Origin of the sequence: Pseudomonas sp. GW456-12-10-14-LB2, assembly GCF_002884345.1 — a bacterium.
Classification (GTDB): domain Bacteria; phylum Pseudomonadota; class Gammaproteobacteria; order Pseudomonadales; family Pseudomonadaceae; genus Aquipseudomonas; species Aquipseudomonas paraglycinae.
On the sequence record NZ_POHV01000035.1, the window covers coordinates 1 to 57,671 of the forward strand.

At 61.1% G+C, this 57,671-nt stretch carries 52 protein-coding genes (1 of these 52 running past the window's edge); 33 read left to right on the forward strand and 19 right to left on the reverse strand.

The annotated features are described in order from the left end of the window. Positions 1-138: 138 nt before the first annotated feature. Genes C1X29_RS21905 through C1X29_RS21915 form a run of 3 tightly spaced genes read right to left on the reverse strand, consistent with a single transcriptional unit; the run spans position 139 to position 2,519 of the window. Positions 139-531: a DNA polymerase III subunit chi gene (locus tag C1X29_RS21905; protein WP_102718357.1), complete on the reverse strand. Its 393-nt coding sequence runs from the start codon at positions 529-531 to the stop codon at positions 139-141. 8 nt (positions 532-539) lie between these two features. Continuing rightward, positions 540-968 (reverse strand): DNA polymerase III subunit chi, encoded by a 429-nt coding sequence (locus C1X29_RS21910; RefSeq protein WP_102718358.1) that lies wholly within the window; start codon positions 966-968, stop codon positions 540-542. A 60-nt stretch (positions 969-1,028) separates the two neighbouring features. Then, complete coding sequence (locus tag C1X29_RS21915) at positions 1,029-2,519, reverse strand: leucyl aminopeptidase (RefSeq protein WP_027610952.1); 1,491 nt, start codon at positions 2,517-2,519, stop codon at positions 1,029-1,031. Positions 2,520-2,827: 308 nt separating this feature from the next. Here C1X29_RS21915 and lptF point away from each other — a divergent pair, with 308 nt between their 5' ends. The 8 genes from lptF to pdxJ all read left to right on the forward strand — a co-directional run bounded on the left by lptF (position 2,828) and on the right by pdxJ (position 11,251). Further along, on the forward strand, positions 2,828-3,949 hold the full coding sequence (lptF, locus tag C1X29_RS21920) for an LPS export ABC transporter permease LptF (protein ID WP_064593584.1): 1,122 nt from the start codon (positions 2,828-2,830) through the stop codon (positions 3,947-3,949). Further along, complete coding sequence (lptG, locus tag C1X29_RS21925; protein WP_039769506.1) at positions 3,942-5,003, forward strand: LPS export ABC transporter permease LptG; 1,062 nt, start codon at positions 3,942-3,944, stop codon at positions 5,001-5,003. Before lptF ends, lptG begins: the two co-directional genes overlap by 8 nt. 172 nt (positions 5,004-5,175) lie before the next feature. Next, on the forward strand, positions 5,176-6,972 hold the full coding sequence (gene lepA, locus C1X29_RS21930; RefSeq protein WP_039769508.1) for a translation elongation factor 4: 1,797 nt from the start codon (positions 5,176-5,178) through the stop codon (positions 6,970-6,972). A gap of 9 nt (positions 6,973-6,981) precedes the next feature. Then, positions 6,982-7,836 (forward strand): signal peptidase I, encoded by an 855-nt coding sequence (lepB, locus tag C1X29_RS21935; RefSeq protein WP_011332588.1) that lies wholly within the window; start codon positions 6,982-6,984, stop codon positions 7,834-7,836. A gap of 182 nt (positions 7,837-8,018) precedes the next feature. Beyond that, positions 8,019-8,708 (forward strand): ribonuclease III, encoded by a 690-nt coding sequence (rnc, locus tag C1X29_RS21940; protein WP_011332589.1) that lies wholly within the window; start codon positions 8,019-8,021, stop codon positions 8,706-8,708. Then, entirely contained in the window at positions 8,701-9,603 is a 903-nt protein-coding gene (era, locus tag C1X29_RS21945; RefSeq protein ID WP_102718359.1) for a GTPase Era, read from the forward strand. The genes rnc and era overlap by 8 nt, the downstream gene beginning before the upstream one ends. A gap of 167 nt (positions 9,604-9,770) precedes the next feature. Then, on the forward strand, positions 9,771-10,460 hold the full coding sequence (recO, locus tag C1X29_RS21950; protein WP_085747010.1) for a DNA repair protein RecO: 690 nt from the start codon (positions 9,771-9,773) through the stop codon (positions 10,458-10,460). A 47-nt stretch (positions 10,461-10,507) separates the two neighbouring features. Then, on the forward strand, positions 10,508-11,251 hold the full coding sequence (gene pdxJ, locus C1X29_RS21955; RefSeq protein ID WP_064382428.1) for a pyridoxine 5'-phosphate synthase: 744 nt from the start codon (positions 10,508-10,510) through the stop codon (positions 11,249-11,251). Positions 11,252-11,304: 53 nt separating this feature from the next. On the opposite strand, the gene mltF is transcribed toward pdxJ, so the two are convergent. After that, a complete protein-coding gene (mltF, locus tag C1X29_RS21960) occupies positions 11,305-12,765 on the reverse strand; it encodes a membrane-bound lytic murein transglycosylase MltF (RefSeq protein WP_011332593.1) in 1,461 nt (486 codons plus the stop codon). A gap of 285 nt (positions 12,766-13,050) precedes the next feature. Between mltF and purL the strand changes: the two genes are divergently transcribed. Together purL and C1X29_RS21970 are read left to right on the forward strand one after the other, a co-directional pair. Continuing rightward, on the forward strand, positions 13,051-16,947 hold the full coding sequence (purL, locus tag C1X29_RS21965; protein WP_102718360.1) for a phosphoribosylformylglycinamidine synthase: 3,897 nt from the start codon (positions 13,051-13,053) through the stop codon (positions 16,945-16,947). A 5-nt stretch (positions 16,948-16,952) separates the two neighbouring features. Then, positions 16,953-17,264 carry a YqfO family protein gene (locus C1X29_RS21970; RefSeq protein WP_102718361.1) on the forward strand — a complete coding sequence of 104 codons (312 nt, stop codon included), beginning with the start codon at positions 16,953-16,955 and terminating at the stop codon, positions 17,262-17,264. 668 nt (positions 17,265-17,932) lie between these two features. Here C1X29_RS21970 and nagE read toward each other — a convergent pair. From nagE to C1X29_RS22005, 7 genes are all read right to left on the reverse strand, one after another. Then, the gene (gene nagE, locus C1X29_RS21975; RefSeq protein ID WP_102718362.1) at positions 17,933-19,648 is read right to left on the reverse strand and encodes an N-acetylglucosamine-specific PTS transporter subunit IIBC; all 1,716 of its coding nucleotides are present in this window, start codon (positions 19,646-19,648) and stop codon (positions 17,933-17,935) included. Positions 19,649-19,671: 23 nt separating this feature from the next. Then, a complete protein-coding gene (gene ptsP, locus C1X29_RS21980; RefSeq protein ID WP_102718363.1) occupies positions 19,672-22,185 on the reverse strand; it encodes a phosphoenolpyruvate--protein phosphotransferase in 2,514 nt (837 codons plus the stop codon). Between the two features lie 35 nt (positions 22,186-22,220). After that, complete coding sequence (locus C1X29_RS21985) at positions 22,221-23,243, reverse strand: SIS domain-containing protein (RefSeq protein ID WP_102686926.1); 1,023 nt, start codon at positions 23,241-23,243, stop codon at positions 22,221-22,223. After that, positions 23,224-24,330, reverse strand: a complete 1,107-nt coding sequence (nagA, locus tag C1X29_RS21990; RefSeq protein ID WP_102686927.1) for an N-acetylglucosamine-6-phosphate deacetylase — start codon at positions 24,328-24,330, stop codon at positions 23,224-23,226. Before nagA ends, C1X29_RS21985 begins: the two co-directional genes overlap by 20 nt. Before the next feature lie 30 nt (positions 24,331-24,360). Further along, a complete protein-coding gene (locus tag C1X29_RS21995) occupies positions 24,361-25,092 on the reverse strand; it encodes a GntR family transcriptional regulator (RefSeq protein ID WP_007954613.1) in 732 nt (243 codons plus the stop codon). A 328-nt stretch (positions 25,093-25,420) separates the two neighbouring features. Then, complete coding sequence (locus tag C1X29_RS22000; RefSeq protein ID WP_007954614.1) at positions 25,421-25,936, reverse strand: murein L,D-transpeptidase family protein; 516 nt, start codon at positions 25,934-25,936, stop codon at positions 25,421-25,423. A 102-nt stretch (positions 25,937-26,038) separates the two neighbouring features. Next, positions 26,039-26,590 carry an NUDIX hydrolase gene (locus tag C1X29_RS22005; protein ID WP_085747017.1) on the reverse strand — a complete coding sequence of 184 codons (552 nt, stop codon included), beginning with the start codon at positions 26,588-26,590 and terminating at the stop codon, positions 26,039-26,041. 147 nt (positions 26,591-26,737) lie between these two features. Between C1X29_RS22005 and C1X29_RS22010 the strand changes: the two genes are divergently transcribed. From C1X29_RS22010 to purT, 5 genes are all read left to right on the forward strand, one after another. Then, entirely contained in the window at positions 26,738-27,337 is a 600-nt protein-coding gene (locus C1X29_RS22010; protein ID WP_085608172.1) for a CoA pyrophosphatase, read from the forward strand. 47 nt (positions 27,338-27,384) lie between these two features. Next, a complete protein-coding gene (locus C1X29_RS22015) occupies positions 27,385-27,909 on the forward strand; it encodes a gamma carbonic anhydrase family protein (protein WP_007954617.1) in 525 nt (174 codons plus the stop codon). Continuing rightward, entirely contained in the window at positions 27,906-28,121 is a 216-nt protein-coding gene (locus tag C1X29_RS22020; RefSeq protein WP_102718364.1) for a DUF1289 domain-containing protein, read from the forward strand. Before C1X29_RS22015 ends, C1X29_RS22020 begins: the two co-directional genes overlap by 4 nt. Positions 28,122-28,185: 64 nt before the next feature. After that, positions 28,186-28,653: a preQ0 transporter gene (locus C1X29_RS22025; protein ID WP_007954619.1), complete on the forward strand. Its 468-nt coding sequence runs from the start codon at positions 28,186-28,188 to the stop codon at positions 28,651-28,653. Positions 28,654-28,753: 100 nt separating this feature from the next. Further along, positions 28,754-29,935: a formate-dependent phosphoribosylglycinamide formyltransferase gene (gene purT / locus C1X29_RS22030; RefSeq protein WP_039769540.1), complete on the forward strand. Its 1,182-nt coding sequence runs from the start codon at positions 28,754-28,756 to the stop codon at positions 29,933-29,935. A gap of 47 nt (positions 29,936-29,982) precedes the next feature. Here purT and C1X29_RS22035 read toward each other — a convergent pair whose 3' ends face one another. The 3 genes from C1X29_RS22035 to C1X29_RS22050 all read right to left on the reverse strand — a co-directional run bounded on the left by C1X29_RS22035 (position 29,983) and on the right by C1X29_RS22050 (position 33,601). After that, a complete protein-coding gene (locus C1X29_RS22035) occupies positions 29,983-31,299 on the reverse strand; it encodes an MFS transporter (protein ID WP_085747019.1) in 1,317 nt (438 codons plus the stop codon). A 235-nt stretch (positions 31,300-31,534) separates the two neighbouring features. After that, positions 31,535-32,776 carry a transporter associated domain-containing protein gene (locus C1X29_RS22045; RefSeq protein WP_102718366.1) on the reverse strand — a complete coding sequence of 414 codons (1,242 nt, stop codon included), beginning with the start codon at positions 32,774-32,776 and terminating at the stop codon, positions 31,535-31,537. Between the two features lie 12 nt (positions 32,777-32,788). Beyond that, positions 32,789-33,601 (reverse strand): inner membrane protein YpjD, encoded by an 813-nt coding sequence (locus C1X29_RS22050; protein ID WP_102718367.1) that lies wholly within the window; start codon positions 33,599-33,601, stop codon positions 32,789-32,791. Between the two features lie 209 nt (positions 33,602-33,810). Between C1X29_RS22050 and ffh the strand changes: the two genes are divergently transcribed. From ffh to C1X29_RS22080, 6 genes are all read left to right on the forward strand, one after another. Continuing rightward, entirely contained in the window at positions 33,811-35,187 is a 1,377-nt protein-coding gene (gene ffh / locus C1X29_RS22055; RefSeq protein WP_102718368.1) for a signal recognition particle protein, read from the forward strand. A 249-nt stretch (positions 35,188-35,436) separates the two neighbouring features. Beyond that, complete coding sequence (gene rpsP / locus C1X29_RS22060; RefSeq protein WP_003198088.1) at positions 35,437-35,688, forward strand: 30S ribosomal protein S16; 252 nt, start codon at positions 35,437-35,439, stop codon at positions 35,686-35,688. 5 nt (positions 35,689-35,693) lie between these two features. After that, entirely contained in the window at positions 35,694-36,230 is a 537-nt protein-coding gene (gene rimM / locus C1X29_RS22065; RefSeq protein WP_007954628.1) for a ribosome maturation factor RimM, read from the forward strand. Positions 36,231-36,233: 3 nt separating this feature from the next. Continuing rightward, the gene (gene trmD / locus C1X29_RS22070) at positions 36,234-36,986 is read left to right on the forward strand and encodes a tRNA (guanosine(37)-N1)-methyltransferase TrmD (RefSeq protein WP_007954629.1); all 753 of its coding nucleotides are present in this window, start codon (positions 36,234-36,236) and stop codon (positions 36,984-36,986) included. A 45-nt stretch (positions 36,987-37,031) separates the two neighbouring features. Continuing rightward, entirely contained in the window at positions 37,032-37,382 is a 351-nt protein-coding gene (gene rplS, locus C1X29_RS22075; RefSeq protein ID WP_003175895.1) for a 50S ribosomal protein L19, read from the forward strand. Positions 37,383-37,472: 90 nt separating this feature from the next. Further along, positions 37,473-37,886 (forward strand): acyl-CoA thioesterase, encoded by a 414-nt coding sequence (locus C1X29_RS22080; protein WP_011332614.1) that lies wholly within the window; start codon positions 37,473-37,475, stop codon positions 37,884-37,886. Positions 37,887-38,003: 117 nt separating this feature from the next. On the opposite strand, the gene C1X29_RS22085 is transcribed toward C1X29_RS22080, so the two are convergent. Next, entirely contained in the window at positions 38,004-39,812 is a 1,809-nt protein-coding gene (locus tag C1X29_RS22085) for a sodium:proton antiporter (protein WP_102718369.1), read from the reverse strand. Between the two features lie 107 nt (positions 39,813-39,919). Between C1X29_RS22085 and xerD the strand changes: the two genes are divergently transcribed. The 7 genes from xerD to C1X29_RS22120 all read left to right on the forward strand — a co-directional run bounded on the left by xerD (position 39,920) and on the right by C1X29_RS22120 (position 47,108). Beyond that, entirely contained in the window at positions 39,920-40,816 is an 897-nt protein-coding gene (gene xerD, locus C1X29_RS22090; RefSeq protein ID WP_102718370.1) for a site-specific tyrosine recombinase XerD, read from the forward strand. Positions 40,817-40,959: 143 nt separating this feature from the next. Beyond that, the gene (dsbC, locus tag C1X29_RS22095; RefSeq protein ID WP_007954633.1) at positions 40,960-41,691 is read left to right on the forward strand and encodes a bifunctional protein-disulfide isomerase/oxidoreductase DsbC; all 732 of its coding nucleotides are present in this window, start codon (positions 40,960-40,962) and stop codon (positions 41,689-41,691) included. Between the two features lie 131 nt (positions 41,692-41,822). Then, positions 41,823-43,127 carry a homoserine dehydrogenase gene (locus C1X29_RS22100; RefSeq protein ID WP_018926703.1) on the forward strand — a complete coding sequence of 435 codons (1,305 nt, stop codon included), beginning with the start codon at positions 41,823-41,825 and terminating at the stop codon, positions 43,125-43,127. 109 nt (positions 43,128-43,236) lie between these two features. Continuing rightward, positions 43,237-44,646 (forward strand): threonine synthase, encoded by a 1,410-nt coding sequence (gene thrC, locus C1X29_RS22105; RefSeq protein ID WP_085747023.1) that lies wholly within the window; start codon positions 43,237-43,239, stop codon positions 44,644-44,646. Positions 44,647-44,765: 119 nt separating this feature from the next. Beyond that, positions 44,766-46,136 (forward strand): transporter substrate-binding domain-containing protein, encoded by a 1,371-nt coding sequence (locus C1X29_RS22110; protein ID WP_102718371.1) that lies wholly within the window; start codon positions 44,766-44,768, stop codon positions 46,134-46,136. Positions 46,137-46,254: 118 nt separating this feature from the next. Continuing rightward, positions 46,255-46,662 (forward strand): response regulator, encoded by a 408-nt coding sequence (locus C1X29_RS22115; RefSeq protein WP_085747025.1) that lies wholly within the window; start codon positions 46,255-46,257, stop codon positions 46,660-46,662. A gap of 164 nt (positions 46,663-46,826) precedes the next feature. After that, positions 46,827-47,108, forward strand: a complete 282-nt coding sequence (locus tag C1X29_RS22120) for a DUF3509 domain-containing protein (protein ID WP_085747026.1) — start codon at positions 46,827-46,829, stop codon at positions 47,106-47,108. A gap of 174 nt (positions 47,109-47,282) precedes the next feature. Here C1X29_RS22120 and C1X29_RS22125 read toward each other — a convergent pair whose 3' ends face one another. After that, positions 47,283-48,176: a TIGR02285 family protein gene (locus C1X29_RS22125; protein ID WP_173940210.1), complete on the reverse strand. Its 894-nt coding sequence runs from the start codon at positions 48,174-48,176 to the stop codon at positions 47,283-47,285. 13 nt (positions 48,177-48,189) lie between these two features. Beyond that, positions 48,190-49,389, reverse strand: a complete 1,200-nt coding sequence (locus tag C1X29_RS22130) for a CaiB/BaiF CoA-transferase family protein (RefSeq protein WP_102718372.1) — start codon at positions 49,387-49,389, stop codon at positions 48,190-48,192. Positions 49,390-49,535: 146 nt separating this feature from the next. On the opposite strand from C1X29_RS22130, the gene C1X29_RS22135 reads away from it, so the two are divergent. The 4 genes from C1X29_RS22135 to C1X29_RS22150 all read left to right on the forward strand — a co-directional run bounded on the left by C1X29_RS22135 (position 49,536) and on the right by C1X29_RS22150 (position 53,807). Further along, positions 49,536-50,078 carry a YaeQ family protein gene (locus C1X29_RS22135; RefSeq protein ID WP_102688610.1) on the forward strand — a complete coding sequence of 181 codons (543 nt, stop codon included), beginning with the start codon at positions 49,536-49,538 and terminating at the stop codon, positions 50,076-50,078. Between the two features lie 54 nt (positions 50,079-50,132). Beyond that, positions 50,133-51,842, forward strand: coding sequence for a single-stranded-DNA-specific exonuclease RecJ (gene recJ / locus C1X29_RS22140; protein WP_102688609.1), 1,710 nt, complete (start codon positions 50,133-50,135; stop codon positions 51,840-51,842). A 233-nt stretch (positions 51,843-52,075) separates the two neighbouring features. Beyond that, the gene (locus tag C1X29_RS22145) at positions 52,076-53,182 is read left to right on the forward strand and encodes an NADH:flavin oxidoreductase/NADH oxidase (RefSeq protein WP_085747028.1); all 1,107 of its coding nucleotides are present in this window, start codon (positions 52,076-52,078) and stop codon (positions 53,180-53,182) included. Between the two features lie 91 nt (positions 53,183-53,273). Then, positions 53,274-53,807: a GNAT family N-acetyltransferase gene (locus tag C1X29_RS22150; protein WP_085747029.1), complete on the forward strand. Its 534-nt coding sequence runs from the start codon at positions 53,274-53,276 to the stop codon at positions 53,805-53,807. Between the two features lie 120 nt (positions 53,808-53,927). On the opposite strand, the gene C1X29_RS22155 is transcribed toward C1X29_RS22150, so the two are convergent. Beyond that, on the reverse strand, positions 53,928-55,556 hold the full coding sequence (locus C1X29_RS22155) for a glucan biosynthesis protein D (RefSeq protein ID WP_102718373.1): 1,629 nt from the start codon (positions 55,554-55,556) through the stop codon (positions 53,928-53,930). Positions 55,557-55,959: 403 nt separating this feature from the next. On the opposite strand from C1X29_RS22155, the gene C1X29_RS22160 reads away from it, so the two are divergent. After that, on the forward strand, positions 55,960-56,145 hold the full coding sequence (locus tag C1X29_RS22160; protein WP_007954656.1) for a hypothetical protein: 186 nt from the start codon (positions 55,960-55,962) through the stop codon (positions 56,143-56,145). A 446-nt stretch (positions 56,146-56,591) separates the two neighbouring features. On the opposite strand, the gene C1X29_RS22165 is transcribed toward C1X29_RS22160, so the two are convergent. Further along, positions 56,592-57,671, reverse strand: partial view of an APC family permease gene (locus C1X29_RS22165; RefSeq protein ID WP_102718374.1) — the 3' portion only. The gene runs 405 nt beyond the window's last position; only the last 1,080 of its 1,485 coding nucleotides appear in the window; its start codon lies off the right edge, out of view — the gene reads right to left on this strand; it ends in the stop codon at positions 56,592-56,594.

The window sequence follows — 57,671 nt, forward strand, 5'->3', positions numbered from 1 at the left end:
GCGCAGGGCGAGCGGGGCGGGCCGGGTGGAGACTTAAATGTGGGAGCAGGCTTGCCAGCGATGCAGGCGCCGCGGTTTTTCAGGAAAACCGCAGTGATGCTATCGCTGGCAGGTCAGCTCCCACAGGAGATTGGGGGATTATTCGTATTGGCCGAGAAGCCGTTCCATCCGCGCCTCGAGGCGACGTTTGATTTCGGTTTCGATGTGCGGAGCGAAGTCGTCGATCACGTCCTGCATGATCAATTGCGCCGCGGCGCGCAGTTCGCTGTCCAGGTGCAGGATAGCGTCGGGGCCTTTCTCCACAGGCGCAGCAGCAGGTTGCGGAGCAGGCGTTGGCGCGGGTGCAGCCTCGACGGCTTGCGGTGTGTTGTCGACCGAATCGAACAACATCGGAATCTGTTCCTGTTCGCCATCATCGACCGTGTCGGTCAGCAGTGGCGGTTGCAGGTTGTCATCCCCGAGCAACTGGCGGATCGACTCGAGGTCATCCAGCAGGTGCGCGGGTTTTTGCAGCGGTTTTGGAGTGTCCATCGGCGTACTCAGAGTCGCTGTAAACGGTGGTCTTGCAGAGGATAGCCCTGTTCGCGGTAGAAACGGAAACTCTCCCGCGCCGCAGTGCGGATCGCCGGATCTTCCACCACCACCTCGGCCACCCGGGCGAATTGGTTGGCGAAAACCGGGACTTTCAGGTCGAGGTTGACCAGCAAGTCTGTGTGCTGGCCGCAGTCATCGCCCAGTCCTAGCACGATCAGTCCTTCCGGTTCGCTTTCAGCCGGGCCGTGAGGCACGAAGGTTTCGCCCTTGAACGCCCACAGTCGCGCATCGAGATCATCACGCTGGGCGGCATCGCTGCAATGCAGGTAGATGCGATGGCCCATGCGCCAGGCTTTATCGGTGAGCTTGCAGGCAAAGTCCAGGCGAGCCGAAGGATCGGCGCTGGGCAGGATGTAAAAGTCGACTTTGGTCATTGCGGTTCCTGAGCTGCAAGCAGCGCCCCTCAAGAGAGGCGCCGCTCGCAGTCATCGGTTTCAGGCTTTGGCGCGGTCCAGCAGGTACTGGGTCAGCAGCGGAACCGGACGGCCAGTGGCGCCCTTGTCCTTGCCGCCGCTGGTCCAGGCGGTGCCTGCGATGTCCAGGTGCGCCCAGTTCAGGTTTTTGGTGAAGCGCGACAGGAAGCAGGCAGCGGTGATGGTGCCGGCCTTAGGACCGCCGATGTTGGCGATGTCGGCGAACGGACTGTCCAGCTGCTCCTGGTATTCATCGAACAGCGGCAGTTGCCAGGCGCGGTCGTCGGCAGCCTTGCCGGCGCTCAGCAGTTGCTCGATCAGCTCGTCGTTGTTGCCCAGCAGGCCCGACGTGTGGGCGCCCAGCGCAACGACGCAGGCACCGGTCAGGGTGGCGATGTCGATTACCGCTTGCGGCTTGAAGCGCTCGGAGTAGGTCAGGGCATCGCACAGCACCAGACGGCCTTCGGCGTCGGTGTTGAGGATTTCCACGGTCTGGCCGCTCATGGTGGTGACGATGTCGCCCGGACGCGAAGCGTTGCCGCTCGGCATGTTCTCGGCGCAAGCCAGGATGCACACCAGGTTGATCGGCAGTTTCAGTTCCAGCACGGCGCGCAGAGTACCGAACACGCTGGCGGCGCCACCCATGTCGTACTTCATTTCGTCCATGCCGGCGCCCGGTTTCAGGCTGATGCCGCCGGTGTCGAAAGTGATGCCTTTACCAACCAGTGCATACGGCTTCTCGGATTTCTTGCCGCCGTTGTATTGCATGACGATCAGGCGCGGCGGCTGGGCGCTGCCCTGGCCGACGGCGTAGAACGAACCCATGCCCAGCGACTTGATCTTCTTCTCGTCGAGGACTTCGACTTTCAGATCCTTGAACTCTTTGCCGAGGTTCTTGGCTTGCTCGCCGAGGAAAGTCGGGTGGCAGATGTTCGGCGGCAGGTTGCCCAGGTTACGGGTGAACGCCATGCCGTTGGCGATCGCGGTGGCGTGGTTCACGGCGCGCTGCACTTCGGCCTGAGCGGCCTTGATGGTCAGCAGGGTGATCTTCTTCAGGGCGCGCGGTTCGGCTTTCTGGCTCTTGAACTGGTCGAAGGTGTATTCGCCGTCGACCAGGGTTTCGGCCAGCAGGCGGGTCTTGCCGTAGCTGTCGCGGTTCTTGACGATGATTTCATCGAGCGCCAGCACGGCGTCGCTGCCGCCCAGGCCTTTAAGCGTGTTGAGGATGCCGGCGACGATCTTGCGGAACGGACGGTCGCCCAGCTCTTCATCCTTGCCCACGCCGACCAGCAGCACGCGTTCGGCTTTCAGGTTCGGCAGGCTGTGCAGCAACAGGCTCTGGCCGACCTTGCCGGCCAGATCGCCACGCTTGAGCACGGCGCTGATGGCGCCACCGCTCAGTTCGTCGACCTGCCTGGCGGCAACACCGAGTTTGCGGCCTTCGCCGACGGCAACCACCAGGGTGGCGGTTTTCAACGTTTCTGGGCTAACGCTTTTTACAACCAGTTCCATGTCCGGATCCCTGAATGAATGGTCAACACGCAGGCGTTCGACGGTGCCCGCCGTCGCCTGCTTATAGAGAGAAGAGGCGCAGGCCAGTGCCTGCGACAGAGGCGGCAGTTTGAACCTCGCTCACCGCGCCTGACAACCCTCGGTTGTACGATCTTCAACGGATTGCACGCTTGCGTGAGTGTGCGCAGTGACAGGCGCCCTCAATCACAGGATAATGCCGCATCTTTTTTCGACGGCTCTGCCTTGCGGGCCCGTCGATACGTTTGCTTGTTTGGCCGCCTTAGCCTGACAACCCTGGAGTGTCTGGTTTGATCGTCTTCCGTTATCTGTCCCGCGAAGTCCTGTTGACCCTGAGTGCGGTAAGCGCCGTGCTGCTGGTCATCATCATGAGCGGTCGCTTCATCAAATACCTTGCCCAGGCCGCCGCAGGCCAGCTCGATCCGGGATCGCTGTTCCTGATCATGGGCTTCCGTCTGCCGGGCTTCCTGCAACTGATCCTGCCGCTGGGCCTGTTTCTCGGGATCCTGCTGGCGTACGGCCGGTTGTACCTGGAAAGCGAGATGACCGTGCTCTCGGCCACCGGCATGAGCCAGCAGCGTCTGTTTCGCATGACTCTGTTTCCGGCCACCTTGGTGGCGCTGGTGGTTGCATGGCTGAGCCTGAGCCTGGCCCCGCAAGGCGCCAACCAGTTCCAGCTGCTGCTGAACAAGCAGGACGCCCTGACCGAGTTCGACACCCTCGAGCCCGGCCGCTTCCAGGCCCTGCGCGACGGTACGCGGGTGACCTACACCGAAACCCTGAGCGATGATCGGGTCAATCTTGGCAGCGTGTTCATCTCGCAGAAGAACCTCGGCGCCAACCAGAAAGATCGCGGGATTTCCGTGCTGGTGGCGGAAAAGGGGCGTCAGGAAGTGCGTCCCGACGGCAACCGCTACCTGATCCTCGACAACGGCTACCGCTACGACGGCAGCCCGGGTCAGGCCAACTATCGCGCCATCCACTACGAAACCTACGGCGTGCTGCTGCCCAAGCCGGATGTCAGCGAGGAAGTCACCGACCGTGACGCCATGCCGACCTCGTCCCTGCTGGGCAGCGACGACATTCGCTCGAAAACCGAACTGCAATGGCGCCTGTCGCTGCCGTTGCTGGTGTTCATCGTGACCCTGATGGCGGTGCCGCTGTCGCGGGTCAATCCGCGTCAGGGGCGTTTCCTCAAGCTGCTGCCGGCGATTCTTCTTTATATGGCTTACCTGACCATCCTGATTGCCGCCCGCGGCGCCCTCGAGAAAGGCAAGATTCCACCGGCGCTCGGCTTGTGGTGGGTGCACGCGATCTTCTTGGTCATCGGCCTCGGCCTGCTGTACTGGGAGCCTCTGCGCCTGAAACTGGCGAGCCGTCGCAGCGCAGCGCTGGAGGTGGCCCGTGGTTAAACTCGACCGCTACATCGGCAGCAGCGTGTTCATGGCGATCATCGCAGTGCTGGCGATCATTCTCGGCCTGGCAACCTTGTTTGCGTTCATCGACGAGATGGGCGACGTCAGTGACACCTACACCTTGGTCGACGTTCTGAGCTTCGTGCTCCTGACCGCGCCGCGTCGGCTCTACGACATGCTGCCGATGGCGGCGCTGATCGGTTGCCTGATCGGCCTCGGCAGTCTGGCGAGCAGCAGCGAACTGACCGTGATGCGCGCAGCCGGTGTGTCCATCGGGCGCATCGTCTGGGCGGTGATGAAGCCGATGCTGGTGCTGATGCTGGCCGGCGTGCTGATCGGCGAGTACGTGGCACCGGCCACCGAAAGCATGGCCCAGGCCAACCGTTCGCTGGCGCAAGGCAGCGGCGACGCGCAAAGCGCCAAGCACGGCATGTGGCACCGTCAAGGCGAGGAGTTCATTCACATCAACTCCGTACAGCCCAACGGTCGCCTGTACGGCGTGACCCGTTATCACTTCGACAAAGAGCGTCACCTGCTGAGCTCGAGCTTCGCCAAACGCGCCGAGTTCGACACCGATCACTGGCAGCTGACCGACGTGACCACCACCAAATTCCACGAGCGCAGCACTGAAGTGGTCAATACGCCGGTCGAGCGCTGGGATGTCTCGCTGAGCCCGCAATTGCTGAGCACCGTGGTGATGGCGCCGGAATCGCTGTCGATCACCGGTCTGTGGGGTTACATCCACTATCTGGCCGATCAGGGCCTGAGCAACGGTCGTTACTGGCTGGCATTTTGGGTCAAGGTGTTGCAGCCGTTGGTGACCGCCGCGCTGGTGCTGATGGCGATTTCCTTCATCTTCGGTCCGTTGCGTTCGGTGACTCTCGGTCAGCGGGTTTTCACCGGTGTGCTGGTGGGCTTCACCTTCCGCATCGTTCAGGATCTGCTGGGTCCATCCAGTCTGGTCTTCGGCTTCTCGCCGCTGTTCGCGGTGCTGGTGCCGGCTGGCGTGTGTGCGCTGGCGGGTGTCTGGCTGTTGCGTCGAGCCGGTTGATGAACAAGGTTTCACCCACGCTTTAGCCTTGAAAACGCCTCGGTCATCAGATCGGGGCGTTTTTGCATGCAATCAGGGTGACAGGCGAACGTGACGCTTGCGCCGTGTATCAGGTACAATTCCCGGCTATTTTTCGGCGGGCCAAGCCTGCAGCCTTTTTGAGTGTTGATCCGTGAGTGATTTGAGTCATATCCGCAATTTCTCCATCATCGCCCACATTGACCATGGCAAGTCGACGCTGGCTGACCGTTTCATCCAGATGTGCGGTGGCCTGGCCGAGCGTGAAATGGAAGCCCAGGTACTGGATTCCATGGATCTGGAGCGCGAACGCGGGATCACCATCAAGGCCCACAGCGTTACCCTCTATTACAAGGCCAAAGACGGCGTCACCTACCAGCTGAACTTCATTGACACCCCGGGCCACGTCGACTTCACCTACGAAGTCAGCCGTTCCCTGGCCGCGTGTGAAGGTGCGCTGCTGGTGGTCGATGCGGGGCAGGGCGTTGAAGCCCAGTCCGTGGCCAACTGCTACACCGCTATCGAGCAGGGCCTCGAGGTCATGCCGGTCCTGAACAAGATCGACCTGCCACAGGCCGAGCCTGATCGCGTCAAGGACGAGATCGAGAAGATCATCGGCATCGACGCCACCGACGCCGTCACCTGCAGCGCCAAGACCGGCCTGGGTGTCGACGAAGTGCTCGAGCGTCTGGTCGCGACCATTCCTGCGCCGACCGGCAACATCGAAGATCCGCTGCAAGCGTTGATCATCGACTCCTGGTTCGACAACTACCTGGGCGTTGTTTCCCTGGTGCGCGTGCGTCATGGCCGTGTGAAGAAGGGCGACAAGATCCTAGTCAAGTCCACCGGCAAGGTGCACCTGGTCGACAGCGTCGGCGTGTTCAACCCGAAACACACCGCCACCGCTGACCTGAAGGCCGGCGAAGTGGGCTTCATCATCGCCAGCATCAAGGACATTCACGGTGCGCCGGTCGGTGACACCCTGACCTTGAGCTCCACCCCGGACGTTCCGGTGCTGCCAGGTTTCAAACGCATCCAGCCGCAGGTTTACGCCGGTCTGTTCCCGGTCAGCTCCGACGACTTCGAAGACTTCCGCGAAGCGCTGCAGAAGCTGACCCTGAACGACTCGTCGCTGCAATACACCCCGGAAAGCTCCGACGCACTGGGCTTCGGCTTCCGTTGCGGCTTCCTCGGCATGCTGCACATGGAGATCATCCAGGAGCGCCTGGAGCGCGAATACGACCTGGACCTGATCACCACGGCGCCGACGGTAATCTTCGAACTGGTGCTGAAAACCGGTGAAACGATTTACGTCGACAACCCGTCGAAGTTGCCGGACGTCTCGTCGATCGAAGACATGCGCGAGCCAATCGTGCGCGCCAACATCCTGGTACCGCAGGAGCATCTGGGCAACGTCATCACCCTGTGCATCGAGAAACGCGGTGTGCAGGTCGACATGCTGTTCCTCGGCAATCAGGTGCAAGTGACCTACGACCTGCCGATGAACGAAGTGGTGCTGGACTTCTTCGATCGTCTGAAATCCACCAGCCGCGGCTATGCTTCGCTGGACTACCATTTCGATCGTTACCAATCGGCTAATCTGGTGAAACTGGACGTGCTGATCAACGGCGACAAGGTCGACGCTCTGGCGCTGATCGTGCACCGTGACAATTCGCACTTCAAAGGTCGCCAGTTGACCGAGAAGATGAAAGAACTGATTCCTCGTCAGATGTTCGACGTGGCCATCCAGGCTGCCATTGGCGGTCAGATCGTCGCCCGGACAACCGTCAAGGCACTCAGAAAGAACGTATTGGCCAAGTGCTACGGCGGCGACGTCAGCCGCAAGAAAAAACTGCTTGAGAAGCAGAAGGCCGGTAAGAAACGCATGAAACAGGTCGGCAACGTGGAAATCCCGCAAGAAGCCTTCCTCGCCGTGCTCAGGTTGGAATAGTCAGGTCCTATGTCACTAAATTTCCCGCTGTTGCTGGTCATTGCCGTGTTCGTCTGCGGTCTGTTGGCGTTGCTCGATCTGTTGATCCTGGCACCGCGTCGGCGTGCCGCCATCGCCTCCTATCAGGGCAGCGTCAGCCAGCCTGATGTGGTGGTGGTCGAGAAGCTGAACAAGGAACCGCTGCTGGTCGAGTACGGCAAGTCGTTCTTCCCGGTGCTGTTCATCGTGCTGGTGCTGCGTTCGTTCCTGGTGGAACCGTTCCAGATTCCGTCCGGCTCGATGAAACCGACCCTGGACGTCGGCGACTTCATTCTGGTGAACAAGTTTTCCTACGGGATCCGTTTGCCGGTGATCGACAAGAAGATCATCGAAGTCGGTGACCCGCAGCGCGGCGATGTGATGGTGTTCCGCTACCCGAGCGACCCGAACGTCAACTACATCAAGCGTGTGGTCGGCCTGCCGGGCGACACCGTGCGGTACACCGCCGACAAGCGCCTGTTCGTCAACGGCGAGTCGATTGCCGAACAACTGGTCGGCTCCGAGCCGGGCACCCTGGGCAGCGCGGAACTCTACAAGGAAAAACTCGGCGTCGCCGAGCACCTGATCCGCAAGGAAATGAGCCGCTACCGCGCCACGCCGGACCATACCTGGACCGTGCCGGCCGGGCACTACTTCATGATGGGCGACAACCGCGACAACTCGAACGACAGTCGCTACTGGGATGATCCGAACATTCCCAAGGATCTGCTGGGCATGGTTCCCGACCAGAACATCGTCGGCAAGGCCTTCGCGGTCTGGATGAGCTGGCCGGAACCGAAACTCAGCCACCTGCCGAACTTCTCGCGGGTCGGCCTGATCAAGTAAACAAACACGGCGCTGTTGACCACAGCGCCGAATGCATTTCTGGCGTCGGCACAACCGGCTCCGGGGCATGAAGCCACGATATTCAGGACGTCATTTTTGAACACAGCGTTAATTGTCCCAGGCCTGCGCCGTATCCCGGCGATGGCAGTGGAATCCAGCCACGAACTCAGCGTGGGTAAACCGTGAGCGTTTCTCTAAGCCGTCTCGAGCGTCAGCTCGGTTACACCTTCAAGGATCAGGAACTGATGGTCCTGGCCCTTACGCACCGCAGCTTTGCCGGACGCAATAACGAGCGTCTGGAATTCCTCGGCGATGCGATCCTCAACTTTGTTGCCGGCGAAGCCTTGTTCGACCGTTTCCCGCTGGCTCGCGAAGGCCAGTTGTCGCGTTTGCGCGCACGGCTGGTAAAAGGTGAGACGCTGGCGGTGCTGGCCCGCGGTTTCGATCTGGGCGATTACCTGCGTCTGGGGTCCGGCGAATTGAAGAGCGGCGGTTTCCGTCGCGAGTCGATTCTGGCCGACGCCCTTGAAGCGCTGATCGGTGCGATCTACCTCGACGCCGGCATGGAAGTCGCCCGCGAACGTGTACTGGCCTGGCTGGCCGGCGAGTTCGAAGGTCTGACGCTGGTCGATACCAACAAGGATCCGAAGACCCGCCTGCAGGAATTCCTGCAATCGCGCGGCTGCGAACTGCCGCGCTACGAAGTGGTGGATATCCAGGGCGAGCCGCACTGCCGTACCTTCTTCGTCGAGTGCGAAGTTGTCCTATTGAATGAAAAAAGCCGGGGTCAGGGTGTGAGCCGTCGTATTGCCGAACAGGTAGCGGCCGCCGCAGCACTGATTGCCCTGGGTGTGGAGAATGGCAATGACTGATACAAACGCAACGCGCTGTGGCTATGTTGCCATCGTCGGCCGTCCCAACGTGGGCAAGTCCACGCTGCTGAACCACATCCTTGGCCAGAAGCTGGCGATCACCTCGCGCAAGCCGCAGACCACTCGCCACAACATGCTCGGGATCAAGACCGAGGGCGACGTGCAGGCGATCTACGTCGACACCCCCGGCATGCACAAGGGTGGCGAAAAAGCCCTGAACCGTTACATGAACAAGACCGCTTCGGCGGCGTTGAAAGACGTCGACGTGGTGATCTTCGTGGTCGACCGCACCAAGTGGACCGAAGAAGACCAGATGGTGCTGGAGCGCGTGCAGTACGTGACCGGCCCGCTGATCGTCGCGCTGAACAAGACCGACCGCATCGAAGACAAGGCCGAGCTGATGCCGCATCTGTCGTGGTTGCAGGAACAGCTGCCGAACGCGCAGATCATTCCGATCTCGGCGCAACACGGGCACAACCTCGATGCGCTGGAAAAGGTCATCGCCGATCATCTGCCGGAGAACGATCACTTCTTCCCGGAAGACCAGATCACTGACCACAGCAGCCGCTTCCTCGCCGCCGAACTGGTGCGCGAGAAGATCATGCGCCAGCTCGGCGCCGAGCTGCCGTACCAGATCACTGTGGAAATCGAAGAGTTCAAGCAGCAGGGTGCGACGCTGCACATCCATGCGCTGATCCTCGTCGAGCGTGACGGCCAGAAGAAAATCATCATTGGCGACAAGGGCGAGCGCATCAAGCGCATCGGCACCGAGGCGCGCAAGGACATGGAGCTGCTGTTCGACTCCAAGATCATGCTCAATCTGTGGGTCAAGGTGAAGGGCGGCTGGTCCGACGACGAGCGTGCGCTGCGTTCGCTGGGTTACGGCGACCTGTAAGCGCTGATCCCGAGAACACCGATACCCACTGTGGGAGCGAGCCTGCTCGCGATAGCGGTATTTCAGTCGACATCCTTGTTGTCTGATACACCCTCATCGCGAGCAGGCTCGCTCCCACAGTAGTTTTGGGTTTGTGTGTAAAACTGCGTTTCGTCATCGAGAACTCAATGTCGCAAAGCCCGCCTCCCGCCCAACCCGCCTACGTCCTCCACTCCCGCGCCTACCGCGAAACCAGCGCATTGGTGGACTTCCTCACGCCGCAAGGTCGGCTGCGGGCGGTGTTGCGCAGTGCGCGGGGCAAGGCCGGGACATTGGCGCGGCCATTCGTGCCGCTGGAAGTGGAGTTTCGCGGCAAGGGTGAGTTGAAGAACGTCGGGCGCATGGAGAGTGTCGGCAACGCAACGTGGATGGTCGGCGAGGCGCTGTTCAGCGGCCTGTATCTCAATGAACTGTTGATTCGCCTGCTGCCCGCCGAAGATCCGCACCCGGCGGTGTTCGATCATTACGCCGCGACCTTGCTGGCATTGGCCGAAGGCCGGCCGCTGGAACCGTTGCTGCGTTCTTTCGAATGGCGGCTGCTCGACGACCTTGGTTATGGCTTTTCCCTGAATACCGACATCAACGACGAGCCTGTCGCTGCGGACGGTCTCTATCGCTTGCAGGTGGATGCCGGACTCGAACGGGTCTACCTGCTGCAACCCGGTCTGTTCAACGGCACCGAACTGCTGGCCATGGCCGAAGCCGACTGGTCGGCCCCAGGCGCGTTGTCCGCTGCCAAGCGCTTGATGCGACAAGCGCTGGCCGTGCATCTGGGCGGTCGTCCCTTGGTCAGTCGCGAGCTGTTTCGCAAGCCCTGATCTCACCGTATGCTGTGCGCCGAATCTTTCCATTCAGGAGCGCATCCGTGACCACCAGCAATCGCATTCTTCTTGGCGTGAACATCGACCACGTCGCCACCCTGCGTCAGGCCCGTGGCACGCGCTATCCGGATCCGGTCAAGGCTGCGCTGGACGCGGAAGAGGCGGGCGCCGATGGCATCACCGTGCATCTGCGCGAAGATCGCCGGCACATTCAGGAGCGCGACGTGCTGCTGCTCAAGGACGTGCTGCAAACCCGCATGAACTTCGAAATGGGCGTCACCGAAGAAATGATGGCGTTCGCCGAACGCATTCGCCCGGCGCACATCTGCCTGGTGCCGGAAACCCGTCAGGAATTGACCACCGAAGGCGGTCTGGATGTGGCGGGGCAGGAAGAGCGGATCAGGGCGGCTGTCGAGCGTCTGTCGAAGATCGGCAGCGAGGTATCGCTGTTCATTGACGCCGACGAGCGGCAGATCGCTGCGTCGAAGCGCGTCGGTGCCCCGGCTATCGAGCTGCACACCGGGCGTTACGCCGATGCCGAAACGCCCACCGAAGTGGCTGAAGAGCTCAAGCGTGTGGCGGACGGCGTGGCCTTCGGTCTGGCCCAGGGCCTGATCGTCAATGCCGGCCATGGCCTGCACTATCACAACGTCGAGGCGGTTGCCGCAATCAAGGGCATCAACGAGCTGAACATCGGTCACGCACTGGTGGCGCACGCGTTGTTCGTCGGCTTCAAGTCGGCGGTGTCGGAGATGAAGGCGTTGATTCTGGCGGCTGCCAAACACTAAGTTTCAACATCCTGTGGGAGCAAACTTGCTCCCACATTTGTATTGGGGATGGGTTAAAGCGGGGCGGGCTCTTGAGCCGGTTTCGATTTATCGATCCCCGGCACATGCAGGTTGCCCTCGGCCACTTGATCGCCTTCAAGCTGCGGCTGGGTCACCCACGTCAGGATGTCGTAGTAGCGACGGATGTTCGCCACGAAATGCACCGGTTCGCCGCCCCGGGCGTAGCCGTAGCGGGTCTTGCTGTACCACTGCTTCTGCGACAGGCGCGGCAGGATCTTTTTCACATCCAGCCACTTGTCCGGGTTCAACCCTTCCTTGGCCGCCAGTTTGCGCGCGTCATCCAGATGACCGCTGCCGACGTTGTAGGCCGCCAGAGCAAACCAGGTGCGATCCGGTTCCTGGATCGACTCGTCGAGCTGATCCTTCATGTAGGCCAGGTACTTGGCGCCGCCCATGATGCTCTGCTTCGGATCGAGGCGGTTGGACACGCCCATGGCCTGAGCGGTGTTCTGGGTCAGCATCATCAGCCCGCGCACGCCGGTCTTCGAGGTGACCGCCGGTTGCCACAGTGATTCCTGATAACCGATCGCCGCCAGCAGGCGCCAGTCGACTTTCTCTTTCTTGGCGTAGGCCTTGAAGTGCTGTTCGTATTTGGGCAGCCGCTGCTGCAGATGCTGGGCGAAGGTGGTGGCACCCATGTAGCCGAGGACGTCGACGTGGCCGTAATAGCGGTCTTTCAGACGTTGCAGGGTGCCGTTCTTCTGCACCTTGTCCAGATAACTGTTGATCTCGTTGAGCAGGCTGTTGTCTTCGCCGGCGGCCACGGCCCAGCTCTGGCTGCGCGCGTCGCCGAGGTCGAAGGCCACGCGGATGTTGGTGAAATACACCTGGTTCATCGCCACTTCGTTGGAATCGACCAGGGTCAGGTCGATCTGACCTTCATCGACCATGCGCAGCAGGTCGACCACTTCAACGGCGTCGGATTCTTCGTACTGGATGCCAGGATATTTCTGTTTCAGCTCCGCCAGTTGTTCGGCATGGGTGCTGCCCTTGAGCACCATGATCTTCTTGCCCACCAGATCGCCGGCGTCGGTAGGACGAGATTGGCCGTTGCGATAGATGATCTGCGGGGTGACTTCGAGGTAGGAGCGGGAGAAACGCACCTGTTTCTTGCGCTGTTCGCTGCTGACCAGGCCGGCGGCGGCCAGTACCGGGCCGTTCGGCTTGCCGACCTGGTTGAACAGGTCGTCGAGGTTGTCGGCGGTTTCAATCTTCAGCTCGACCCCCAAATCGTCGGCGAAGCGCTTCACCAGCTCGTATTCGAAGCCGGTTTCACCGCTGCGATCCTGAAAGTAGGTGGCGGGGCTGTTTCGGGTGACCACCCGCAGCACGCCATCCTCCTTTACGCGCTCGAGTGTGTTGGGTTTATCAACACAGCCACTGAGCATCAGGAAGAGTCCGGTAGCGATCAGCCATTTGGCGTACCGCGGACGCAAAGCCGTTGGGGAAAACATGTGCGCAGTATACGCAAAGGACAACGGGCGCCATATCTCGACAGTTGCGGGGTTGTCTGCTAGGGATCACAAAACCGCTCGAAACCCCGCAGGAATGGGCCCGAAAGGCATTTTGTGACAGAAAAAATAACCCGCGTTCCAACACCCCATAAATTTGACCCTCAAGGCAGGAACACCACTCGACATCCGGGTGCAACCGTGCGTAGCGTTTCGGGTGATGTTGAGGGCGGTTTAGGCTAGAATGCACGGCCTCAAAGCACACCCCTTCCCGAGGCTGTCCCGAAGATGTTGATCCTGCGCGGCGCTCCTGCCCTTTCTGCCTTTCGCCACAGCAAACTCCTTGAGCTACTGAGCCAGAAGGTTCCGGCTGTCAGTGGCTTGTATGCTGAATTCGCTCACTTCGCCGAAGTCACCGGCGTCCTGACCGGCGACGAACAGCAGGTGCTTGCGCGCCTTCTGAAGTACGGTCCAAGCGTTCCGGTTCAAGAGCCGACCGGTCGTCTGTTCCTGGTATTGCCGCGTTTCGGCACCATCTCGCCATGGTCGAGCAAGGCCAGCGACATCGCCCGCAACTGCGGCCTGAGCAAGATCCAGCGCCTGGAGCGCGGCATCGCGTTCTACGTGGCCGGTCAGTTCAGCGAAACCGAAGCGCAGCAGATTGCAGACGTACTGCATGACCGCATGACTCAGATCGTTCTGGCCAACCTCGAGCAGGCTGCCGGTCTGTTCAGCCACGCCGAACCGAAGCCGCTGACCGCCATCGACATCCTCGGCGGCGGTCGCGCCGCACTGGAAAAAGCCAACGTCGAACTGGGCCTGGCTCTGGCCGAAGACGAGATCGATTATCTGGTCAACGCCTTCAACGGTCTCAAGCGCAACCCGCATGACATCGAACTGATGATGTTCGCCCAGGCCAACTCCGAGCACTGCCGCCACAAGATCTTCAACGCCAGTTGGGATATTGACGGCGAGAGCCAGGAAAAAAGCCTGTTCGGCATGATCAAGAACACCTATCAGATGCACAGCGAAGGCGTGCTGTCCGCTTACAAGGACAACGCTTCGGTGATCGTCGGCAACGTCGCCGGCCGCTTCTTCCCGGATCCGGAAACCCGCCAGTACGGCGCGGTGCAGGAGCCGGTGCACATCCTGATGAAGGTCGAAACCCACAACCACCCGACCGCGATCGCTCCGTTCCCGGGCGCGTCCACCGGTTCCGGTGGCGAGATCCGCGACGAAGGTGCAACCGGTCGTGGCGCCAAGCCGAAGGCCGGCCTGACCGGTTTCACCGTGTCGAACCTGCAGATCCCGGGCTTCGAACAGCCGTGGGAAGTGCCGTACGGCAAGCCCGAGCGCATCGTCAACGCGCTGGACATCATGATCGAAGGCCCGCTGGGCGGCGCCGCGTTCAACAACGAATTCGGTCGTCCGGCCCTGACCGGCTACTTCCGTACCTTCGAACAGTCGATCACCACCCCGCACGGTGATGAAGTTCGCGGTTACCACAAGCCGATCATGCTGGCTGGCGGCATGGGCAATATCCGTGAAGAGCACGTCAAGAAAGGCGAGATCGTCGTCGGCTCCAAGCTGATCGTCCTCGGCGGCCCGGCGATGCTGATCGGTCTGGGCGGCGGCGCTGCCTCCTCCATGGCCACCGGCACCAGCTCGGCGGATCTGGACTTCGCTTCCGTTCAGCGTGAAAACCCTGAAATGGAACGTCGCTGCCAGGAAGTCATCGACCGTTGCTGGCAGCTTGGCGACAAGAACCCGATCAGCTTCATCCACGACGTGGGTGCGGGCGGTCTGTCCAATGCCTTCCCGGAACTGGTCAACGACGGCGACCGCGGTGGCCGTTTCGAACTGCGCAACATTCCAAACGACGAGCCGGGCATGGCCCCGCACGAAATCTGGTCCAACGAATCCCAGGAACGTTACGTTCTGGCGGTCGGTCCGGCCGACTTCGAGCGCTTCAAGGCGATCTGCGAACGTGAGCGTTGCCCGTTTGCCGTTGTCGGCGAAGCCACCGCCGAGCCGCAACTGACCGTGACCGACAGCCACTTCGGCAACAACCCGGTGGACATGCCACTGGAAGTGTTGCTGGGCAAGGCGCCGCGCATGCACCGTTCGGTGGTTCGCGAAGCCGAGCTGGGCGATGACTTCGATCCGTCGAACCTCGACATCGGCGAAAGCATCGAGCGTGTTCTGCACCACCCGGCCGTGGCGAGCAAAAGCTTCCTGATCACCATCGGCGACCGCACCATCACCGGCCTCGTGGCCCGTGACCAGATGGTCGGCCCATGGCAGGTTCCGGTGGCCGACGTTGCCGTCACCGCCACCAGCTTCGACGTCTACACCGGTGAAGCGATGGCGATGGGCGAGCGCACTCCGCTGGCGCTGCTGGACGCTCCGGCGTCGGGCCGCATGGCCATCGGCGAAACCATCACCAACATTGCCGCTTCGCGCATCAACAAGCTCTCCGACATCAAACTGTCGGCGAACTGGATGTCCGCTGCCGGCCACCCGGGCGAAGACGCGCGTCTGTACGACACCGTGAAAGCGGTCGGCATGGAACTGTGCCCTGAGCTGGGCATCACCATTCCGGTCGGCAAGGACTCGATGTCCATGGCCACCCGCTGGAACGACAACGGCGAAGACAAGACCGTCACCTCGCCGATGTCCCTGATCGTGACCGGTTTCGCGCCAGTGGCTGACATCCGTCAGACCCTGACTCCGGAACTGCGCATGGACAAGGGCACCACCGACCTGATCCTGATCGACCTCGGTCGCGGCCAGAACCGTATGGGTGCCTCGATCCTGGCGCAGGTTCACGGCAAGCTCGGCAAGCAGGCTCCGGACGTCGACGACGCCGAAGACCTGAAAGCCTTCTTCGCCGTGATCCAGGGCCTCAACGCCGACGGTCACCTGCTGGCTTACCACGACCGTTCCGACGGTGGTCTGCTGACCTCCGTGGTGGAAATGGCTTTCGCCGGCCACTGCGGTCTGAGCCTGAACCTGGACAGCGTTGCCGAAAGCTCCGCTGAAATCGCCGCCATCCTGTTCAACGAAGAACTGGGTGCCGTGATCCAGGTTCGCCAGGACGCCACCCCGGACATCCTCGCCCAATTCAGCGCTGCCGGTCTGGGCGACTGCGTTTCGGTGATCGGTCAGCCGATCAATAACGGCCAGATCAACATCACCTTCAACGGTGACACCGTGTTCGAAGGCCAGCGTCGTCTGCTGCAACGTCAGTGGGCCGAGACCAGCTACCAGATCCAGCGTCTGCGCGACAACGCCGACTGCGCCGAGCAAGAGTTCGATGCGCTGCTGGAAGAAGATAACCCGGGCCTGAGCGTCAAGCTGAGCTACGACGTCAACCAGGACATCGCCGCGCCTTACATCAAGAAAGGCATCCGCCCACAGGTTGCCGTACTGCGTGAGCAGGGCGTCAACGGTCAGGTGGAAATGGCGGCTGCGTTCGACCGCGCCGGTTTCAATGCGATCGACGTGCACATGAGCGACATTCTGGCCGGCCGTGTCGACCTGAACGAGTTCAAAGGTCTGGTGGCCTGCGGTGGTTTCTCCTACGGCGACGTTCTCGGCGCCGGTGAAGGCTGGGCCAAATCCGCGCTGTTCAACAGCCGTGCCCGCGATGCGTTCCAGGGCTTCTTCGAGCGTAACGACAGCTTCACCCTTGGCGTGTGCAACGGTTGCCAGATGATGTCCAACCTGCACGAGCTGATCCCGGGCAGCGAATTCTGGCCGCACTTTGTGCGCAACCGCTCCGAGCAGTTCGAAGCGCGCGTGGCGATGGTTCAGGTTCAGGAATCGAACTCGATCTTCCTGCAGGGCATGGCCGGTTCGCGCATGCCGATCGCCATCGCTCACGGTGAAGGCCATGCCGAATTCGAAAGCGAAGAGGCACTGCTCGAAGCCGATCTGTCGGGTTGCGTGGCGATGCGTTTCGTCGACAACCACGGCAAGGTCACCGAAGCCTACCCGGCCAACCCGAACGGCTCGCCGCGCGGGATCACCGGCCTCACCAGCCGTGATGGCCGTGTGACGATCATGATGCCGCACCCGGAGCGTGTGTTCCGTGCCGTGCAGAACTCGTGGCGTTCGGAAGACTGGAACGAAGACGCTCCTTGGATGCGTATGTTCCGTAATGCTCGTGTGTGGGTGAACTAAGCGCTGTGTACAAGCTCGTTTTTTTTGTTCCTGACAGTCATGTCGAGGTGGTCAAGGATGCTGTGTTCGCTGCCGGTGGTGGGCGGATCGGTGATTATGACCACTGTGCGTGGCAGGTGCTTGGATCTGGTCAGTTTCGGCCTTTGGACGGCAGTCAGCCGTTCATTGGTGAGGCGGGGCGGGTTGAGCGGGTCGAGGAGTGGAAGGTTGAGCTTGTTGTTGGCGATGAGTTGATTCGCTCGGTAGTGGCGGCTCTTAAGTTGAGCCATCCCTACGAGACGCCGGCTTATGAAGTGTGGCGGCTGGAGGATTTTTGATCTTCCTTGGCTACTGAAATGGAAAACCCGCTGGGAGTGATTTCAGCGGGTTTTTTGTTGTTTGGGTTTTGGGGTTTGGGTTGGGTGTATATCCGTTTCTTCGAGTGCGGCGGCTTATGGTTCCGCCCTTACGGCGGGTCACTTTGGCAAACGCCCCAAAGTAACCAAAGGTCTGGGCCCCTGCGTTCGGCACCTCGCTTTGGCTCGGTGTTCCTTCGTTCCGGGATTCATCCGGGGGCATCGCCTACGGTTTGCTTCGCTGCACCTCCTTTCGATGCATGCGGCTTCGCCGCACGGTCGCTGCGCTCCCACCCCCGGATAAATCCCTCCACTCAGCCTTCCGATGGGGCCGGCACGTCAAAAGCCTTACTCGAGCTAACGCTCATCGTGTTGAGTGGTGGGGAGCGAATGCAGAAGCTGAAGCTGAAGCAGGAGCAAGGAGCAGAAGAAGGGGAGGAAGCAGAGGAAATAGAGGAAATAGAGGAAGCACGATTCGAGTTGCATGCATTTTATAACCCGAGTTCACCTCAGTATGTCACGTCGGCGTACCTCTCCCAAACAACGCGGTCAGTCCCCTCTCCCTCCGGGAGAGGGCTAGGGTGAGGGCTGGATTCGGAGTCCTATAAAGAAGCCTCGAATCACCCCCACCCATCGATTCAGAGGTCGCCCTAAACCTTGGCACTCACCTCACTCCGATTAACCAACCCTTCCAGCGCCACACTCAAACTCTGCGCCCGCTCACCCACCAGCAAGTGCCACACGCCATCTTCCAGCGCGCTCACACCCAAACATCCGAGCTCTTTCAATCGGCTTTCCGAAAGCGCTTTGCCATCGGCCAGTTGCAGGCGAATCCGGCTCATGGCGATGCAGTCGAGTTGCAGCACGTTGTCGCTGCCGCCCAGGGCGCTCAGCCATTGCTGGGCCTGCGGTGCGGCTACAGCAACGGGCTCACTGGTTTCGACGACGGCGACAGGAGCAGCCACTACGGCTCGGCCCAATGCGGGCATCGCCAGGCGGATTTCGTCGGCAATGCTGTCGGCCATCGGCCCCACAACAACCTGCAAACTGCCGCCCTTGCCCGGACGTACCACGGCCATCGCGCCCAGAGCTTTCAAATCGGCATCGGAGGCTTTGTTGCGATCGACCATTTCCAGTCGCAGCCGCGTGGTGCACGCGCCGACGGTGATTAGATTTTCGGCACCTCCCAAGGCTTTTATATACGCAGCGGCGCGCTCGTTTTCTGTCAGCACGGATTTCTCGGCAGCGGTCACGTCTTCGCGTCCCGGGGTTTTCAGGTTGAAGCGGCGGATGCAGAAATCGAACACCGCGTAGTAGATGACCGCATAAACCAGTCCTACCGGTACCACCAGCCAGCCGTTGGTCGAGCGTCCCCAACCCAGCACCATGTCGATGAAACCGCCGGAGAAGGTGAAGCCCAGGTGGATGTTCAAGGCGTTGGTGATTGCCATCGACAACCCGGTCAGCAGCGCATGCAGCAGAAACAGCAGCGGTGCGAGGAACATGAAGGCGAATTCGATCGGTTCGGTGACGCCGGTGAGGAAGGCGGTCAGGGCCATCGACAGGAAGATCCCGCCCATGACTTTGCGCCGCTCCGGCAGGGCGTTGCGGTACATCGCCAGGCAGGCGGCGGGGAGGCCGAAGATCATGACCGGGAACATACCGGTCATGAACTGGCCGCCTTTCGGGTCGCCGGCGAAGTAGCGGGACAGGTCACCGGTGACCAGCGCGCCCGTGGTTGGGTCGGTGAAGTTGCCGAACACGAACCACGCCATGTTGTTGAGTATGTGGTGCAGGCCGGTGACGATCAGCAGGCGGTTGAACACGCCGAAGACGAACGCGCCGAAGCTGCCGCTTTCCATCAGCAACGTGCCGAAGCTGTTGATGCCGTGCTGGATCGGCGGCCAGATATAGCCGAACAGCACGCCCAGGCCGACCGCGCTGAAGCCGGTGACGATGGGGACGAAACGCCGGCCGCCGAAGAATGCCAGGTACTCCGGCAGCTTGATGTCCTTGAAGCGGTTGTACAGCGCGCCGGCCATCAGGCCGCTGACGATCCCGGCGAGCATGCCCATGTTGATGCTCGCATCGAGCACCTTGAGGGTGGAAATCATCACCAGGTAACCGATCACCCCGGCGAGGCCGGCGGTGCCGTTGTTGTCCCGGGCGAAGCCGACCGCGATGCCGATGGCGAAGATCATTGCCAGGTTGGCGAAGATCACCTGGCCGGCGTCGTGGATGATCGCGATGTTCAGCAGGTCGGTGTCGCCCAGGCGCAGCAGCAGGCCGGCGATCGGCAGGATCGCGATCGGCAGCATCAGCGCGCGGCCGAGGCGTTGCAGGCCTTCGATGAAGAGTTGGTACATGGCGTTTGTCCTTGTTGTTTTTGTTAGCGCAGAGGCCAATGTTGATGACAGGCATGACGCACCGCGGCGGCGCTGCTCAGCTTGAGCAAGTCCCGGGCGAGGCGTTGGCATTCGGCTTCGTGCAGCTGGCGCACGCGGTCCTTGATTTCGCCGATCTGTACCGGGCTCACCGACAGTTCGCTCACGCCCAGGCCGATCAACACCGGCGTCGCCAGCGGATCGGAAGCCAGGGCGCCGCACACGCCGACCCAGCGTTTATGCACCGCCGCGCCTTCGCAGGTCATGGCGATCAGGCGCAGCAGCGCCGGGTGCAAGGCATCGACCCGTGCGGCGAGGCCGGCGTGGTCGCGGTCCATTGCCAGCGTGTATTGCGACAGGTCGTTGGTGCCAATGGACAGAAAGTCGGCGTGTTCGGCCAGTTGCTCGGCCTGCAATGCGGCGGCCGGGACTTCGATCATCACGCCGATTTCCGGACGTTGATTGATGCCCAGTTCCAGGCACAGCGCATCGACCCGTTGGCGGATGTGCAGCAGTTCGTCGACTTCGGTGACCATCGGCAGCAGGATCCGGCAACGCTGCAACGGGCTGACTTGCAGCAGTGCGCGCAGTTGCTGATCGAGGATTTCCGGGCGGGCCTGGGCCAGGCGAATGCCGCGCAGGCCGAGTACCGGGTTGGCTTCCACGGGCAGCGGCAGGTAGTCGAGTTGTTTGTCGCCGCCGACGTCGATGGTGCGGATGATCACTGACTTGTCGCCCATGGCATCGATCACCGCTTGGTAGGCGGTGCGCTGTTCTTCGACGTCCGGCGCGGTGTGGCGATCGACGAACAGGAACTCGGTGCGCAACAGGCCGACGCCGTCGGCGCCGTTGGCAAACGCATCCGCCGCTTCGTGGCTGGAGGCGACGTTGGCGACCACTTCGATAGCCACGCCGTTGCGGGTTTCCGCCGGCAGATGGGCCTGGGCTTGCTGGGCGTCGCGCCGTTGTTGGCGGTCGATTTGCGCCTGGCGGACTTCGGCCAGACGTTCGGCATTCGGCGTCAGTTCGAGGCGCCCGCCGTCGGCGTCGAGAACCACCGATTGGCCTTGCGTCTGATCGAGCAGCGCCGAGCCCAGTGCGACCATGCACGGCAGGCCTTTGCCCCGGGCCAGAATCGCCACGTGGGACGTTGCGCCCCCTTCGGCCATGCACAAACCGGCGACACCTTGTGCGCTCAGTTGCAGCAGGTCCGACGGCGTCAGTTCGTGAGCGGCGACGATGGCGCCGGCCGGCACGTCGTAATGCCAGGCCTCACCGAGCAGGGCGCGCAGCACCCGTTGCTTGAGGTCGCGCAGATCGTTGGCGCGTTCGGCCAGCAGCGGGCTGCCAGTGTTTTGCAGCACTTCGCATTGCGCGTCGATGGACCGGCTCCAGGCGTGAGTCGCCGCCGTGCCGATTTCGATCGATTGCTGGGCGGCGTCGAGCAGGGCCGGGTCTTCCAGCAAGGCCAGATGCGCGGCGAAGATCGCTTCTTCGTCGGCATTGCGGTGTTTTTTTGCTTGTGCGAGGGTGCCGTCGATTTCGCTGCGAACCTGATTCAGCGCGGTGTCGAGAATCTGTAGTTGTTGCTCGGGCTGATGATTGCCGCTGTCGGCTGGCAGGCTGATCGCGTTCAAGCGAAACAGCGGCCCGCCCACCAGTCCCGGTGCGGCGCAAACACCGTGCAACACGCCAGCCTCGGCCGGGCGATTACGTGGGGTGGCGGCAACCGGTGCGGTGGCGTGATGATCCTCCGGCAGGGCGGTGGCCAGTGCGGTGAGCAAGGCTTGCAACGCAGCCTGTGCGTCCGGGCCCTGGCAACTGACCTGCACTTCGTCCTGTTCGCCAATCGCCAGGCCCATCAAACCGATGAGGCTGTTGCACGGCGCCGACTTGCCGGCGAAATGCAGCTGCGAATGGCTTTTGAAACCTTGCGCGGTCTGGCGGATCAACGCCGCCGGGCGTGCATGCAGACCGCCGCGATGGGCGACCTGCACGTGGCCGTGAACTTCCGGGCCGCCGAGTTCCTCTGTGTTCGCCGCTGCGCTGTGACGAGCGACGATGTGCAGCAGTGGCTCGCCCACCTTCACCGTTTTCAGGGTGATGGGGCGCGCCTGGAAATCCTGGCTGTTGGTCAGGATCAGCAGGCTGACCAGGCTTTTGCACTGGCGGCCGACCTTGTCCAGGTCATAGCGCAGCAGCGGCTGGCCATTGCTGACCCGCGCGCCTTCCTTGACCAGCATCGAGAAGCCTTCGCCCTGCAACTCCACCGTGTCCAGACCAAGGTGCAGCAACAGCTCGGCGCCGTTGTCGGCGCGCACGGTCAGTGCATGGCCGGTGCGGGCGACGTGAATCACCACGCCGGCGCAGGGCGAATACAGGGTGTCGTTCAGCGGATCGATGGCAATGCCGTCGCCCATTGCGCCGCTGGCGAACACCGCGTCCGGGACTTTGGCGAGCGTGAGCACCGGGCCGCTGAGCGGGGCGCTTAAAGTCAGCTCTTTATTGTTGTTGTGCATGGCTCGGTCTCATCAGGAAAACGTTCGGTTTGGACTCAGTGCGTACGGGTGACTTTGCTCAGGTGTCGCGGCTGATCCGGGTCCATGCCACGGGCCACGGCCAGGCCGGCCGCCATCACATAGAAACTCTGGATCGCCAGGATCGGGTCGAGGGCCGGGTGTTCGGCACGGCTGAGGGTCAGGTCGCGCTCGCTCACGTCATCCGGCGCAGCCAGTAGCACGCGGGCGCCGCGTTGGCGCATCTCGGCTGCCAGGCTCAGCAGACCGGCCTGTTCGGCACCGCGCGGGGCGAACACCAGCAACGGGTAATGTTCGTCGATCAGGGCCATCGGGCCGTGGCGGACTTCGGCGCTGCTGAAGGCTTCGGCCTGGATCGCCGAGGTTTCCTTGAATTTCAGCGCGGCTTCCTGGGCAATGGCGAAACCGGCGCCACGGCCGATCACCATCAGGCGTTCGCAATCACGCAGGGCGTCGATGGCCAGGCTCCAGTCCTGTTGCGCAGCTTCGCGCAGGCCTTCGGGCAGGGCGTTGTGCGCCTCCAGCAATTCGCTGTCTTCTTTCCAGTGGGCAATCAGGCGGGCGCTGGCGCTGAGGGTGGCGATGAAACTCTTGGTCGCGGCGACGCTGCTTTCGGTGCCGGCCAGCAACGGCAGGCTGAATTCACAAGCAGCTTCCAGCGGCGAATCGGCAGCGTTGACCATCGACACGCTGAGGGCGCCGCGTTTGCGCAGCAGACGCAGACTGTTGACCAGATCCGGGCTCTGGCCCGATTGGGAGAACGCGAACGCGACCTGACCGCTGACCTTCAACGGCGCCTGTTGCATGGTCACCACGGACATCGGCAGCGACGCCACCGGTACGCCGAGTTGCTGCATGGTCAGGTAGGCGAAGTAGCTCGCCGCATGGTCGGAGCTGCCACGGGCAACGGTCATCGCCACTTGCGGCGGCTGACGGCGCAGGCGTCCGGCGATCTCGATCATTGGCGGGTCGAGCTGTTGCAGTTGTGCTTGCACGGCCTCGAACGAGGACAGCGCCTCCTCAAGCATTTTTGAAGTCAATGTCTTCTCCTTCGACCATGACGGCGGTCAGTGTGAGTGAGCGATCCAGCCGCACGCAGTCGGCCCAGGCGCCGGGTTGCAGGCGCCCGCGTTCGGTGATGCCGAGATAGTCGGCGGGGAATTGCGAAAGACGTTGCGAGGCCTCGGCGATCGGCAGACCGATTTTCACCAGATTGCGCAGGGCCTGATCCATGGTCAGAGTGCTGCCGGCCAGGGTGCCGTCGGGCAGGCGCACGCCGCCCAGGCATTTGGTGACGGTGTGGCTGCCGAGCTTGTATTCACCGTCGGGCATGCCGGCGGCGGCGGTCGAGTCGGTGACGCAGTACAGGCACTGAATCGAGCGCAGGGCGACGCGGATCGCGCCGGGGTGTACGTGCAGCAAGTCCGGAATCAGCTCGGCGAATTTGGCATGGGCCAGCGCCGCGCCGACGATGCCAGGCTCGCGGTGATGCAGCGGGCTCATGGCGTTGTACAAGTGGGTGAAACTGGTGGCGCCGGCTTCGAGGGCGGCGACGCCTTCCTCGTAACTGCCGAGGGTGTGGCCGATCTGCATGCGGATGCCACGGCTGCTGAGTTCACGAATCAAGCCGTCATGGCCGGCGATTTCCGGGGCGATGGTGATCACCCGGATTGGCGCGAGTGCCAGATAGTCTTCGACTTCGGCCATCAACGCGGTGTGGGCGAAGTTCGGCTGGGCGCCGAGTTTGCCGGGATTGATGTACGGGCCTTCGAGGTGCACGCCGAGCACTCGGGCGGCGCCTTTCGGACGCTGTTCGCAGAATTCGCCGACCTCCTTGAGCACGCTGGCAATCTCGGCACTCGGCGCGGTCATGGTGGTGGCCAGCAGCGAGGTGGTGCCGAAGCGCACGTGGGTCTTGGTGATGGTCTCGAACGCGCTGGCGCCTTCCATGATGTCCTTGCCGCCACCGCCGTGGACGTGCAGGTCGATGAAACCCGGCAGCAGATAAGGCAGGTCATTGGTCGCCGGATCGCAAGGCACGCCTTCGATCGACACGACTCTGCCGTGTTCGTGGATCAGCCGGCCGCGAATCCAGCCGTCAGCGGTGAGGATGTTGTCTTCAGACATTTCGCTTCTCTCGTTTGGCCTGGCTGCTGATCAGCGGCGAAGCTCTGCAACAAAGTCGTAGTAGTCGTTGCGGCAATAGGTGTCGGTGACTTCGATCGGCGTGTTGTCTTCCAGGTAGCCGACCCGGGTCATCAGCAGCATCGCGGTGCCGGGGGCGATGCCGACGAGTGCGGCGAACTCGTCCGAGGCGTTGATCGCCTGGATGTGCTGCAAGGCGCGCACGATCGGTTTGCCGATGCTGTCGAGGTGTTCGTAGAGGGAATCGCCCACCACCTGTGGCTTGGGCATGATCGAGGCGGGCAGGGTGCTCATCTCGATGGCCATCACGGTGTCGTCGGCTTTGCGCAGGCGTTTCATGCGCGCGACCTTGTCGTTCGGCGACAGGCCGAGGCGGATCAGTTCTTCGTGGGTCGGCAGGGTGATTTCCCGCTCGAGCCATTGCGAGCTGGGCACGAAGCCCTTGAGGCGCAGCATTTCGCTGAAACCCGACAGACGCGAGAGCGGTTGTTCAAGGCGCGGGGTGATGAAAGTGCCGGAACCTTGCAGGCGGCGGATCAGACCTTGATCGAGCAGGACTTCCAGCGCCTTGCGCGCGGTGACCCGGGAAATCCCCAACATCTCGCTGAGATTGCGTTCCGACGGCATCGCCTGTTCGGCTTTCCACTGGCCGGCATGGATCGCCGCTTCCAGGTTGCGCGCCAGTTGCAGGTACAGCGGCGTCGGCTGGGAGTCGTCAGGGCGCAGGGCGTGGAGGTCGTTCATGCAAGGCACTTCCGGAGCTGATATTGGTTTGTTGTCGCTCGCTGTTTCGGCGAAAACTAATACCACTTGCATACCATGTCAACGCAGCGGAAAGGCCTGTAGTCCTTTGGAATCGGGTGTTTCAGGGCGGGTGGCTTCAAGTGGTATTAGCGGTGGGCTATGGAAAGCAAAAGATCGCCGTCTGCGGCAGTTCTGGCGGGTGAAAGTGGTATCACCGTTCAGACGTTGCCGCAGGCTGCGATCTTTTGAATTTATTTTTTACGGGCGACCAATGGTCAGGAGAAAGGGCCGCTTCGCGGCCCATTGCAACAACTGCCTGGTTACGGAATCAGGGGCGGATTTCGATCATCGTGCCGTCCGGCACCAGGTTCCAGACTTCGCGCATGTCGACGTTGCGCATGGCGATGCAGCCATCGGTCCAGTCCAGGGTATGGAACAGTTGTTCCGGGTTGTCTTCGGAGTCCGGCGTGCCGTGGATCATGATCATGCCGCCAGGCTCGACGCCTTCGCGGCGGGCGCGGGCGGAGTCGCTGATGTTCGGGTAAGAGATGTGCATCGACAGGTTGAATTTGTCGCTGGTCTTGCGCCAGTCGATCCAATAGAAACCTTCCGGTGTGCGCTTGTCGCCCTCAATCAGCTTCGGGCCTTTTTTCGCGCCCTTGCCCAAGGAAATGCGATAGCTCTTGAGTGGCTTGCCGTCGGCAATCAACTGCAGCTGATGGGCCGATTTGAGCACCAGTACTTTTTCGATGAGCGGGGTGTTCGAAGGCGTCACGGTGGTCACGAATGACGCTTGGGAGACGGTGACGAACGACAGGCAGAACAGGGCAAGCAACCAGCGCATTGAAACGATTCCCCAGAAATGAAGCAGATACTTTATTTATAGATAGTGTGCAGGCGCTGTCGCGGGCTGCGTTAGCCGGTTATCGGCCGGCCGCCGTCGAAATCAAGTAATGGCCGGTTGAGTGAGCGGCGGGATCGATTCGGAGCGAACCGGATAGACCTCGACGCGCCGGTCAGCGAAGAAACATTCCAAAGTACGGCCCACCGTACGGAAAGCCAGCTCGTCCCAGGGAATGTCTTCCTCGTCGAACAGTTGCACTTCCAGGCTTTCGGGGCCGGCGGCGAAGTCCAGATCCGCCAGCTCGGCGCGGAAAAACACATGCACCTGACTGATATGTGGCACGTCGATCAGGGTGTAGATGCTCAGGTTGCGCACCCGGGCGCAGGCTTCCTCGGCGGTTTCGCGAATGGCGGCCTGTTCGATGGTCTCGCCGTTCTCCATGAACCCGGCGGGCAGCGTCCAGTAACCGAGGCGTGGCTCGATGGCGCGGCGGCACAGCAGGACTTTGGTGCCCCAGGTCGGCACGCAACCGGCCACGATATTGGGGTTCTGGTAGTGAATCGTCTGACAGCTGTCGCAGACGAATCGCAGCCGCGAGTCGCCTTCGGGAATGCGCTGGGTCACCGGGTTGCCGCACTGGCTGCAAAATTTCATGCTGGGGTTCCTGAATGCTGCGCCTATCTTGGCGTGCAGCGGTGTCAGTCGGCAAGTTGTCGTTTCGCGACATGACCGCCGTTCGGGGCTTGGGCGGTCGCAATGATTGGTGCATGATGCAGGGTAAGGCACCGATCGAGAACACTTATGCTGGACGAGCTACTGCACCGGGTAAGCAATCACACGCCGCGCACGCTGGAGACCGACACGCGTTTCCCCGAGGCCGCTGTCCTGGTGCCGATTACTCGCAGTGACGAACCCGAACTTGTCCTCACCCTGCGCGCCAGCGGGCTCTCGACCCACGGCGGCGAAGTCGCCTTCCCCGGTGGACGACGCGATCCCGAAGACCCGGATCTGATCTTCACCGCCCTGCGTGAAGCCGAAGAGGAAATCGGCCTGCCGCCAGGACTGGTCGAAGTGATCGGTCCGCTCAGTCCGCTGATTTCCCTGCATGGCATCAAGGTCACGCCGTATGTCGGGGTGATTCCCGATTTTGTCGAATACCAGGCCAATGATGCCGAGATTGCTGCGGTGTTCAGCGTGCCGCTGGAGTTCTTCCGCAAGGATCCGCGCGAACACACCCACCGCATCGACTATCAGGGTCGCAGTTGGTACGTGCCGAGCTACCGTTACGGCGAATACAAGATCTGGGGGCTGACGGCGATCATGATCGTCGAGTTGATCAACCTGCTCTATGACGCCAAAATCAGCCTGCATCAGCCGCCTAAAAGCTTCATCAATACCTGAAGCCATCGCTCGAATGGCCAGCCATCGTGAGCCCTGAGGAAAACAAGATGAAATACCGCCTGGGCGACGCCCGTGTCGAAACCCATCCGCAGAGCTGGGTCGCCCCCAATGCCGTGCTGGTGGGCAAGGTCAAACTGGAAGAGGGCGCCAACGTCTGGTTCAACGCCGTGTTGCGCGGCGACAACGAACTGATCCTGATCGGCAAGAACAGCAACGTGCAGGACGGCACGGTGATGCACACCGACATGGGCTATCCGTTGACCATCGGCACCGGCGTGACCATCGGCCACAACGCCATGCTCCACGGCTGCACGGTCGGCGACTACAGCCTGATCGGCATCAACGCCGTCATCCTCAACGGCGCGAAAATCGGCAAGAACTGCATCATCGGCGCCAATTCGCTGATCGGCGAAGGCAAGGAAATTCCTGACGGTTCGCTGGTGATGGGCTCGCCGGGCAAGGTCGTGCGCGAACTCACCGAGCCGCAGAAGAAGATGCTCGAAGCCAGTGCCGCGCACTATGTGCATAACTCCCAGCGCTATGCGCGCGATCTGGTCGAGCAGGAAGAATGACAACCCCGGAAAAACCTGTCGCCTCGCCGTGCGTGAGCATTTGCGCGCTGGACGAAGACGACATTTGCACCGGTTGCCAGCGTACGGTCGAGGAGATCACTCGCTGGAGCCGGATGACGAATGATGAACGCCGGGTTGTCCTCGGGCTCTGTCATGAGCGGGCGAAGGCCAGTGGCCTGGTCTGGATGATCGGTAAAACGCCAGGGCAATAACCGATTTGATTGGCGTGATCGAAGGGCTGAAGTAACCTGTGCGCCAAATTGACAGGTCACGCCCATGATTTTCCTCATCGCCTACATCAGCAGCGTCGTGCTGATCAACTTCGCCTTCTCCACCGCGCCGCACCTGGACATCATCTGGTCGGCCTGGGGTGGGCTGGTGTTCGTGCTGCGCGACATGGTGCAGATCCGCTTCGGCCACGGCGCGATTGTGGCGATGCTGGCGGCGCTGGTGCTGTCCTATGTCACGTCCGATCCGTCGATTGCACTGGCCAGCGCCACGGCATTCGCGGTCTCCGAATGCATCGACTGGCTGGTGTTCACCATCACCAAGCGCCCGTTGCGCGACCGCTTGTGGATCAGCTCGGCGCTGAGCATTCCCCTCGATACCTTCATCTTCTTCGGCATGATCGACCTGCTGACGCCGCCGGTGCTCATCACCGCGCTGGCCTCGAAGTTCGCCGGTGTGACTGCGGTCTGGCTGATCATGGCCTGGCGCGAACGCAAACAGGCTGTCGCCGGCTGAAGCCAAACCCTCAGGTTCATGTAAAATGCCGCGCTTTCTCCCCATGGAAAGCGCGTCTGGCGTTGCTTTCCTCGATGATCCGCTTCTTTGAGGACCTGAGATGACCCGTATCGGAACTCCATTGTCGCCGACCGCGACCCGCGTATTGCTGTGTGGCTGTGGTGAGTTGGGCAAAGAAGTGGTGATCGAGCTGCAACGCCTGGGCGTTGAAGTGATCGCCGTTGACCGTTACGCCAATGCGCCGGCCATGCAGGTTGCCCATCGCAGCCACGTGATCAACATGCTCGACGGCGCCGCCCTGCGTGCAGTGATCGAAGCCGAGAAGCCGCACTTCATCGTGCCGGAAATCGAAGCCATCGCCACCGCGACTCTGGTCGAACTGGAAGCCGAAGGCTTCACCGTGATCCCGACCGCTCGCGCCGCGCAACTGACCATGAACCGCGAAGGTATCCGTCGCCTGGCCGCCGAAGAGCTGGACCTGCCGACTTCGCCGTACCACTTCGCCGACACCTTCGAGGATTACAGCAAGGCCGTTCAGGACCTGGGTTTCCCATGCGTCGTAAAACCGGTGATGAGTTCGTCGGGCAAGGGCCAGAGCCTGCTGCGCAGCGCCGATGACGTGCAGAAAGCCTGGGATTACGCCCAAGAGGGCGGTCGCGCCGGCAAAGGTCGCGTGATCATCGAAGGCTTCATCGATTTCGACTACGAAATCACTCTGCTGACCGTGCGTCATGTCGGCGGCACAACTTTCTGTGCGCCGGTCGGCCACCGTCAGGAGAAGGGCGACTATCAGGAATCCTGGCAGCCACAGGCCATGAGCCCGGTGGCGCTGGCTGAATCCGAGCGCGTTGCCAAAGCCGTGACCGAAGCGTTGGGGGGGCGTGGCCTGTTCGGCGTCGAGCTGTTCATCAAAGGCGATCAGGTGTGGTTCAGCGAAGTGTCGCCGCGTCCGCATGACACCGGTCTGGTAACCCTGATTTCCCAGGACCTGTCGCAGTTCGCCCTGCACGCCCGGGCGATCCTCGGCCTGCCGGTGCCACTGATCCGTCAGTTCGGCCCATCGGCCTCGGCGGTGATCCTGGTGGAAGGTCAGTCGACCCAGACCGCATTCGCCAACCTCGGGGCTGCGCTGAGCGAGCCGGATACCGCGCTGCGTCTGTTCGGCAAGCCTGAAGTCAACGGTCAGCGCCGCATGGGTGTTGCACTGGCCCGTGACGAGTCGATTGAAGCCGCTCGCGCCAAGGCGACCCGTGCTTCCCAGGCGGTCGTTGTAGAGCTGTAATCTCGCAACCTGATCGCTCCCGCATCGGGCGGGAGCGATCAGGGCATTTACGACACCTGATTCAAATCGTTATTACGCGTTTCCTTCAGGCACAGCACAGCGATCAAGCTGAGCACCGCGGCCGCCGACACATACCCGCCGACGTAACTCAAACCACCCATCGCCACCAGTTTCTGCGCGAAGAACGGCGCCGCTGAGGCTCCGACAATGCCGCCGAGGTTGTAGGCTGCCGATGCACCGGTATACCGGACATGCGTCGGAAACAGTTCCGGCAGCAGCGCACCCATCGGGGCGAATGTCACCCCCATCAGAAACAGCTCGATGCACAGGAACAGCGCCACGCCCCAGGTCGATCCCTGAGTCAGCAGCGGCTCCATCAGAAACCCGGAGAGAATTGCCAACACACCGCCGACGATCAGCACCGGCTTGCGCCCGTAACGGTCACTTGCCCACGCCGACAAAGGCGTGGCAGCCGCCATGAACAGCACCGCAAAGCACAGCAGCCCGAGGAATGTCTCGCGGCTGTAACCCAATGTGGATACGCCGTAGCTCAGGGAAAACACCGTCGAGATGTAGAACAGTGCGTAGCAGACCACCATGGCGGCGGCGCCCAGCAGCGTCGGTGCCCAGTATTGGCTGAACAGCTCGACCAGCGGAACTTTCACTCGCTCCTGACGGGCGATGGCATTGGCGAACACCGGGGTTTCGTGGAGTTTGAGGCGCACGTACAGCCCGACCATCACCAGCACGGCGCTGAGCAGGAACGGAATCCGCCAGCCCCAGCTGCGGAACTGTTCGTCATTGAGCGTCATGGCCAAGGACAGGAACAGACCATTGGCGGCCAGAAAGCCAATCGAAGGGCCGAGCTGCGGGAACATGCCGAACCACGCCCGTTTACCTTTCGGGGCGTTTTCGGTGGCCAGCAGCGCCGCGCCGCCCCATTCGCCACCCAATCCCAGGCCCTGGCCGAAGCGCAGCACGCAAAGCAGGATCGGCGCCCAGGCCCCGATGCTGTCGTAACCCGGCAGCACGCCGATCAGCGTGGTGCAGACACCCATCAGCAGCAGCGAAGCCACCAAGGTCGATTTGCGCCCGATCCGGTCACCGAAGTGGCCGAACAGCGCCGAACCCAAAGGTCGGGCGAGGAAGGCGATGCCGAAGGTCAGGAATGCCGAGAGCATCTGCGCCGTGCCGGAAGTCTGCGGGAAAAACACCGGCCCGATCACCAGCGCAGCGGCGGTGGCGTAGACGTAGAAATCGTAGAACTCGATGGCCGTGCCGATGAAGCTCGCCGTGGCCACGCGGGTGGCGGAGTTGGTCGGTTGGGCAGGCGTGGTGTCGCTGTAAGCGGTACTGGTCGTCATGCGGTGATCCCTGACAGTCATGAGCTCCGTTGGAGCGAATTATTATGGTCGAACACCCAGGGATGTGGGATGAGGCGCGATCGCTGCTTCAGGTAGGAACAGTCGTCGGTGTGATGCGGATATTGCCGATGAACCGGCCGGAATTTGTCGGGTGCGGGGTAAGCACGCGGTTCGGCGGGGCTTGGGTAAGCCCCGCGATTATAGGAAGGTGGCTAACGATTGAACAAGGGGCTGTCTAGCGCGCCGTGGCCAGCGCCGGGGCCGAAGTGGTGTGCCAGATCAGGACTTTGCTCACCCGGTTCTCCTCGGTTTCGAGAATCTCCAGCCGGTAGCGGCCGATCTTCAGGCAGACCGCGCTTTCCGGGATGGTTTCCAGCGCTTCGGTCACCAGGCCATTGAGCGTCCGGGGGCCGTCGCTGGGCAGGTGCCAGCCCAGGCATTTGTTCAGTTCGCGAATCGACGCCGCGCCATCGATCACCATGCGACCATCGGCCTGCGGGTGGATGTGCGGGTTGTCGAGGCTGTGCTCGCTTTCGAATTCGCCGACGATCTCTTCGAGAATGTCTTCCAGCGTGACAATACCGAGCACTTCGCCGTACTCGTCCACCACCATGCCCAGACGCCGCTGCTGCTTGTGGAAGTTCAGCAGTTGCAGTTGCAGCGGGGTGCTTTCAGGGACGAAATACGGCTCGTAACTGGCCGCTAGCAACGCTTCGCGGGTCAGGCTGCCATTGTCCAGCAAGTGGCGGATCTGCCGGGTGTTGAGCACCGCTTCGACCTGATTGATATCGCTGTGGAAGACCGGCAGGCGAGTACGCCGGTTCTTGCGCAATTGCTCGATGATCTCTTCGATCGGGTCGTCGAGGTTGATGCCGTCGACATCGCTGCGCGGCACCAGAATGTCGTTGACCGTGATGTTGTCCAGCGCATGGATGCCTGAAACCGGGTGTGGCCGCACCGGGTGATCCGGATCGTCATGACGCTCCGCCGGCACATCATCTTCGCTCTGTTGCACCACCTGGGCCTTGCGGATGAACGGGCGCATCAGCAAACCACTGATGCGGCTGAGCAGCCAGGCAGGCGGGAAAACGACCTTCAGCGGGACCGCCAGCAGCGTATTGCCGAACGACAACACCGCATCCGGATAACGCTGGGCGAGGGCGCGAGGGAAATAGTCGGCAAAAACCAGCAGCAGGGCGCCGGCGCCGAGGCAAGCCGCCCAGGGGCCGTTTTCTTCACAGAGAAAGATTGCCAGCAGGGTGGCCAGAATGACGGCGAGGGCGCGGCACAGGGTATTGCAGAGGATCAGACTGTCGAGCGGGAAGCTGAGCTTCGCCAGCGGCTTGTCGCTGGCGCGGGAGGCGGTGCGTTGCGCGAGCAGGTGCTGTTGCGCCGCTTCGACGGCGGTAAACAGCCCCGACCAGAGAATCAGCAGAACAAATACCGCGAGCATCGGCCCTATGGGCAAACCGTCCATTTATGCCGCCCGTCAGATGTGCAGGATGTATTCACGAACCAGTTTGCTGCCGAAATACGCGAGCATCAGCAGGCAGAAACCGGCGAGGGTCCAGCGGATTGCCTTGTGGCCGCGCCAGCCGAGCCGGTTACGGCCCCACAGCAGGACGCTGAACACGATCCAGGCCAGGCAGGCCAGCAGGGTTTTATGCACCAGGTGCTGGGCAAACAGGTTCTCGACGAACAGCCAGCCGGAAATCAGCGACAGCGACAGCAGCGTCCAGCCGGCCCAGAGGAAGCCGAACAACAGGCTTTCCATGGTCTGCAGCGGCGGGAAATTCTTGATCAGCCCGGACGGGTGCTTGTGCTTGAGCTGGTGATCCTGCACCAGCAGCAACAAGGCCTGAAACACCGCAATGGTGAACATGCCATAGGCGAGGATCGACAGCAGAATGTGCGCGAGAATGCCCGGTTCTTCATCGATGACCTGCACCGTGCCGGTCGGCGCGAATTGCGCCAGCAGCACCGTGATTGCACCCAGCGGGAACAGCAGCACCAACAGGTTTTCCACCGGGATCCGCGAGCAGGCCAGCAGGGTCAGGGCAATGACGGCCGCCGCAATCAGGCTGGAAGCGCTGAAGAAATCCAGGCCCAGACCGATCGGCGTCAATAAATGGGTGAGCAGGCTGGCGCTGTGGGCCAGCACGGCGAGGACGCCGACCGAGACCAGCAGGCGCTTGTTGGCCTTGGCGCCAGTGGCCAGGCGGGTGCCCTGATAGAGAGTCGCAGCGGCGTAGAGAAGGGCGGCGGCGAGGGTGGTCAGCAAACTCGGTGACAAGGGGAGCATAAATCCTGTTAGGCAAGCCCGAAAGGGGCTGAGTTTGGCATAGAACCGCCATTGCACGAAAGACCGGCAAGCTGACAGCGAGGTGTCCGCCAGACGCAGTCTTCGCTATAATCCGCGACCTGCCCACGCCGCAGGCTCGCCGAGCACATGTTGATTCCGGTCTGGGCCGCCATTATCCCGGTCTACACAGGGCCTGAAAGGATCGCGCAATGTTTGAAAACTTAACCGACCGTCTCTCGCAGACGCTGCGCCATGTCACCGGCAAGGCGAAACTGACCGAGGACAACATCAAAGACACCCTGCGCGAAGTGCGCATGGCGTTGCTCGAAGCCGACGTCGCCCTGCCGGTGGTCAAGGACTTCGTCAATTCGGTCAAGGAACGCGCTGTCGGCACCGAGGTGTCGCGCAGCCTGACGCCGGGCCAGGCGTTCGTGAAGATCGTCCAGGCCGAACTCGAAAGCCTGATGGGCGCGGCCAACGAAGACTTGAACCTGAGCGCCGTGCCGCCTGCCGTCATTCTGATGGCCGGTCTGCAGGGTGCGGGTAAAACCACCACCGCCGGCAAGCTGGCGCGCTTCCTTAAAGAGCGCAAGAAGAAGTCGGTCATGGTCGTGTCGGCGGACATCTACCGTCCTGCTGCTATTAAACAGCTGGAAACCCTGGCCAACGACATCGGCGTGACGTTCTTCCCGTCCGACATGAGCCAGAAGCCGGTCGATATCGCCAACGCGGCTATTAAAGAAGCAAAACTGAAATTCATCGACGTGGTCATCGTCGACACCGCCGGTCGTCTGCACATCGACGAAGAGATGATGGGCGAGATCAAGGCGCTGCACGCCGCGATCAATCCGGTTGAAACCCTGTTCGTGGTCGACGCCATGACCGGTCAGGACGCGGCCAACACGGCCAAGGCCTTCGGTGATGCACTGCCGCTGACCGGTGTGATCCTGACCAAGGTCGACGGTGATGCCCGTGGCGGTGCCGCGCTGTCCGTTCGCGCAATCACCGGCAAGCCGATCAAGTTCATCGGTATGGGCGAGAAGAGCGAAGCGCTCGATCCGTTCCACCCTGAGCGTATCGCTTCGCGGATCCTCGGCATGGGCGACGTGCTCAGCCTGATCGAGCAGGCTGAAGCGACGCTCGACAAGGACAAGGCCGACAAACTGGCCAAGAAGCTGAAGAAGGGTAAGGGCTTCGACCTCGAAGACTTCCGCGATCAGCTGCAACAGATGAAGAACATGGGCGGCCTAGGTGGGCTCATGGACAAACTGCCGAACATCGGCGGCGTCAATCTCTCGCAAATGGGCAATGCCCAGAACGCTGCAGAGAAGCAGTTCAAGCAGATGGAAGCCATCATCAACTCCATGACCCCGGCCGAGCGCCGCGACCCTGAGCTGATCAGCGGTTCGCGCAAGCGCCGGATCGCCATGGGTTCCGGCACCCAGGTGCAGGACATCGGTCGCTTGATCAAGCAGCACAAGCAGATGCAGAAGATGATGAAGAAATTCTCCGCCAAGGGCGGAATGGCGAAAATGATGCGCGGCATGGGCGGTATGTTGCCCGGCGGCGGCATGCCAAAGATGTAAAGACTTCGCCGGTCGTCGCACCGGCGCAGACCCTGCAAGGACGCAGGATCAACAGCAAACCCGCACTCGGCGGGAGCTGACCGGCCGTTTTGAACGACGGCCCCATATGCAAATCTGCACGGCATGCCACAGGCGCCGGAAAAAGTCATTTGCAAAAGTCCGGATATTCCTTAGAATATGCGGCCTTTCGGGCACCCATGCCCGCTGTGCATTTAGATTTGCAGCACCGACTACAGGAACGATGTTCACATGCTAACAATCCGTCTTGCCCTTGGCGGCTCCAAAAAGCGCCCGTTTTACCACCTGACCGTAACCGACTCCCGCAACCCGCGTGACGGTTCCCACAAAGAACAGGTTGGTTTCTTCAACCCTGTTGCCCGTGGTCAGGAAGTTCGTCTGTCCGTGAACCAAGAGCGCGTTGCCTACTGGCTGAGCGTTGGTGCACAGCCTTCTGAGCGTGTTGCTCAGTTGCTGAAGGAATCTGCCAAGGCTGCAGCCTGAGCAGTATGAGCGCGACGCCAGAAAAAGCTGATGACCTGATCGTTGTCGGCAAGATTTTTTCGGTTCACGGCGTTCGCGGCGAGGTGAAGGTCTTTTCCTTTACCGATCCGATTGAAAACCTGTTGAACTACCGCAACTGGACGCTTCGGCGCGAAGGCGTGGTAAAGCAGGTCGAGCTGGTCAGCGGCCGATCCACTCAAAAGGATCTGGTTGCCAAGCTCAAAGGCCTCGACGATCGCGATGAAGCCCGTCTTCTGAGCGGTTACGAGATTTGCATCTCGCGAAGCCTTTTGCCCAACCTGACTGGCGACGAGTACTACTGGTACCAGTTGCAGGGTCTGAGTGTCATCAACCAGAACGAAGAATTCTTCGGCAAGGTTGATCACCTGTTGGAGACCGGCGCGAACGATGTATTGGTGGTCAAGCCCTGCGTCGGCAGCCTGGATGATCGCGAGCGGTTGTTGCCCTATACGGAGCAATGCGTGCTGGCAATCGACCTGGAGGCAGGCGTGATGAGGGTGGAATGGGACGCGGACTTCTAAGCAATGGCCAGCCTGCGCGTAGACGTCATTACGTTGTTCCCCGAGATGTTCTCGGCCATCAGTGAGTACGGCATTACCAGTCGTGCGGTCAAACAGGGGCTCTTGCAGCTGACCTGTTGGAATCCGCGGGATTACACGACGGATCGGCATCACACTGTGGACGATCGCCCGTTTGGCGGTGGTCCGGGCATGGTGATGAAGATCAAGCCCCTGGAAGATGCTCTGGTTCAGGCCAAGGCAGCAGCCGGGGAGGCGGCGAAGGTGATTTACCTGTCCCCCCAAGGCCGTCAACTGACTCAGTCGGCGGTACGCGAACTGGCTAAATCGGATGCGTTGATCCTGATTGCCGGTCGCTATGAAGGCATTGACGAGCGTTTTATTGATGCTCATGTCGATGAAGAGTGGTCGATTGGTGACTATGTGTTGTCTGGCGGCGAGCTGCCGGCCATGGTCATGATCGATGCGGTTACACGACTGCTGCCCGGAGCTTTAGGGCATGCGGATTCCGCTGAGGAAGATTCCTTTACGGATGGTCTGCTGGATTGCCCGCACTACACCCGACCTGAGGTGTATGCGGATCAGCGTGTTCCCGACGTGTTGCTGAGTGGCAATCACGCGCATATCCGGCGTTGGCGTTTACAGCAGTCCCTTGGTAGGACCTATGAACGACGCGCCGATCTTCTGGAAAGCCGCTCGCTTTCTGGAGAAGAGAAGAAGCTGCTCGAGGAATACATCCGCGAGCGGGACGATAGTTAACAACGTATCGATGGTAGATCAGACGATTTACCTTAGGAGCACAGCATGACCAACAAAATCATCCTTGCACTCGAAGCAGAGCAGATGACCAAAGAAATCCCTACCTTTGCCCCGGGCGACACCATCGTCGTTCAGGTGAAAGTGAAGGAAGGCGATCGTTCCCGTCTGCAAGCGTTCGAAGGCGTTGTAATCGCCAAGCGTAACCGCGGCGTGAACAGTGCGTTCACCGTTCGTAAAATCTCCAACGGTGTTGGCGTAGAACGTACTTTCCAGACCTACTCCCCGCAGATCGACAGCATGGCTGTTAAACGTCGCGGTGACGTACGTAAAGCCAAGCTGTACTACCTGCGCGACCTGTCGGGTAAAGCAGCTCGCATCAAGGAAAAACTGGCTTAAGTCCAGCTTCCGATGCAGAAAAAAGCAGCCTACGGGCTGCTTTTTTGTTGCCCGCAATTTATCCACAGCATTCCGTTCCAGGCCTGACCCATGACCCCTCGCGAGCAAGAAATCGAACGCCGCACCGAACTCTCGGTGACCCGCGTGACCAAGGCGGTTTTCCCGCCGACCACCAATCACCACAACACCCTGTTCGGCGGCACCGCACTGGCCTGGATGGACGAAGTGTCGTTCATCACCGCCACGCGGTTTTGCCGTTTGCCGCTGGTGACCGTGTCCACCGATCGTATCGACTTCAATCACGCGATACCGGCGGGCTCTATCGTCGAACTGGTCGGGCGAGTGATCAAGGTTGGCAACACCAGTCTCAAGGTCGAGGTGGAAGTGTTCGTCGAAAGCATGAGCTGTGACGGGCGTGAGAAGGCCATTCACGGGCAGTTCAGCTTTGTTGCCATCGATGATGACAAGCGTCCGGTGCCGGTGCTGCCGGGTTTCGCGGCCTGATCCAGCACCGAGCCGCGGCATTCGCGGGGAAGCCCGCTCCCACAGATTTTGTGTTGTCCGCTGATGTTGTGTTCGACACGGACACTGTGGGAGCGGGCTTGCCCGCGATTTGTTCTATCAGGCGCTGCTACTCTCCGGCTGAATCAGCGCCAGCAACGTCCACCCCGGTCCCGGCTTCAACACGGTTTCCGGTGTCACGACGTGCACCCAGCCGCTGTCATCGCGCATGAACAACAGCGTCGCGCGATTGCCATGCAGCGCCCGGTAATCGTCCCAGCCAAACCCGTCCGTCAATGTCGTGCTGTACAGGTCGGCGCCCTGGCCCAATTGGCTGGCGAGTCTGGCGTAAGTCAGCGCCTCGCTCCCCAGTTGATTGCCACGATGTTCGAGGCTGGCGCGGTGCTTGTCGCTGCGTCGGCTCTCCTGACCACTGGCCAGTCCGAACAATCGTTGATGACCAAAGTCATGGCGAAAGCGCATGGCCGCCAGCGTATTGAGTTCGCCCGACGGTGACAGCGCCAGCAGATGCCCCAGTCCGACCAGGTCCAGATGCGCATCGGCGTGCTGCGAGGCCGGATTGCCAAAGTAGGTCGGCAAGCCATCCATGCGCGCCGCGCGGATGTTTTCCCAGCTTGAATCCGTCAGCAGCACCCGGCTGCCCAGCTGTTGCAGCGACTTGCCGAGCAGGCGCGCAGGCCCGTTCGCCCCGACGATCAGGAAGCCGCTGGGCGCTGGTTCCGCAACTTTCAACAGTCGGGCCAGTGGCCGGGCAGTCGCGCTTTGCAGTACGACGGTGCCGATGATCACCGCGAAGGTCAGCGGCACCAGCAACAACGCACCTTCATGGCCCGCTTCATCCAGGCGAATCGCAAAGATCGCCGAGACTGCCGCCGCGACGATCCCGCGCGGGGCAATCCAGCACAACAATGCACGCTCACGCCAGCTCAGACTCGAACCGGCGGTACTTAGCACCACGTTCAGCGGTCGGGCGATCAACTGGATCACCAGCAACAGAATCAGCACCAGCGGCCCGAGACCGATCAACGCGTTCAGATCCAGTCGCGCCGCCAGCAGAATGAACAGCCCGGAAATCAGCAGCACGCTGAGGTTTTCCTTGAAGTGCAGGATATGCCGCACATCCACGCCCTTCATGTTCGCCAGCCACATGCCCATCAGCGTCACCGCCAGCAGCCCGGATTCGTGCATGGCCTGGTTGGCGGCGATGAATATCCCCAGCACCGCGGCGAGCGATGCCAGATTGTGCAAATACTCCGGCAGCCATTGGCGCCGGATGATCGTACCGAGCAGCCAGCCACCGGCGACGCCGAACGCGCTGCCGCAGACAATCACCCCGCCAAACGTCAGCAGGCTCTGTTCCAGCCCATGGCCTTCGGCCCGAGCGATGATGAAGCTGTAGACCACTACCGCAAGCAGCGCGCCGATCGGGTCGATCACAATCCCTTCCCAGCGCAGGATATTCGCGATCGAGGCTTTAGGCCGCACCACCCGCAGCATCGGTACGATCACGGTCGGGCCAGTAACCAGGGTCAGGCTGCCGAACAGGATGGCAAGCAACCAGTCGAAGCCCAGCAGCCAGTGGGTCGCGACCGCAATCACTACCCAGGTCGAGAGCGCTCCGATGGTGACCAGCCGATGCACGACGCTGCCGATCTCGCGCCATTCCGACAAATGCAGGGTCAGGCTGCCTTCAAACAGAATCAGCGCCACCGCCAGCGACACCAGCGGCATCAGCAGCGGGCCGAACATTTCCTGCGGGTCGAGCCAGCCCAGCACGGGGCCCGCCAGAATGCCGGTCAGCAGCAGAAACAGAATCGCCGGCAGTTTCAGGCGCCAGGCAAGCCATTGGCAGCCCAGCGCGGCGGCACCGATACCACCGAAAGCCAACAGAATTTGCTGCTCGTTCATTGAAGCTCCCTGTTCCTTGAAATAGCGGGCTATGAAAGACTAGCGGCCATTTCAACCGTTCACTCTTTATTTGCGCGCAGTGCCAAGCCTGCGTGTCTTGAGCGCCCATGCCTGCCATCGACCACCCACTGATCGACCAGTTTCTCGACGCCCTCTGGCTGGAAAAAGGTCTCTCCGACAACACTCGCGACGCCTACCGCAGCGATCTCGCGCTGTTCAACGGCTGGTTGCAGGACAAAGGTCTCGAGCTGATCAATGCCGGTCGCGAACTGATCCTCGACCACCTGGCCTGGCGTCTGGAACAGAACTACAAACCTCGCTCCACCGCGCGATTTCTCTCCGGTGTGCGTGGCTTTTATCGCTACCTGCTGCGGGAAAAACTGATTTCGGTCGATCCGACCTTGCGCGTGGATATGCCGCAACTCGGTCGGCCATTGCCCAAATCCTTGTCGGAAGCCGACGTTGAAGCTTTGCTGAAGGCACCAGACCTGAGCGAAGCCATCGGCCAGCGCGACCGCGCCATGCTCGAAGTCTTGTATGCCTGCGGGCTGCGGGTGACCGAGCTGATCAGTCTGACTCTGGAACAGGTCAACCTGCGTCAGGGCGTGTTGCGGGTGATGGGCAAGGGCAGCAAGGAGCGGTTGGTGCCAATGGGCGAGGAAGCGATTGTCTGGGTCGAGCGCTACTTGCGCGATGGCCGCAGCGAGCTGCTGGGCGGGCGCCCCAGTGATGTGCTGTTCCCCAGCCAGCGCGGCGAGCAGATGACCCGCCAGACCTTCTGGCACCGCATCAAGCATCAGGCCAAGGTCGCCGGCATTGGTAAATCGCTGTCGCCGCACACCTTGCGTCACGCGTTTGCCACACACCTGCTCAACCATGGCGCCGATTTGCGGGTGGTGCAGATGCTGTTGGGCCACAGCGACCTGTCGACCACGCAGATCTACACTCACGTCGCCCGGGCACGTTTGCAGGATCTGCATGCCAAACATCACCCGCGCGGCTGAGCGCCATTTGTCTTGCGACAGGCGCATTCGGCCACGGGAGCCTTATGTGGTAGGCTTTGCCGGTTTGCACGATGGGCGGTTATGACCCGGTGTTCCGGCACGGGCGTTCTGATCGTTCCATTTGTCCGCCTTCAGGAGTTCTCATGCGTCTGACCCAGATTTTCGCCGCCGCAGCCATTGCGTTGGTCAGCACCTTTGCCGTCGCCGATGACGCGGCCGACAAAGCGATTCGCCAAAGCCTGGAAAACCTCCAGCTCGACGTGCCGGTGGACACCATCACCGCCAGCCCGCTGCCGGGCCTGTACGAAGTCAAGCTCAAGGGCAGCCGCGTGCTCTACGCCAGCGCCGACGGCCAGTACATCGTTCAGGGCTACATGTTCCAGCTCAAGGACGGCAAACCGGTCAACCTGACCGAGAAGACCGAGCGCCTGGGCATTTCCAAACTGATCAATGCGATTCCGGTGGCCGAGACCGTGGTTTACCCGGCCGTGGGCGAAACCAAGTCGCACATCACCGTTTTCACCGACACTACGTGCCCGTATTGCCACAAGCTGCACGCCGAAGTGCCCGAGCTGAACAAGCGCGGCATCGAAGTGCGTTACGTGGCGTTCCCGCGCCAGGGCCTCGGCTCGCCGGGTGACGAGCAACTGCAAGCCGTGTGGTGCTCGAAAGACAAGAAAGCCGCCATGGACAAAATGGTCGATGGCAAGGAAATCAAGGCCGCCAAGTGCGAGAACCCGGTTTCCAAACAGTTCGCCCTAGGCCAGTCGATCGGTGTGAACGGTACGCCGGCCATCGTTTTGGCTGACGGACAAGTCATTCCGGGCTACCAGCCTGCGCCACAAGTCGCCAAACTGGCGCTGGGCGCGAAGTAATTCGCATCGTCACGCCCTGGTGTGACGAGCGTGGTCCGGCGGCAGGATTGCCGGGCCATCAACAGAGAGCCGCGAACCTGCGGTTGTTTTCACGGCCGGCCTCGTGTCGGCCGTTTTATGGGGAGTTCACAGTGAAACCGGTCAAAGTAGGCATCTGTGGGTTAGGGACCGTCGGTGGCGGAACCTTCAACGTACTTCAGCGCAACGCCGAGGAAATTGCTCGTCGTGCCGGGCGTGGAATCGAAGTGGCACAAATTGCCATGCGCACGCCAAAGCCTCAGTTCCAGACGACCGGTATTGCGATTACCAACGATGTCTTCGAAGTGGCCACGAACCCTGAGATCGACATCGTCATAGAGCTGATGGGCGGCTATACCGTTGCCCGCGAGCTGGTACTCAAGGCCATCGAGAATGGCAAGCATGTGGTCACCGCGAACAAGGCTCTGATTGCCGTTCACGGTAATGAAATTTTCGCCAAGGCACGCGAGAAAGGCGTGATCGTGGCATTCGAAGCGGCGGTCGCCGGCGGCATTCCGGTGATCAAGGCGATCCGTGAAGGCCTGTCCGCCAACCGTATCAACTGGGTCGCCGGGATCATCAACGGCACCGGCAACTTCATCCTCACCGAAATGCGCGAGAAGGGTCGCACCTTCGAAGACGTGCTGGCCGAGGCGCAAGCGCTGGGCTACGCCGAAGCCGACCCGACCTTCGACGTCGAGGGCATCGACGCCGCGCACAAGCTGACGATCCTGGCATCGATCGCGTTCGGTATTCCGCTGCAGTTCGACAAGGCTTACACCGAAGGCATCACCAAGCTGACCACCGCCGACGTGAACTACGCCGAAGCGCTGGGCTACCGCATCAAGCACCTGGGCGTGGCACGCAGCACCGCCGCCGGCATCGAGCTGCGCGTACACCCGACGCTGATCCCGGCCGATCGTCTGATCGCCAACGTCAACGGCGTGATGAACGCGGTGATGGTCAACGGTGACGCTGCCGGTTCGACCCTGTTCTACGGCGCCGGCGCCGGCATGGAGCCGACTGCTTCGTCGGTGATCGCGGATCTGGTGGACGTGGTTCGCGCCATGACCTCCGACCCGGAAAACCGCGTGCCGCACCTGGCCTTCCAGCCGGACTCGCTGTCGGCCCATCCGATCCTGCCGATCGAAGCCTGCGAAAGCGCCTACTACCTGCGCATCCAGGCCAAGGACCATCCGGGTGTACTCGCTCAGGTGGCGAGCATCCTCTCGGAGCGCGGCATCAACATCGAGTCGATCATGCAGAAGGAAGTCGAGGAACACGACGGCCTGGTGCCGATGATCCTGCTGACCCACCGCGTGCTGGAGCAGCACATCAACGATGCGATCGCCGCCCTCGAAGCGCTGGCGGGCGTGGTCGGTCCGGTTGTGCGGATCCGCGTCGAGCACTTGAACTAAACAGAAACAGCTGCAAGCTTCGAGCTGCAAGCAGCAAGAGAAAAGCAGTCCGGCTTTTACTTGAAGCTTGTAACTCGTAGCTTGAGGCTCAAACCGAAGGTTTGCCCCTATGCGTTACATCAGTACCCGCGGCCAGGCACCGGCCCTGAATTTCGAAGACGTCCTGCTGGCCGGTCTTGCAACCGACGGCGGTTTGTACGTCCCGGAAAACCTGCCACGTTTCACCCAGGAAGAAATCGCTTCCTGGGCCGGCCTGCCGTATCACGAGCTGGCTTTCCGCGTCATGCGCCCGTTCGTCACCGGCAGCATTCCGGACGCCGATTTCAAAAAGATTCTTGAAGAAACCTACGGTGTGTTCGCCCACAACGCCGTTGCGCCGCTGCGTCAGCTGAACGGCAACGAATGGGTGCTGGAGCTGTTCCACGGCCCGACCCTGGCGTTCAAGGACTTCGCCCTGCAACTGCTCGGTCGTTTGCTCGACTACGTGCTGGAAAAGCGCGGCGAGCGCGTGGTCATCGTCGGCGCCACCTCCGGTGACACCGGTTCGGCCGCCATCGAAGGCTGCAAGCACTGCGAAAACGTCGACATCTTCATCCTGCACCCGCACAACCGTGTGTCCGAAGTGCAGCGTCGGCAGATGACCACCATTCTCGGTGAGAACATCCACAACATCGCCATCGAAGGCAACTTCGATGACTGCCAGGAAATGGTCAAGGCCAGCTTCGCCGACCAGAGCTTCCTCAAGGGCACCCGTCTGGTGGCAGTCAACTCGATCAACTGGGCGCGGATCATGGCCCAGATCGTTTACTACTTCCACGCAGCGCTGCAATTGGGCGGCCCGGCGCGTTCGGTGTCGTTCTCGGTGCCGACCGGCAACTTCGGCGACATCTTCGCCGGTTACCTGGCGCGCAACATGGGCCTGCCGATCAACCAGTTGATCGTCGCCACCAACCGCAACGATATCCTGCACCGCTTCATGAGCGGCAACCAGTACGTCAAGGAAACCCTGCACGCCACGCTGTCGCCGTCGATGGACATCATGGTCTCGTCGAACTTCGAACGCCTGCTGTTCGACCTGCACGGTCGCAACGGCGCGGCGATTGCCGGGCTGATGGATTCGTTCAGGCAGGGCGGCGGCTTCAGCGTCGAACAGGAACGCTGGACCGAGGCACGCAAACTGTTCGACTCGCTGGCTGTGGACGATGCGCAAACCTGCGAAACCATCGCCGAAGTCTACGAACAGACCGGGGAAGTGCTGGATCCGCACACCGCCATCGGCGTGAAGGCCGCTCGTGAATGTCGTCGCAGCCTGGATATCCCGATGGTGATTCTGGGCACGGCGCATCCGGTCAAGTTCCCGGACGCGGTGGAGAAAGCCGGTGTAGGAAAAGCTCTCGAACTGCCTGCACATCTTTCTGATTTGTTTGAGAGAGAAGAGCGCTGCACTGTGCTGGCGAACGAGCTCAAAGCCGTACAAGCCTTTGTCAGCCAGCATGGCAACCGCGGCAAGCCTCTTTAAGACCGCAAAGCTGTCACATTTTGAAGCCCGTCTCCTGACGGGCTTTCTTGTTTTTGCATGCCACACTGCGCGCGTTTCGCCCACGAAGGACGGGCGAGTCGATGACGAAGGATGTGGCAATGCGGTTTTTTTCAGGATTGAAACCAGCCCTGTGCTGGTTGTTTTTATCGGGGAGCTTCGGGTTGTCACAGTGGGTCGAAGCCGCCCATCTGGCGAGACACCCCGACACGGTGGAGGCTATTCAGCCCATCGAGCTGGATGAGCATGAGCGTCAGTGGATTCGAGATAACCCTCGTGTGACCGTCGCCTCTGTGCAATACCCGTTGTATCTGTTTCAGGACGAACATGGCCAATGGAGCGGCCTGAACAACGATGTGCTCAAGCACATCAGCGCCATGACCGGATTGCAGTTCGTTCATCAGGAATCGTTTTCCACCGACCACATGCTGGAACGGCTCCAGAGTGGCGTGGCCGACATCAGCACGACGTTGGCAATGAACGAGGAGCGCAAGGCATTTCTGGACTTCAGTCACGCGTTCGGCGGTGCAGGGTGGGTGTTCGTCGGTCATTCAGGCGAACCGGCAATACGGTCGCTCGAGATGCTGTCCAAGCGAGTCCTGGTGCTGCCGGCCCGGCATGCGCTGGAGGACGGCATTCGACGCGACTACCCATCGATCCCGATTCGTTCGGTCAAGACCTATGCTGAGGCTCGGGCGCTGGTGGAAAGTGGCGAGGCCTATGCCACCATCGAAAACGAGATCGGCGCTCAGCTGTTTCCCTCCGGCCTGCTCAAGGTCGGTGGTCTCGTGGAGGGCAAGTGGGAGGCCGACCATCTGGCAGTACGCAAAGGGTTGCCCGAGCTGGTGAGCATCCTCAACAAGGCATTGGGCGCCTTCTCCGCGGCGGAGCTTCGTTCCATGCGCCTGAAGTGGCTGGATGGCGTCTCTCCTGCGCCGACACCCTCGATCGGCTCGCTCCTGATCAAGTGGGGTTGCTGGGCAATGGGCGGGCTTGGCGTGTTCGGGCTATTGCCTTTGATGTGGAACCGTCGACTGGCGGCAGAAGTGAAGCAGCGACGGGCAGCCGAAAAGAATCTGGGTGATCAACTGGCCTTTCAACATGCATTGATCGATGCGATGCCCGACCCCGTGTTCGTGCGCGATCTGCAGGGTCGGTTGATCATGTGCAACCGCAGTTACGAAGATGCGCTGTCGGTCCGGCAGGAGCAGGTGCAGGGCCGGATGCTGTTCGAGTTCGATGCACTTCCACAGGCCACGGCATTGATGCTGCACGACGAATTCATGGCGCAGCTGGGTACGCGTAAAACACGCTTCAGCAAGCGGCAACTGATGTTCAAGAGCGGCCCCCGTCAGATCTATCAATGGACGGTGCCGTTTTACAGTGTCGATGGAAAACTGCGAGGCCTGCTCGGGGGCTGGACGGACATCACCGAGCGGCGGAAGGAGAGTGGGTGTCGATGTCTGCATTAAAGATGGGAAAAGTCCTATAAGCAGCGATTCCTTTTCTGATGGGAGGCTTAGGACCACTGCCCTAGAGTGACAGGCCACTGCGGCGTGAATCCGCGATTGTCGCTCCAGAGGTCGTCCCATGCGCTCGCTCAAGATCCTGATTCTAGAACCCAATCCGTTCCAGCTGATGGCGTTGCACCAGATGCTCAACGCCATTGGTATCTACGATGTTCTGACCGCACCGTCGCTGGGCTCGGCAAAGCGCTCACTGGAACGTCGCGGAGCCGTCGACATCACCCTGTGCAATCCACAATTGCAGAACGGTGACGGGCTGGCGCTGATCCGGCATATGGCCGACCGGCAGGAAGCACGTGCACTGATTCTGCTGGGGGCTGTGGCACCCACCCTGCTGGACGATCTGGAAACCTTGCTGGGCGAGCACCGGATCATATTGCTGGGCCGCCTGCACACTCCCGTTTCGGCGGTATTGATGAGGGCACTGCTGGACACCTACATGACCATCCCCAGGCATTCCGTCGACGCTTGACCCCCACGGTTATTTTTCTGTCATCTTCACCATGCATGCTCCGATAGGCCGGTGACGCTCCGGGAGAGGCCGGTGACAAGCAGAACTTTCTTCTCGGGCCGGTGGTCATTTACTGTGAACACGCCCCAGACACTGTGTTTTCGGACTATTGAGTGGAGATCGAGATGGAAAGTATCAGTCTATTGCTCGGTGAGGCTCTGAGCCCGTATCAAGTGACGTTGACCCCTCGCGGTCGCCATGGCGAATGCCTGGTGACCTTGAAGAACGGCAGCGGCGCGATCGTGGTGGAGCGCGAATTCAATCAGGCGCAATTGAGCGACAAGCGCCAGCTGACGGATGTGGTCGACGGCCTGCACCGTGACATCCTGATTGCCGAAGGCCGGCTGGAACCCTGTGTGATCGCGGCGTTGCGAAACGCAGCCCTCGACAAGCACCCGACCCTCTGAAACTGATTTTTCATTTGTGGGAACCTTCCTGCACCCAAGTCAGTCAGACCCCGTAACAGCAGGATCAAGCATTGTGCTCCGGTGCTTGTCGCTTGCTGCTACGGGTCTTTGATACAGACCACGTTTAACCCCGAGTCGTCTCCCCACTTCTCGGGGTTTCTTTTTGCCCGGATTTCACTGCGCGGCCTGTTGCTCGAAGAAAATCCGCGCCTGTTCCAGATAATCCTGGCGCCTCTCGGGGTCGAGCCAGTCGGCGTAGAGCTGGTTGAGATGCTCGTGGGGCAGGGTGCGTAACAGCTGATTGATTTCCGTGATCGCCTGTCGACCCGCCGTGGTGTCGGTGCAGCCGACATGGCCCGACAGGTACTTGCCCGTGCCGCGAATCGGGAAGAACAGCAGTTCGTCCTCGGCGATCTCGGCCTGCCGCGCCTGATAACGGATCTCCGGCCAGTAACCCAGCACCACTTGCAAACGCCCCAGACGCTGCATCGACAGCAGGCTGCTGAGCGCATCGTTGCCGTAGTGCGGCGTCAGCGCGCCGGTTGGTGCCTGATGCAGCAATGTATCGATGTACTCGCCATAACTGCGTTCCGCCACCACTCCGACTTTTCGCTCGCCGTTGGCCAGAAACGCCGACAGATCGACTTCGTCCTCGACCAGAAACGGCTCCAGCACTTCGCGGTCTCTCTGACGCACCACCAGACCATTGCTGACCGCGCGAAACGCAGGGATGGAGAACGCGATCCACTGTGCCCGTTCTTTGTTCCAGATCAGCGACGGATCGCAGGCAAAGGGATGTTCATGCAGCATTTGAGTGCCACGGGCGCGATTGACCCGCATCAAGGTGTGTTCGTATTGCGGCATGCCGGCAATCAGCATCGGCATCAATTGATCGATAACGCCTTGGCCCTTTTTCGGGCCTTCGAAGATCGTCAGTGGCGGCAGGTCGCGCAGCAACCAGATCAACGTCGGCTTGGCCTGCACCCACGTCGGCAGCACCAGCAGAAATAGCAGGCCGAACAACCGCCAGGTCCACCAATGGTGGGCGCGGTTCGAGGCCGAGGGCATCAGGCGATTCAGCTCAGATGGCTCCGTCTTCGCGCAGCCGGGCGATCTGCTTCTCGTCGTAGCCAAGATCGTGGAGTACCTGCGCATTGTGTTCACCGAGCTGCGGTCCGACCCATTCGGACGAGCCGGGTGTCTCAGAGAGTTTCGGCACGATGCCTGGCATCTTGAAGGGTTTGCCGTCCGGCAGTTTGGCGTGCAGGAACATTTCCCGGGCCAGGTACTGCGGATCGTTGAACATGTCTTCGGCGCTGAAGATCCGGCTGGCCGGGACTTCAGCCTGGTTCAGCAGGTCCAGCACGGTTTGCAGCGGCAGCGAATTCACCCAGCGGTCTATCACGCCGTACAACTCATCGCGGCGGGTGTCGCGCCCGTCGTTGCTGGCCAGCGCCGGGTCATTGGCCAGATCTTCACGGCCGATGATCAGCATGAAGCGCTTGAAGATTGCATCGCCGTTGGCGCCGATCTGCACGTGTTTGCCGTCGGCGCTGGTGTGGATCGATGATGGTGTGATGCCCGGCATGATGTTGCCGGTGCGCTCGCGAATGAAGCCGAACACATCGAACTCCGGCACCATGCTTTCCATCATGGCGAAGATCGCTTCGTACAACGCCACATCGACCACTTGGCCGAGACCGCCGTTGACCTCGCGATGACGCAGGGCCATCAACGCACCGATCACGCCCCACAAAGCAGCAATCGAATCGCCAATGGAAATCCCGGTGCGCACCGGCGGGCGGTCTTCGAAACCGGTGATGTAGCGCAGGCCGCCCATGGATTCGCCGACCGCGCCGAACCCAGGCTGATCTTTCATCGGCCCGGTCTGGCCGAAGCCGGACAGGCGCACCATCACCAGTTTCGGGTTCAGCGCATGCAGGGTTTCCCAGCCCAGGCCGAGTTTTTCCAGCACGCCGGGGCGGAAGTTCTCGATCAGAATGTCGGCTTCAACCAGCAGTTTTTTCAGGATCGCCAAGCCGTCGGGGTGTTTCAGGTTCAGCGTCAGGGACTTTTTGTTGCGCGCCTGGACGAACCACCACAGCGAGGTGCCTTCGTACAACTTGCGCCATTTGCGCAGCGGATCACCGCCGTCCGGCGACTCGATCTTGATCACTTCGGCGCCGAACTCGCCGCAGATGCGCGAGGCAAACGGCCCGGCAATCAAAGTACCCAATTCAATGACTTTCAGACCGCTGAGCGGTTTGTTGGCGAACGGCATGCGAGATCCTGTAGGACAAGGCTGAGCAGATACAGCGTTTTAACATAGCCGGCTGTCAGTCGCGCAAGGTTGATCGCCATCAATTCGTGGATTGCCTACAGCATCGGTTAGACTTGCCGACTTTCCTCGTATCAAGAAGCCCGTTCATGGCCCAGCCGTCCACTACCTACAAATTCGAACTGAACCTCACCGATCTCGACCGCAGCGTCTACGAGAACGTGAAGCAGACCATCGCCCGTCACCCTTCGGAAACCGAAGAACGCATGACCGTACGCCTGTTGGCCTACGCGCTCTGGTACAACGAGCAACTGTCGTTCGGTCGTGGTCTGTCGGACGTGGACGAACCTGCGCTGTGGGAAAAGAGCCTGGATGATCGTGTCCTGCACTGGATCGAAGTCGGCCAGCCGGACGCGGATCGCCTGACCTGGTGCTCCCGTCGCACCGAGCGCACCAGCCTGTTGGCCTACGGCAGCCTGCGTGTCTGGGAAGGCAAGGTGATCCCGGCGATCAAAAATCTGAAGAACGTCAACATTGCCGCCGTGCCGCAGGAAGTGCTGGAAACCCTGGCCCAGGACATGCCCCGCGTCATCAAGTGGGACGTGATGATCAGCGAAGGCACGATCTTCGTCACTGACGACCGTGGCCAGCACGAAGTCCAGCTCACCTGGCTGCAAGGCGATCGCGGCTAAGTCCGCGTTACTCCCGAAAAATCCCACGTATTCAAGAGAAGCTTCTGTCACCCCATGCGTATCGATCCTCGCCCGTTGCCCGCCACTCTGCCGTTTCTCGGTGAACTGCCACCGCTACTGACCCGCCTGTACGCGGCGCGGGGCGTGCAGTCCGAGGCGGAGCTGGACAAGAGCCTGGCGCGGTTGATTCCGTTCCAGCAGCTCAAAGGGATCGATGCGGCGGTGGACCTGCTGGTGACGGCGCTGGAGCAGCGTCAGCGGATCCTGATCGTCGGCGACTTTGACGCCGACGGCGCGACGGCCAGCACCGTGGGCGTGCTCGGTTTGCGCCTGCTGGGCGCGGCGCACGTCGATTATCTGGTGCCGAACCGCTTTGAATACGGCTACGGCCTGACCCCGGAAATCGTCGAAGTCGCGATGACCCGCGAGCCGCAACTGTTGATCACCGTCGACAACGGTATTTCCAGCGTTGAAGGTGTAGCGGCCGCGAAGCGCCATGGCCTGAAGGTTTTGATTACTGACCACCACTTGCCCGGCGATGAGCTGCCGCATGCAGATGCGCTGGTCAATCCGAACCAGCCCGGCTGCGAGTTTCCGAGTAAGGCGCTGGCCGGGGTCGGGGTGATTTTCTATGTGTTGATGGCCTTGCGCGCACGCCTGCGCAGCCTCGGCTGGTACGAGAGCAAACCACAGCCGAACATCGGCGAACTGCTGGATCTGGTGGCGCTGGGCAGCGTCGCCGACGTGGTGCCGCTGGATGCCAACAACCGGATTCTGGTGCACCAGGGCCTGGAACGAATTCGCGCCGGACGTGCGCGGCCGGGGATCAAGGCGATCCTGGAAGTGGCCAAGCGTGAGGCTTCGCGCATTACGTCTACCGACCTCGGTTTTATCGTCGGCCCGCGTCTGAACGCGGCGGGGCGTCTGGATGACATGAGCCTGGGCATTGAATGCCTGCTGACCCACGACCCTGCGCTGGCCCGGGAAATGGCCGCACAACTGGACGGCATGAATCAGGACCGCAAATCCATTGAGCAAGGCATGCAGCGTGAAGCGCTGGCCCAGCTCAAGGACTTGCCGGTTGAGTCGATGCCGTTCGGTCTTTGCCTGTTCGATCCGGAATGGCACCAGGGCGTCATCGGTATCCTGGCTTCGCGGATGAAGGAGCGGTATTTCCGCCCGACCATCGCCTTCGCCGATGCCGGTGACGGCCTGCTCAAGGGCTCGGGGCGTTCGGTGCAGGGTTTCCATATTCGTGACGCGCTGAGCGTGGTCGCGGCACAACATCCGGATCTGATCAGTAAGTACGGTGGCCACGCGATGGCGGCCGGTCTGACCTTGCCGCAGGAGAATTTTCCGTTGTTCGCCGAGGCCTTTGACGCCGAAGTGCGTAGGCAACTTCGCGAGGAAGATCTGACAGGGCGTCTGCTATCGGACGGCACGCTGGCGGTCGAGGAATTTCATCTGGAACTGGCTCGCGCCCTGCGCCACGCCGGGCCGTGGGGCCAGCATTTCCCGGAGCCGCTGTTTCACGGGGTGTTCCAGTTGGTCGAGCAGCGAGTGGTCGGCGAGCGGCACCTGAAAGTGGTACTGAAGACCGAATGCGGTTCGGTGAAGCTCGATGGCATCGCCTTCGGCATCGATCGCGATATCTGGCCGAACCCGACGATCAAATGGGTCGAACTGGCCTACAAGCTCGATCTCAACGAGTTTCGCGGCAATGAGACCGTGCAGTTGATGATCGCCCACATCGAACCGCGCTAAAGGACTTTGCGCCCCTTAACTGAAGGGGCGCAGGAAGCTTCAATTGTGCTGTTTCATTTCTGAACCCTCCCTCATCCCCGGATGTCGACTAGGCTCTAAGCACTGCTTGATTGGCCTTGTGACGTCTTGTCGAATTTTTTGCCCGCGGGGGCGGGTGCTGCACCTTTTTCCTGTCACTCGTCGACTTTTCAAACAGAACCCTGGAGCCTGCCCACTGATTTGAGAGGTGCCCCATGAGTCTGCTGCTTGAACCCTTTACCCTTCGCCAACTGACCCTGTCCAACCGCATCGCCGTGTCGCCCATGTGCCAGTACTCCAGCGTCGATGGCCTGGCCAACGACTGGCATCTGGTGCACCTCGGCAGCCGTGCCGTGGGGGGCGCTGGCCTGGTATTCACCGAAGCCACGGCGATCACGGCCGACGGGCGGATTACCGCCGAAGACCTGGGCCTGTGGAACGACGAACAGATCGCACCGCTGCAACGCATCACCCGTTTCATCAATGCGCAGGGCGCAGTGGCCGGCATTCAACTGGCCCACGCCGGGCGCAAGGCCAGCACCCACCGGCCGTGGATCGGCAAGCACGGCAGCGTCAAACCGGAGGACGGTGGCTGGACGCCGGTCGGGCCTTCGCCGATTGCCTTTGACCCGCAACACACCCAGCCGAAACAACTGGATGAAGGGCAGATCGCCCAGGTCATTCAGGACTTCGTGGCCGCAGCCAAACGTGCGCTGACCGCCGGTTTCAGTGTGGTCGAGGTGCATGCGGCGCACGGTTATCTGCTGCACCAGTTTCTGTCGCCGCTCAGCAACCAGCGCCGCGACCAGTACGGCGGTTCGTTCGAAAATCGCATTCGTCTGGTGCTGCAAGTGACCGAGGCGGTACGCGCGGTGTGGCCGGAAGAACTGCCGGTGTTTGTGCGCCTGTCGGCCACCGACTGGGTGGAGGACGGCTGGAATCCGGATGAAACCGTGGAGCTGGCGCGACGCCTGAAAGCCTTGGGGGCTGATCTGATCGATGTGTCATCGGGTGGCACGGCGGTCAATGCCGAAATCCCCGTGGGGCCGGGTTATCAGACGCGCTTCGCCGAACGTGTACGCAAGGAGTCAGGCATCGCCACCGGCACCGTGGGAATGATTACCGAGCCGGCCCAAGCCGAGCACATCCTGCGAACCTGTCAGGCCGACATCATCTTCCTCGCCCGTGAGTTGCTGCGTGATCCTTACTGGCCGCTGCATGCCGACGATGACCTGGGCGGACGCAAAGCGGTGTGGCCGGCGCAGTATCAACGTGCGACTCATCGGGATCAGCCGATTCACGAGTCTGATCTGCGGGATTGATTCCGACTGGTCGCAAAGCCTATAAAACCCGCCATTGAACCGGCGGGTTTTTTCTTGCCTGTCGTTTGGAATCGCGAAGGAATGGATCGCAATGTTGATCGAACGAGAGCTGACTGAATCGGACTTGCCGCTGCTTGCGTTGATCGACCGCAGTGAACTGGTCGAAGAGTGCTATCGCGTGGAAAACGGTGAGCTGATTCTGTATCCGGCGCGTTTCGACATGCGCGGCTGGCCCGAAGGGGAGGCGGCGGAAAATGCGCGGGTATTGGAAAAGTGCTGGCGCAGCGGCGGGTGGCTACACGGGATTTTCGATGGAGAGACACTGGTGGCGGCGGTGGTTGTGGATAACCGGGTTATTCACAATCAGGGTCTGAACATGCGGCAGTTGAAGTTTCTGCACATCAGCCGTGCCTGGCGTGGGCAGGGGCTTGGCGGGCGATTGTTTGCCCTGGCCTGCGAGCATGGTCGGGAGGTCGGTGCAGCGGCGTTGTACGTGTCGGCGACCGAGTCGCGCAATACCGTGGAGTTCTACCAGCGCCAGGGCTGCCGGTTGCTGGCACAACCGGATCCCGAGTTGTTTGCACTCGAACCTCACGATATCCACTTTTACTGTCGCCTGGACTGACGCCATCGCGAGCAAGCTCGCTCCCACAGGTTTCGGTTGTACACAAACGCTGTGATCAATCGATATCCATGTGGGAGCTGGCTTGCCAGCGATGAGGCCCGATCTGACGCCAGAGAATCATTAAGGATACTTGCGCTTGTCCGGCGCCGGCGGGAAGTACTGGTACAACCAGGTTTCGCTCAGCGTGCGATCGTTGGTGCGGATGAACAGTCGCAGCTCAACCGGCTCCACGCTGTCGTTGGTCGGGTACCAGTCGAACAGGATCCGGTAACCCTTGATGTCATCCAGCACCAGCACGCTGAAGTCCTGCACCTTACCGTTGGAGCAAGTCACCACCGGTTCGATCCCGGTGCCCTGCGGCAGGCGATCCAGGCCGCCACCGGTGAAGTCCACAGCAAAGCGACGGGCCCAGACCGGCGGGTAATGCTCACCCGGTGCCCAACCCTCGACAAATCCACCCATGCCCGAACGGGTCGCATGCACCCGCGCCAGCGGCGTGCCGACCGGCGGCAGGGCGCTCCAGTAGAGCTTGTAGCCATAGTTCAGCGAGTCGCCGGCCGCTACCGGTTTCTTCGGCGTCCAGAACGCAACGATGTTGTCGAGGGTTTCGCCGGTTGTAGGAATTTCCAGCAGATCGATGGAGCCTTCGCCCCATGCGGTTGTAGGTTCTACCCACAGGCTCGGACGCTTGCTGTACCAGTCGACGGTGTCCTGATAGTTGGCGAACTCATGGTCGGTCTGCACCAGACCGAAACCTTTCGGATCGGTGTCGGCGAAGGCGTTGAATTGCAGGGTCGCCGGGTTGTTCAGCGGTCGGCAGATCCACTCGCCGTTGCCGCGCCACATGGCCAGACGATCCGAGTCATGAATCTGCGGGTGAATGGTGTCGCACATCCGGCGCTCGTGGGTGCCGCAGCTGAACATGCTGGTCATCGGGGCGATGCCCAGTTGCTCGATGGCGGTACGGGCATTGATGTGGGCGTCGACTTCCATCACCACGCGCTCGGCCTGGCAGTCGATGTCGAAGCGATAGGCACCGGTCGCGCTCGGCGAGTCGAGCAGGGCGTAGACCACAAAGCGGGTCGCGTTCTGATCCGGGGTTTCGAACCAGAATTTGGTGAAGTCAGGGAATTCTTCGCGTTTCTTGGCGTAGGTGTCGACGGCCAGGCCACGGGCGGAGAGGCCATATTGGCCAGTGGCATCCACCGCGCGGAAGTAGCTGGCGCCGAGGAACGACACCACGTCATGCCGATCCAGCTCCGGTGCCTTGAACAGTTTGAAGCCGGCAAAACCCAGGTCGCCCTTGAGCTGCTGGGTGTCGACCGAAGTGTTTTCGTAGTTGAACAGTTGAGGGCGGAAATGCACCTCGCGGGCCGTGCGAGTCTTCGGATCGACGCTATACATGCGCACCGGCTGGCGGAAACCCATGCCGACGTGGAAGAACTGCACATCGAGCTGACCCTTGTTCTCCTTCCACAGCGAATGCTCGCCGTCGTAGCGGATCGCGTTGAAGTTTTGCGGGGTCATGGTCGCCAGTGTAGGCGGCAGCACCTGTTTGGTGTCCTGATACGCGCTGCCGGCCAGTTGCTTGGCCTGGCGCTTCAGCGTTTCGAAGTCGAAGGCCAAGGCCTCACCGTCGGCGGCACCGCCAGAGGCGGCCCAGGCGCGTGCGGCGAGCAGGCCGGAGGCGGAAAGGCCGGTGTAAGCCGCAATGGCCATGGACGCTTTGAGCAAATTCCTGCGGTGCATAAATACAACCTGTCGTGGACAATCCCGCGCCGTTCCTGGCACGTACTGGATCAGAAATTACGGTTCGGACAAGCCTTCGGCCAAACGCTACGGACTAGTAACAGATGCCCGCTAGCTTAATCGGTTCGCCGATTTTGCAAAATTCATTGATAGCACGGCGACAGCGTCTCAATGAAACAAGACGTTACGGTTATTTATCTCACAGACTTTTCTGATTTATAGGGCATATCTGCTTTTTTCGACTAATTACTCTAAAAACAGCTTTTCAGCGCCGATTTAATTTCTATTCTATGGGCATCGCCGGTCACGACCCATCCGACCGGCAGGGCTCAAATCGCTGCTTAAAGGAGCAGGGCGATGCGGTTTTCGAAAATTTCTGACGTACTAGAAAAGGACATCGTCCATGACAAAAGGACAAGGCATCACCGAAATGTTGGGCATCTTTCCCTGCCTCACCAACGTCCGGCGAAGACGCCGGCTCAGTCCTGACGAACTGAAACTGGTGGAGCGTTACCGGGAGTTGTCGGAGAGCGACCGGATTGCGATGCGGTATCTGGTGGATGCGATGAGGAGTGTTTCGCGGTTTTGAAGTGAAAAACCAAAGGGGTGGACTGTGAAGTTCGCCCCTTTTTCATTCTTGAGACTTACCGGGGATACTGCGGTTGCATCCACCCCTTCGACAAGTTGGGTGGCGAACCGAGTGGCGTTCGAAGTCGGGTTACTTCCCGTCAACACGGCAAACCCGGAAGGCCCGCGCCACGCGGCCCGCCATAACGCAGAACTGAGGTTCGGAATAACCACAGTTCAATGAAGGGCAAACACCGTGTTGACAGATTTCCGGCTTCGACCTCAGCTAATAATTGGGCTGCAACGGGACAAAGCCTATCGGTCAGGCGCTAGCGGCGCCAAGTCTACTCTGCTGACGCCATTTGTAGGAAAGGGGACTGAATGCTGAGGGTTCGGTCTGTAGGAAGCGAGTAACTGACGCTGAAAGAAATCAGCCCCGAAATTGTGATAAATCCGGGGCTGTTTTTCTTAGCGACTAACTTTCCAGGCATCCCCAGCCGGCGCCTTCCCATGGTCATACGGCTTGCCAATCCACATATAAATCAACCCCAGCCCAATCACGATCGCCGTGCTCAGCACCATCGCGTAGTTGATGTACCACGCCGCATCCGGCGTGCGCGGCCAGGCCATGTTGATGATTGCGCCGACGCCGTACACCAGCGCGCCGATGTTCACCGGCCAGCCCCAGGCGCCGAGGGTGAATTTGCCGCTCGGTTTCCAGCCTTTGCTGCGGGCGTACAGGGCGGCGAGGACGATCATCTGGAACGCGAGGTAGATGCCGATGGCGGCGAAGCTGACGATGGTCGCCACGGCGTCTTGCAGGAAGAAGCCGAGGGCGATGATCAGGCCGGGCAGGACGCCGGACACGAACAGTGCGGCAACCGGCACCTGGGTCGTAGGAGAAATCTTTTTCAGCAGTCGGCTGCCGATGACCATTTCATCGCGAGCGTAGGAATACAGCAGACGACTCGCCGCCGCTTGCAGGCTGATGACGCAGGAGATGAAGGAAATCATTACCACACCCATCACCACTTTCGAGCCGACCGGGCCGAAGGCGTTGTTGAGGATGGTGGTGACCGGGTCCTTGTCGGTGCCGTTGATCACCGCCTGCATGTCCGGCACGGCGAGGATCAGCGCCAGGCAAGCGAACATCGCCGCGATGCCGCCGATGTAGATGGTCATGCGCATGGCCACCGGGATTTTTGCGCTCGGGTTCGGGGTCTCTTCGGCCACGTCGCCGCAGGCCTCGAAGCCGTAGTAGAGAAACATCCCCGCCAATGAAGCGGTGAGGAAGGCCGGTAGGTAGGAGCCGTCGACGCTGATATCGAAGGTGTTGAACAGCACGCTGATCGGTTGGTGACGCTCGAAAATCAGCAGGTACACGCCGACGATCACCGCGCCCACCAGTTCGCAGAGGAAGCCGAACATGGCGATCCGCGCCAGCACTTTGGTGCCGCTGAGATTCACTAGGGTGGCGAACAGGGTCAGCACCAAGGCGATCACGATGTTGGTGTTGTTGCTTGGCTCAAAACCCAGCATGGCGGCGAG

Bases quoted from the DNA above. Each gene is read 5' to 3' on its own strand.
- C1X29_RS22120 (WP_085747026.1), top strand. From the start codon at position 46,827: ATGGAAAGTATCAGTCTATTGCTCGGTGAGGCTCTGAGCCCGTATCAA.
- C1X29_RS22125 (WP_173940210.1), bottom strand. From the start codon at position 48,176: ATGCCCTCGGCCTCGAACCGCGCCCACCATTGGTGGACCTGGCGGTTG.
- C1X29_RS22005 (WP_085747017.1), bottom strand. From the start codon at position 26,590: ATGAAATTTTGCAGCCAGTGCGGCAACCCGGTGACCCAGCGCATTCCC.
- C1X29_RS22085 (WP_102718369.1), bottom strand. From the start codon at position 39,812: ATGAACGAGCAGCAAATTCTGTTGGCTTTCGGTGGTATCGGTGCCGCC.
- C1X29_RS22045 (WP_102718366.1), bottom strand. From the start codon at position 32,776: ATGGACGGTTTGCCCATAGGGCCGATGCTCGCGGTATTTGTTCTGCTG.
- recJ (WP_102688609.1), top strand. From the start codon at position 50,133: ATGCGTATCGATCCTCGCCCGTTGCCCGCCACTCTGCCGTTTCTCGGT.
- C1X29_RS22000 (WP_007954614.1), bottom strand. From the start codon at position 25,936: ATGCGCTGGTTGCTTGCCCTGTTCTGCCTGTCGTTCGTCACCGTCTCC.
- rpsP (WP_003198088.1), top strand. From the start codon at position 35,437: ATGCTAACAATCCGTCTTGCCCTTGGCGGCTCCAAAAAGCGCCCGTTT.
- nagE (WP_102718362.1), bottom strand. From the start codon at position 19,648: ATGTACCAACTCTTCATCGAAGGCCTGCAACGCCTCGGCCGCGCGCTG.
- C1X29_RS22035 (WP_085747019.1), bottom strand. From the start codon at position 31,299: ATGACGACCAGTACCGCTTACAGCGACACCACGCCTGCCCAACCGACC.
- C1X29_RS22155 (WP_102718373.1), bottom strand. From the start codon at position 55,556: ATGCACCGCAGGAATTTGCTCAAAGCGTCCATGGCCATTGCGGCTTAC.
- C1X29_RS22130 (WP_102718372.1), bottom strand. From the start codon at position 49,389: ATGCCGTTCGCCAACAAACCGCTCAGCGGTCTGAAAGTCATTGAATTG.
- C1X29_RS21995 (WP_007954613.1), bottom strand. From the start codon at position 25,092: ATGAACGACCTCCACGCCCTGCGCCCTGACGACTCCCAGCCGACGCCG.
- era (WP_102718359.1), top strand. From the start codon at position 8,701: ATGACTGATACAAACGCAACGCGCTGTGGCTATGTTGCCATCGTCGGC.
- rplS (WP_003175895.1), top strand. From the start codon at position 37,032: ATGACCAACAAAATCATCCTTGCACTCGAAGCAGAGCAGATGACCAAA.
- C1X29_RS22150 (WP_085747029.1), top strand. From the start codon at position 53,274: ATGTTGATCGAACGAGAGCTGACTGAATCGGACTTGCCGCTGCTTGCG.
- C1X29_RS22025 (WP_007954619.1), top strand. From the start codon at position 28,186: ATGATTTTCCTCATCGCCTACATCAGCAGCGTCGTGCTGATCAACTTC.
- C1X29_RS22020 (WP_102718364.1), top strand. From the start codon at position 27,906: ATGACAACCCCGGAAAAACCTGTCGCCTCGCCGTGCGTGAGCATTTGC.
- purT (WP_039769540.1), top strand. From the start codon at position 28,754: ATGACCCGTATCGGAACTCCATTGTCGCCGACCGCGACCCGCGTATTG.
- C1X29_RS21915 (WP_027610952.1), bottom strand. From the start codon at position 2,519: ATGGAACTGGTTGTAAAAAGCGTTAGCCCAGAAACGTTGAAAACCGCC.
- C1X29_RS22160 (WP_007954656.1), top strand. From the start codon at position 55,960: ATGACAAAAGGACAAGGCATCACCGAAATGTTGGGCATCTTTCCCTGC.
- purL (WP_102718360.1), top strand. From the start codon at position 13,051: ATGTTGATCCTGCGCGGCGCTCCTGCCCTTTCTGCCTTTCGCCACAGC.
- nagA (WP_102686927.1), bottom strand. From the start codon at position 24,330: ATGTCTGAAGACAACATCCTCACCGCTGACGGCTGGATTCGCGGCCGG.
- C1X29_RS22015 (WP_007954617.1), top strand. From the start codon at position 27,385: ATGAAATACCGCCTGGGCGACGCCCGTGTCGAAACCCATCCGCAGAGC.
- mltF (WP_011332593.1), bottom strand. From the start codon at position 12,765: ATGTTTTCCCCAACGGCTTTGCGTCCGCGGTACGCCAAATGGCTGATC.
- dsbC (WP_007954633.1), top strand. From the start codon at position 40,960: ATGCGTCTGACCCAGATTTTCGCCGCCGCAGCCATTGCGTTGGTCAGC.
- trmD (WP_007954629.1), top strand. From the start codon at position 36,234: ATGGCCAGCCTGCGCGTAGACGTCATTACGTTGTTCCCCGAGATGTTC.
- thrC (WP_085747023.1), top strand. From the start codon at position 43,237: ATGCGTTACATCAGTACCCGCGGCCAGGCACCGGCCCTGAATTTCGAA.
- ptsP (WP_102718363.1), bottom strand. From the start codon at position 22,185: ATGCACAACAACAATAAAGAGCTGACTTTAAGCGCCCCGCTCAGCGGC.
- C1X29_RS21910 (WP_102718358.1), bottom strand. From the start codon at position 968: ATGACCAAAGTCGACTTTTACATCCTGCCCAGCGCCGATCCTTCGGCT.
- rimM (WP_007954628.1), top strand. From the start codon at position 35,694: ATGAGCGCGACGCCAGAAAAAGCTGATGACCTGATCGTTGTCGGCAAG.
- C1X29_RS22145 (WP_085747028.1), top strand. From the start codon at position 52,076: ATGAGTCTGCTGCTTGAACCCTTTACCCTTCGCCAACTGACCCTGTCC.
- lepB (WP_011332588.1), top strand. From the start codon at position 6,982: ATGTCACTAAATTTCCCGCTGTTGCTGGTCATTGCCGTGTTCGTCTGC.
- xerD (WP_102718370.1), top strand. From the start codon at position 39,920: ATGCCTGCCATCGACCACCCACTGATCGACCAGTTTCTCGACGCCCTC.
- C1X29_RS21905 (WP_102718357.1), bottom strand. From the start codon at position 531: ATGGACACTCCAAAACCGCTGCAAAAACCCGCGCACCTGCTGGATGAC.
- C1X29_RS22115 (WP_085747025.1), top strand. From the start codon at position 46,255: ATGCGCTCGCTCAAGATCCTGATTCTAGAACCCAATCCGTTCCAGCTG.
- C1X29_RS22050 (WP_102718367.1), bottom strand. From the start codon at position 33,601: ATGCTCCCCTTGTCACCGAGTTTGCTGACCACCCTCGCCGCCGCCCTT.
- C1X29_RS22010 (WP_085608172.1), top strand. From the start codon at position 26,738: ATGCTGGACGAGCTACTGCACCGGGTAAGCAATCACACGCCGCGCACG.
- C1X29_RS22135 (WP_102688610.1), top strand. From the start codon at position 49,536: ATGGCCCAGCCGTCCACTACCTACAAATTCGAACTGAACCTCACCGAT.
- C1X29_RS22080 (WP_011332614.1), top strand. From the start codon at position 37,473: ATGACCCCTCGCGAGCAAGAAATCGAACGCCGCACCGAACTCTCGGTG.
- recO (WP_085747010.1), top strand. From the start codon at position 9,771: ATGTCGCAAAGCCCGCCTCCCGCCCAACCCGCCTACGTCCTCCACTCC.
- ffh (WP_102718368.1), top strand. From the start codon at position 33,811: ATGTTTGAAAACTTAACCGACCGTCTCTCGCAGACGCTGCGCCATGTC.
- C1X29_RS22110 (WP_102718371.1), top strand. From the start codon at position 44,766: ATGCGGTTTTTTTCAGGATTGAAACCAGCCCTGTGCTGGTTGTTTTTA.